Source organism: Xenophilus sp. Marseille-Q4582, assembly GCF_916700565.1.
Lineage (GTDB): Bacteria > Pseudomonadota > Gammaproteobacteria > Burkholderiales > Burkholderiaceae_C > Xenophilus.
In genome coordinates, this window is the sequence record NZ_CAKAKO010000003.1 from 170,621 (window position 1) to 226,148 (window position 55,528).

Here is a 55,528-nt window from a genome sequence, read left to right on the forward strand (position 1 = left end):
TCCTCAGCAGACCCCTTCACGGCATCGACTCGACAGCCGCCCGGCTGTGCAGGGTTTCAGGAATCCAAGAATATGGAAGCACAGCAGGAAAGAGTTGCAGGTAATCGCTCCGGAATCGATAGGTGACGTCCAGCGCGTTGGGTGCCGACGGGCCAAACGTAAAGGCCCGGTCCACCCAGTTCCGTCGGCTCTGAGCGCTGGCATTGTGTGGTGCAGGTGCGATCATCGAGCGTGCCAGGGATTCGCGAACCACCAGTTTCGCTTCCACATCGCTCGCACCCAGTGCAAGGGCACGAGCACCGTCTTCCACCGCGCGGGAGAGAGCCTGCTGGGCATACAGAGCCAATCCAAAAGTGGTCAGCCCATACAGCAACGGCATCAGAGCGAGCAGGATCAAGGCAAACTCTATGGCGGCAATGCCGCGCTGACACCGGCCTCGTCGTCCCCGACGCGCCCATAGCTTGGCACTTTTGGCGAGTGCCGCTGTCACAGCAAGGTCCTCCCGTCCAGCAGCACACTCGCCTGACCAATCACAGTTTGCGGCATGCCAAACCCGGGGAAAGGCGGGATCACCTGCGCCAGGCCTGATGCCTCCACACGAACCAGAATACGGCACGCGCCGGGCCATCCCTCCTGAGGCAGGCACTCGGCAATGCTGGGTTCGGCTGACGAACAGTCATCGGGGTCGCCGAGGCGCTGCACGCACGTGCGAATCCCAGGAGTGACCGGAAGCCAGGTTCCCAGCCGGCGAAGGACCATCGACTCAGCGGCCCGCTTCCGGTAGCTCATCTGATCGCCGACTTCCGGTACACGCACCCGCAATGCGGCACGGGCGCCGTCTTCCGCAGCATGCTGGAGAGCTAGTCGATAAGTGAACAGCAGGGAATAGCAGATCAGCGCGTAGATCAGGCCAAAGAACACCAGGAACACCAAGGCGAACTCCATCGCATACACCCCCCGCTGACTGTGACGGCGGGCGCCCAGGTAAATGAGTCCGGCGGTCATGGCATCGCTCCCGTACAGCACACGCTTCAGCGCCCGCCCGCGCCCTGACCTGACTTGGCGCCAACCGAAGACTGGAAGCGCTCGGGAATCGGGTGCTCGAAGCTCTTGAGATAGCGCTCGCGGCTGCGCTGGGCGATTTCGCCGGGCAGCGGACGCGGCACAGGTGAGGCCAGCTGCCCGGTGCGCTGCAGAGCCAGCAAGTGCTGCGTGCTTTCGCCCACGCGTGGTGCGGCGGGCGCCATCGGTTCGGCGGCCGTCGGCTCCGCGGCCGTCGCAGCGCTGGCCCCGACCGGCGCGGCGCTCTGCGCGAGCGGCGCGGCGTCGACGACCACGGGTGCGACCGTCGGCGCCGCCAGGGCCTGCACCGGAGAGCCCGCCTGGGCCCCGGCGGCAAGCGGAAGTGCGGCCGCCAGCAGGCCGGCCAGCAGCGGCGCCGCGGACCGGGTCCGAAATTCGGGGTGCATCTTCAAACCCTCCTTCATGGTGTAGGCGCAGGTCCCGGCTGCGCCGGTTCGCTGCGCACTTCCTTCCAGGTCGAACTGCGCAGCGCCAGCGGGGCGCGGCGGATGCGCACCTGGGTGGCGGCAGCGCCCATTGGCATGCCCGCTTCGACGACCGCAGGAGCCGCCGCATCGCGGCCTTCCGGTGCGCCGGCCAGCGCCGCTGCGGCAGCGGCCCGCGCCTGCGCCGCCGTTTGCTGCACGGCGGCGCGCGAGGCCTCGCCCTGCTTGAGCGCCGCGAGCACCTGCTCGGCCTGCGCGCCCTGGTCGCTGGCCAGCAGCCAGGCGGCCAGGTTGAGCTGGGCGCGCAGGTCCTCGGGTTGCAGCTGCGCGGCCTGCATCAGCGGCACGCGGGCCTGCGCCAGTTGGCCGGCCAGCAGCCGTGCATAGCCCAGGTCGCCGATCACGCGCGCATCGGCCGGGCTGCGCTGGCGCGCCTGCTCCAGCCAGGTCGCGGCCTGGACGAAATCGCCCTCGCCGCCCGCCAGCAGCCCCAGGCCGTGCAGGCCGGCCGCGGCGTCGGCCGCATTCGGCGCCCGCGACAGTTGCGTGTACGCCGCGCGGCTGGCGGCTGTCTGGCCGGTCTGGCGCAGCGCGTCGGCGCGCAGGCGCAGCACGGTGGGCGTGCTGCCGCCCTGCTGTTCCAGCACGTCGATGTGCGCGAGCGAGGCATACCAAAGGCCCTCGCGCTGCATCTGCTCGACCAGGCGGCGGTGCGTGGCCACGGGGTCGGATTCGGGCGCGGCGGCTTCGGCGGTGCGCGCCTGAGCCTGTGCCTCGGCTGCGGCCGGGTAATGGGTCTTGGGCGCGCCGCAGCCGGCCAGCAGCGCCAGCCCGGCCAGGGCCAGCGCGCCGCGTGACGCCAGAAGGTGGCGTCGGTGTTTTTCCGCCGGGCCGCCCCAAGGAAAAACGCGCCCCCTCGGGGGGCAGCGGACCTCGCGAAGCGGGGAAGCGTGGGGGTCGTTTTTTTCCGCCGGGCCGCCCCAAGGAAAAACGCGCCCCCCTGGGGGGCAGCGGACCTCGCGAAGCGGGGAAGCGTGGGGGTTGTTGTTCATCGGCCCATGGCTCCCAGCGAACGGATGATGGCCAGGAAGCCCGGCCCGGCCGTGACGATGATCAGCGCCGGCAGCAAGGTGGTGACCATGACGGCAGTCATCTTCACCGTGGTCTTGCCGATGCGCTCCTTGAGTTCGGCGCGGCGCGCCTCGCGCAGGCGCTCGCCGTACTGGCGCAGCGGCTCCTGCACGGCGCCGCCGTGGCGGTCGATCTGCACGATCAGGTCCACCAGGCCGGCGAGCGCGTCGTTGTTGAACACGGTCGCCAGCCGGTTCAGCGAATGCTCGCGCGTGCGGCCCCGCGCGTACTGGTGGTTGGCCAGTTCCAGTTCGCGGCCCAGCGCGCGCAGCACATGGCCGAAGTCGTTGGCCATGATCTGCATGCACTGGTCCAGTCCCAGGCCCACGCCCTGCAGCAGCCGCAGCAGGTCGACGAAAAGCGGCAGCTCGCGCGCCACCTGCTCGCGCCGCCGCGCGGCCAGCATGCCCAGCGCCCACTTGGGCAGCATGAAGCCCAGCGCGAAGGCGACGGCCATGGGCAGCATGCGCTGGCCCTTCCAGTAGCCCGCCTGTCCCAGCAGCAGCACCAGGCCCGGCAAGGCCAGCACCAGCAGCACGCGCAGGGCCAGGAAGATCAGTTGCGCGCGCGTCGACGGCCAGCCGCACTGGTCGATCAGGCGCCGGTCCTCGTCGGCGACCAGCATGCGGCCCAGGCGCGTGTGCAGCCAATGGGTCGGCAGTTCGGCGCCGCGCGCCGCATGGGCGGCTGCCGCAGCCGCGTCCATCGGGGCCGCGTCGGGGCGCTCGCCGGCTTCGGCCGGCAGCCCGCGCGCGATGGCGCGGCCCACCACCGCGCGTTCGCGGTGGCGCTGCACTTCGCGCAGCAGCAGCGACACGCCCACCAGCAGCACGGCCGCCACCAGCAAGGCGGCGCTCAGGGTGTAGAGCAGTTCCTTGCTCATGCCAGCCTCGCCAGGCGGTAGAGCAGGAAGGCGCCCAGCAACTGCAGCGCGCCGGCGCCATAGAGCATGTGGCGGCCCGACTCGTCCTGCCACATCCGCATGAAGTAACCCGCATTGAGCATCACGATGGCCATGCCCACGCCCACGGGCAGCAAGCCCAGGATCCAGGCCGACAGCCGCGTTTCGGCCGACAGGGCCGTGAGTTCCTGCTCGGCCTGCTCGCGGTCGCGCATGAAGTTCGCCACGCGCTCAAGCAGCAGGTCGGCCCGGCCGCCGTAGCGCACGCCCAGGCCCAGGATGGCGGCCAGCAGGTACATCTCTTCGATGCGCACGGTGCGCGCCATCTGCAGCAGCGCCTGGTCCAGCTCGGCGCCGCCACGCACCAGGCTGGCCGCCTTTTCGAGGTAGCCGCGCAGCGGTTCGGCCGCGCTGGGGATGGACAGCTGGAAAGCCGCGTGCGTGGAGTTGCCGATGGTGATCAGCCGCACCATCGCGTCGATGAACGTGGGCAGCTGCCGCACCAGCTTGCGCCGGAAGCGCTGCACGGCCAGCCAGATGGCGAAGCCGCCGAAGACGCCGCTGAGCAGCACCACGGCCGCCGCGGCCGGCGGGCCGACGAACAGGCCGGCCGCCGCCGTGGCCACGAGCGCAGCCACGGCACCCAGCAGCAGCAGGCCGGGGCGCACCGCGCCGGCCATCCAGCCGGGCAGCGCGAAATGCAGGCCCCTGCGCGGCGGTGCGGCCGGCACAGCGGACGAGGCGGCCGGCGCATCGAACAGCGGCTCCGGTTCGCGCATCCACGGCGCGGGCTCGATGGCCTCGGCCGTGGCGGGGCGCAGCTGCCGGTCCAGGTGCGCGCCCACGGCCGCGCGTTCGCGCTCGCGCGCCGAGAGGTGCCACAGCCACAACCCCGCCGCGGCCAGCAACAGGGCCAGCGCGAGCACGATAAGCAGGCGCTCAGGCACGGCGCTCCCCCGCGGCGCGCAGGCTCTGGCGCAGGCGAGCGATCTTGGGCGAATGCGGCTGGATGCCCAGCGAGACCCAGCGGTCGCGGTCCTCGCCTTCGGGGCCGTGCACGGTCTCGTGGCGGTACAGCTCCTGCATCGCGACCACGTTGTCGTTCACGCCCGTCACTTCGGAGATCGACAGGATGCGCCGCTGCCCGCCCGGCAGGCGGCCGATCTGCACGATGAAATCGATCGCGTTGGCGATCTGGCGGCGCAGGCTCACCTCGCTGCCCTGGAAACCCGCGAAACCGGCCAGCATCTCCAGCCGGTACAGGCATTCGCGCGGCGAACTGGCGTGGATGGTGCCCATGGAGCCGTCGTGGCCCGTGGTCATGGCCTGCAGCATCTCGATGACCTCGGCGCCGCGCACCTCGCCCACGATGATGCGGTCGGGCCGCATGCGCAGGCTGTTGCGCAGCAGGTCGCGGATGGTGACCACGCCCGCGCCGTCGAAGCCGCCGGGCCGGCTTTCGAGCCGCACGACGTGCGAATGGCCGAGCGACAGCTCGGCCGTGTCCTCGATGGTGACCACGCGCTCGTAGTCGGGAATGAAGGTGGCCAGCGCGTTGAGCAGCGAGGTCTTGCCCGAGCTGGTGCCGCCGCTGACCAGCACGTTGCAGCGCGCGCGCACGGCCATCTCCAGCAACTGCGCGATGGTGGGGTCGAAGGTGCCCAGCTTGATGAGGTCGGCGGGCGTGAGCGGGTCCTTGCGGAACTTGCGGATCGAGACCGACACGCCGTCGATGGCCAGCGGCTCGATCACCACGTTGAGGCGGCCGCCGTCGGGCAGGCGCGCGTCCACCATCGGGTTCGCCTCGTCGAGCCGGCGCCCCAGCGGCGCGAGGATGCGGCGCACGATGCGGATCACGTGCTCGTCGTCGGCGAAGCGCAGTGACTCGCGCTGCAGCACGCCGCGCCGCGACACGTACACGTTGCGGTGGCCGTTGATGAGGATGTCTTCCACCGCCGGGTCGGCCAGCAGGTCTTCCAGCGGCCCCAGGCCCGCCAGTTCCTTGGTCAGCGCGTCCGCGATCAGCTGCGTCTCGCGCTCGTTGACCGGCACGCGCTGCAGGCGCACGAAGCTTTCCAGTTCCAGCTCCACGAACTGCTGGATGGCCGTGCGCGACCAGCGGCCGAACTCGGCCCCCAGCTCCTCGATGCGCGTGAGCAGGTGCTCATGCGTCCAGCTCTTGATGTCCTGGAACTGCTGCGAATGCACGAAGGCGTCGCTGTCGTCGGAGAACTCGATTTCCGTGCTCACACCATCCTCCCCCGGTCAGTCGCCCATGCCCCGGCCGCCGCCAAGCCGCGCCTTCAGCGCCTGCCAGGCCGAGCGGGCCACCGCGGGCATGCCCGCACCGCCAATGCGGGCGCTCGCGCCGCCCGCGGCCCCGCCTTCCTGGCGCAGGCTGCGCGCCAGCGCCTGCACGGCCTGCGAATACGCGTCGCTGCGCGCGCTCGTCACCAGCATCTCGCCGCGGCTCGCCGCCGCCAGCAGCGCGGCCCGGCGCGCAGGCACCACGTGCGCGAGGGCCAGGCCCAGGCGCTGCGCGATGTCGCCGGCCCCCAATCCGGCCTGAGGGTCGAACTGGTTGATGACCAGTTGCAGCCGCTCGGCCGGCAGGCCGCGCGCGGCCAAGTCGCGCAGCAGCGCGGCCGTGGAGACGACCCCACCCAGGCTCTGGTCGCACACCACCCAGACGCGGTCGGCCGCCCGGGCGACCTGCGCCACGAAATCCGCCGGCGCGAAACCGCCCAGGTCCACCACGCGATGCGTGAAGAAGTCGTCCAGCCGCTGGATCAGCGACACGGAATCGGCATGCGAGATCTCGCGCATCTGCGCCAGCTGGGCCGGCAGGGGCAGCACCGACATCCCGCTGCCATGGCGCGCGAAGGCGCTGTGCACCAGCGTGCGGTCCAGCCGCCGCAGGTTGCGCACGCCGTCGACGAAGCTGAATTCGCTTTCGCTGTCCAGGTACATCAGGCTGTCGCGCGCCGGCAGGCCCAGGTCGAGCAGGGCCACGCCCTGCGGCGCGTCCTCGTCCGCGGGCTCGGCGGGTGGGGCCTGGCTCGCCGCGATGGCGGCCGCGCCTTGCTGCAGCACCAGCGCCAGGCTGGCGGCCAGCGTGCTCACGCCCAGGCCGGCGCGCGCGCCGAGCAGCGCCACGGTCTGTCCGCGCGAATGCGGCCGCTGCGCGGGCCGGCGCGCCAGCACCGCCGCCAGCACGGCTTGCGCTTCGGCGGGCGTGGCATCCAGGTCCACGAAGTCATGCACGCCCGCGCGCAGCGCCGCCAGCATGGAGGCCGGCTCGCTCGCGCGGCCCACGCCCACCACCGGCAGGTGCGGCCACGAGTGGGTCAGCGCCTTGGGCAGCGACTGCAAGGGCGCGGCGGCCGCGCAGAAGTCGATGAGCAGCGCCTGCGGCCGATGGCGCGCGATCTGCGCGTCCAGCAGGCTGGCCGGCGCATCGCCGGGCACGGGCAGCACGCGGCCCTGTTCCCAGAAGCTGCGGGCCAGCCAGTCGGCATGCGCTTCGGCCTGCGAGACCAGCAGGTAGCGGTGCGGGCCCGCGGGCGCCGCCTCTTCCGGCGCGGGCGCGCCCTGCTGCGCGTCGTGCGGCCCGCGCGGGTCTTCCACCGGTCGCAGGAGGGGGCGGCTGCTCATCGGGAAAAGCCCGGCACGGGCGCGTCGCTCGCGCCGCCCAGAAGGATCTGCCGCCACACGGGCGCGTCGCGCTGCTCGTTCTGGCCCGGCAGGTAGGTGTTCAGGTCGGTGCCCCGCGCGATGGGCCGCACCAGATGCGGCGTGACCACGATCACCAGCTCCTTTTCGGACTGCTGGTAGCTGTTGCGGCGAAAGAAGCTGCCCAGCACGGGCAGGTCGCCGAGCATGGGCACCTTGTCCACGTTGGAGGCCGTGCTGCGGCTCACGAGCCCGCCGATGACGAAACTCTCGCCATCCCCCAGTTCCACGGTGGTGTCGGCCCGGCGCGTGGTGATGGCAGGCACGGCCGTGCCATTGATGCTCAGCGCGTTGGCGTAATCCAGGTCGCTGGCCTCGGGCGCCACCTTCAGGCCGATGCGCGCATCGGACAGCACCGTGGGCGTGACCGTGAGGCCGACGCCGAACTGCTTGTATTCGATGGAGGTGGTGCCCAGCCCCTGCGGCACCGGGATGGGCAGTTCGCCGCCGGCGAGAAAGCTCGCGCTTTGGCCCGACATGGCCACCAGCGTGGGCTCGGCCAGCACGCGGGCTAGGCCGTTGCCTTCGAGCAGGCCCAGGTTCACGCCGATACCGGCCTTGCCGAAGTTGAACAGCAGGTTCAGCGCCTGCGCCAGGGGCTGCGTGTATTCGCCCGTGATGCTGCCATCGCTGCCCATCGACGATTCGCGCAGCGATGCGGGCGAGAACACACCGAAGCTGAAGCCATGCGAATTGGGCCGCGTGCTGAAGATGTTCAGGCCCACCTGCTTGAGGGTGGAGCGGTTGAACTCCACCACCTTCACGTCCACCTGCACCGTGTGGCTGCGCACGTCGACCTCCGAGCGGTCGGCAAGCACGGCCTTGTCGCCGTGGCCGGCCGCCACGCGCTCGCGCGCCTGCGCATGGGCCTGCGCGTCGGCAAAGCGCCCTTCCACCACGGCCGTGCGGCGCTGCACCTGCAACTCGTAGCGGTGAGCGGCCGCGCGGCCCTTTTCCCACACCATCAAGGTCGTGACGCCCGGCGCCTTGCCCGTCAGGATCAGCCGCGCGGCGGGCGAATGGGCCTGCTGGCGCGTGACCGTCACGGCCGCGATGGCCTCGTCGGCAATGGCGATGCGCTCCACGCCCGCGCCGAACACCAGCTCCTGCTGGCTGCCGACCTGCAGCAGCTGCCGCTGCATCTCGCCCGGCGCCGGCTGCAGCGCGGCGCCGGCCGGTGCCACCGCTCCCGCGCTGCGCGCGGCCGCGGGCTTCATCACGGCAGCGGGCGCTGCCGGCTGCGCCAGCGTCGCGCCGGGCGCCAGGGCCAGCGCCGCGAGGCAGGCGCGGGCCCACGCGGTGCACCCACACGGGCCCGCGTGGGCGATCGAGTTGCGCCGCAACGGCGTCGGAGGCAGGGCCGGAACAGGGTTCATATCAATAGTGCAAGGTGTCCCGCTGGCTGCCGCGGATCACTTCGACGGCCTGCCCTGCCGGCGCGGCGGGTGCCCGCGGGGCGGCCGTTCGCACTGGTGGGGCGGCCGAGGCGGCCGCGGCGGATGTCCGCACGGCCGGGGCGGCGGCGCCGGCGGCCAGGTCGGCCGTGGCCAGGCCGGCGTGCGCCTTGTCCAGGCCTTCGAGCGGCGGGCGCGGCGGCTCGCCCGCGCGGCGTGGCCGCGGCTGCAGGGCTGTCGGCAGCTCGGCGAACAGGCTCGGGTCCGGCACCTGGGTGTCGTCGGGCCGGCGCAGCGCCAGCAGCAGCCGCGCCTGGGCATCGCCCAGCGCGAGCCGGTTCACCTCTTCCACCGGCACGGCCAGCACCGTGGTGCGCACCGGCTCCTGGCGCTGCGCTGCCGCATCGCCGCGGCTGCCGCTGCCCGCGACGCCAGCACCGGGCCGCGCCGGGCCGCCATCGACGGAGGCGCTGCCGAAGGCCAGCACCCGCAGGCGCGGCAGCAGCAGGCGGGCCTGGCCGCGCTCGACCTCCCGGCTGTCGCTCTTGAGCACGAAGAACACATCGACGTAGTCGCCCGGCCGGATGCGGTTGCCCACGCCCATCACCTCGTCGGCCTTGACGGCCACGGCGCGCTCCCCCGGCTCCAGCCGCAGAGCCAGGCCGGAGACCAGCTGGCTTTCGGTGATCGGCGTGTTCTCGCCCAGGTCGTACACAGGCACGCGGCCAACGGCGGCGGCTTCGTCCGCCACCGCATCGGCCAGCTGGATGGGCAGCTGCACCACGCGCAGCGCGTCCTTCTCGATGGGCTGCCCGGCCGGCAGCGGCTTGGCCGCCACCACCACGGCGAACTGCGCCTGCGGCCGGGGCGCCACCGCGCTCGCCGGCGCGGCCGGTGCCACGGGCGCCGGCTTGCGGCCGAGCATCCAGGCGTAGGCGGCCAGGGCCAAGGCCAGCAGCAGCAGGACGATGGCGGCGACGCGGGTGAAGCGGGTCATGGGCTCTTGCGTTCTGGGATTTGCAGCGCAGCTCAAAGCAGCTGAAGGGGGCTGAGCTGGACCACCGACTCGCTGCTGAGCGTGGCAGGCACGGGCAGCAGCGAGGGAATCAGCGGTGCAGCCCGGTAGTCATAGGCGATGCGAACGGTGATGCAGGTCAGCGCCGTGTTCTCCGTGCAAGCCACAGAACTGACCACCGGTTGAGGATCGCTGCTGCCCGTGGCTGCCTGCAGCCACGCCAGCGGACGTGCTGCCGCCGCGCGCGCGGCGTCCATGCGCTGCGCCAGTGCCTGGGCGCTGTCAGCGGCGTTCTGGTAGCGCAGCGCCGCCCGCCCGCCTTCGGCGGCCGCCAGGGCCATCGTGTGCTGCGCCCCGAAGATCAGGCCGTAGGTCACGATGGCGTAAAGAATCAGAAACAGGGCCGGAAAGAGCAGCACGAACTCGACGCTGGCCGAGCCCTGCTCCTTGCGCATGGCCGCTGCAGCGCACAGCGGGCGGCCCTCATTCAGGACATGTGGTGTTGCCATGCCAGCCACCCCATCGTCATCACGGCCATGTGGGCCGCATAAGGAATCTCTCGCTTGCGGGTGCGCGGCAGGCCCGTGCGGGAGCGCCAGACCAGCAGCGCCAGCGCATGCACACCCGCCAGCAGACTGGCGCCCACCCACACCCACAGCAGCGGCCAAGGGCCGATCCACAGGCCCAGGGCGGCGGCGAACTTGACGTCGGCCGCGCCCATGAGGCCTACCGCATAGAACCCCAGAAGAACGGCAAAAGCCGTTGCTGCAGTCATCACCGCAGTGCGCCAATCCACGCCCAAAGGCTGCCAGCCACCCACCAGCGCTACAACGGCCGTGCAGACACCAGCCAGGACAAGCAGGTTGGGGACTCGACGATGGCGCAGGTCGCAGGTAGCGATGCACACCAGCCAGATCGACAGGACGAACGCCACCGCTGTGATCAAACCCCGAACTACTGGCCAGTCATGGCATTCGCGATGTTCTGGAACGTGGTGGTCAATGCAGTCCCAAAAAAGCCATCCTCAGCGAACACTGCGACCAGAATGATCGCCATCAGGCCGGCAATGATCCCGTATTCCACGGCGGTCGCCCCTTCTTCGTCATTCCAGAATGCCAGCACCTTGTCCATGATTCGCTCCTTCCATGATTGATGGTCGTCAACAACACTTCACAACTGTGTCTTGACGATCTCATCGTAGGAAGGGGTGGACGATGGGGCAATTCAGTAAAAAGCACTCATCAGCAAAAAATGAGGCCCTTGGAACTACCAGAAAGCGGAAAAAATCCTCATTTTTCAGCGATTTCTTGACGCATTTTGAAACGCACGTTGTTTCACATGGACAACTGCGTTACCGGCGCAGCCGCAGAAACCGGTTCACCAAAGTTACCTGTGGCCGTGCATGCACGAGGCTCAGATCCACTCTTCATGGAAGATCTTCCAGTGCTGGCCAGAGAGCAGCCAGTACTGCCGGCGCGTGGCGCCGGTGCGCGCACCTTGTGCGACCTCGCCGAAGCTGACCACCATCAGGTCCTGCTTGTCCTTCCAGCGCAGCACGGAGACGTCCTTGAGTTCGATGGGCGGCTGGGTCCGCACCCGGGCCATCTCTTCCTGCAAGCCCGGGAACTGGCGGCCCAGCCGGCCGCCGCGCACCGCATCCGGCAGGTAGAAGGCCTGCCAGCGCGCCAGGTCGCCCTGCGCGCGCGCATCGCGCCAGGCCAGCACCTGGCGCCGCAGCGGCTCGGCCTGCGCCGCGGCCTGGGTCGCGGGCACCCAGTCCAGTTGCTGGGCGATCACCACCACCGTCGCGCCCACGTCCGTCATGCGGATCAACTGCCGCAGGTCGTTGTCGGCCAGCACCACGCAGCCGTCGGTGGCCAAAGGCGCGCGCGCATATTGCTCGGGCGGCACGCCGTGCAGCCAGATGCCGCTGCCCGTGCGTCCGGCACGCACATCGAAAGGGTTGGGGTAGTTGATGGGCAATGCGCCCGCGCCATAGAAGTCGCGCAGACCCTTGGGCGAGAGATGGCTGGTGATGTGGTACACGCCCAGCGGTGTGCGCGCATCGCCTTCGGCCTGCTTGCCGGCGCCGGCCTTGCCGATGGAGACATAGAAGTCCTGCACTTGCACCAGTCCCTGGTCGGTGTTGCGCAGCACATACAGGCGCGAGCGCGACACGTCGACCGCGAGTGCATAGCGGCTGGCACGCGGCACGGCCAGCAGTTGCGAGGGCACGGCCCCTGCGGGCGGGCGGTGCCGCAGCGCCTGCAGCCGGCGCTGCTGTTCGGTGCGCAGCTCGCCCAGGGCCGAGCGCGCCTCGGCGCCTTCGAGCTCCTGGCGGGCAAGGCGCCGGTCGGCCGGCGCCAGGCGCACCGACAGCAGGTCGGCGTACATCAGCTGCGCGGCCTGGAAGTTGGGATGGTCCCGCACCAGTTCGCGGGCCTTCGCCAGCGCCTGCGACGGCTGCCCCCGGCCCCACAGCGTGTAGACCTCGATCAGCCGCGCTTCGGCACGGTCGGCGCCGCGCATGGGCATCGACCCGGATGCCGCCGTGGCGGCCACGGCCGCTGCGGTGGCCGGCGCCGCGCGGCCCATGCGCTCGGACGGCCGGGCCACCACGCGCGCACCGCGGGCCGGACGCGGCGCGGACACAGCCCTGCCCGCTGCGCCGCGGGCCGCAGCAGCGGACGGTGCCGGCGTGGCTTTCTTGCCCCCTTCGTTGCGGGCCTCGCCGCCAGCGGCCGGACGGGACGCCGCAGGCTTCTGCGACTTCTTGGCGGGCGCCGCCGCTGGCGGCGCGGCGGCCCCGGCGGGCGCAGGCAACTGCGCCGCCAGGCCGATCAGGACGGCGCCGGCCAGGCGCGCCAGACGGTCTTTCCCGGGCCTTGCCCCTGCAAACGCCGGCCGGCGCACGGGCCCGCCGGCCTGGCCGCGCAGGCCGGCCCCGCTCGCCCCCTCAACGACCACCCACGGCTTCCCGCGTGATGCGCCAGGCGCCACCCTGCTGCTGAAGGTTCAAGGTCTTGCGGCTGCGCACGTTGAGCGCGTCGGCCTTGTAGATCTGGAGGAAGCGCGCCACGGCCTTGTCCCCGTCCACGCTCACCTGCAGCTGCTGCAACTGCACCTCGATGCCCGACTTGCCCACGATGCGCTGGCGGCGCTCTTCCTCCCAGGCCGCGCGGCTGGCGCCGCCGGGCACTTCGAAAGTGCTGGCGTAGGCGCCCAGGTAGGCCTTCATGTCCTGCGCGGCCCAGGCGGCCGCCCAGTCGCGCACCGCCTTCTCGACGGCCGCCTGGGCGGGTGCATCGGCCACGGACGGCGTGGCGGGGCCTTCCTTGGCGGACGGGGCGTCGGCCACAGCCGCGGGCTTGGGCGGCGCAACAGCCGTGGCGGGAGTGGCAGGAGCGGGCCGGGCCACCGGGGCTGCCGGCGCCGCCGCGACCAAGGGTGGCTTGGCAGGAGCAGGAGCAGGAGGCGCCACGGCAGCCGGTGCCGCCACCGGCGCCGAAGGCGTCGAGGGCGCGCGGGCGACCTGGGCGCTCGCAGCCGGCGCCGCCAGCTGGGTCGCGGCCTCCGGCGCCGTGGCCGCGCCGCCGGCGCCGGCGCCGGGGAACAGCGTGCGGATCACGGCCAGCTTGGGCGCCACCGCCGCCTGGTTCTGGCCGAGCTGCAGCGCCTGGCTGTAGGCGTCACCCGCGAGGCGCGCATAGACGTCGCCCAGGTTCTCCTGGGCAGTGGCGTAGCTGGGATTCGTGCGCAGCGCAGACTCCAGCGCCACTCGCGCACGGTCGTACTGCCCTTGCGACGCGTGCAGCACGGCCAGGTTGTTGTAGGGCTCGGGCAGTTCGGGCGCGTCCTGCGTCAACTGCGTGAAGGTGGCGATCGCATCGGCGCGGCGGTTGGACTCCAGCTGCGCCACCCCCTTGAGGAAGCGCATCTGCACGTCCCGCGGCTTGCCCGCCAGGTACTGGTCGGCACGCGACAAGGCCTCGTCGTACTTGCGCGACTGGATCAGGGCATCGACGGCGTCATGCTCGCTGGCCAGCGCCGCGCCTGCGCCAAACGCCATCAGCAGCGCCAGCGTCAACGCGGCGGGCTTGGCACGGCGGCGCGCCAGCAGCGCAGACAAGGGAAATTGACGGCTCATAAACACCCGATCCTTTTTGTGCATCGACACCCGATCTTTTGCCTCGGGACAGAAGTTCCATGTCCACCGGCGCACGGTTTTTCCATGGCGCAGCCCGGCGCCGGGAATTGCGCGCGGATTGTAGTTATTGACAGAGGATTGACATCTGTTTCCACGCGCAGGACCGCGCCCGGGGGCGCCCGGGCGCGCAGCGCGATGCGTCTTTCCAACGCCCGGGCTCCGGGCAGGCCCGCCCTGCTTCGCCGCGGCGCTCAAGAAAAAAGCGCATGGGCCTGAACCCATGCGCTTTTGAATTTGGTAGGACGTACAAGATTCGAACTTGTGACCAACGGATTAAAAGTCCGCTGCTCTACCAACTGAGCTAACGTCCCTCGGCTGGATGGCCGACCGGGGTGAAACCCCTTGTGGTTCTTGCCGCGCCTTGCGCTGCAAAGCCCGCGAGTATAGCGTCTTTATGGCGGCCTAAGCCAATTCCGGCCCCGTCCGCGCGAGCCGATCGAGCACCCAGCCCGCCGCGCACTGGCCGAAAGTGGCCGTGACGCTGACCACCGAGCCATAGCCGTGGCAGTTGAGGCTGCCGTCGGCGCCTTCGATCTGGCAGGACGCATCGGGCGGCGCCACGGGCTCGCGGCTGAAGACGCAGACGGTGCCGATCTTCTTGCCGCCGCGCGGCGCGCCGTGCTGCTTGCGCAGCCGCTGGCGCAGCTGGGCCAGCAGCGGATCGTGCGTGGCCGCGCCCAGATCATCGATCTCCACCTGGTGCGCCAGCCGCTTGCCGCCTGCCGCCCCCACGGTGATGAACGGCACGTGCCGCCGGGACCGTGCCCACACGGCCAACGCCAGCTTGGCGCGCATCTGGTCGCAGGCGTCGATGAGGGCGCTCACGGGCCCGGCGCCCTCTTCCGCCCGGGCCAGCAGCGCCTCCCAGTTGTCGGGCTCGACGAACTCATCGATGGCCTGCACCTGGCAATGGGGATGGATCTGGGCGATGCGCTCGCGCATGGCTTCCACCTTAGCCTGCCCGACGGTGCTGTCGAGCGCGTGGATCTGGCGATTGATGTTGGACTCGGCAATGTGGTCCAGATCGATCAGCGTCAGCGCGCGCACGCCGCTGCGCGCCAGCGCCTCGGCCGTCCAGGAGCCCACGCCGCCGATGCCCACCACCAGCACATGGGCCGCGCGGATGCGGGCCGCGCCGGGTACGCCGTACAAGCGATCCAGCCCGCCGAAGCGGCGGGCTGGATCGGGGCTCGGCCCGTCCTCGGCAGGCGCCGAGGACGCGTTCACGCCATGCTGCACGTGCGGATCAGCGCAGGCGCGCCAGGCGTTCACGCCCGGCCTGCGCGGCTTCGGACTGCGGATAGGCCTTGATCAGGTCTTCCAGTGTGCGGCGTGCCGCGCGCGTGTCCTTGAGCTCGATCTGGCAGTTCGCGATCGACAGCACGGCCTCCGGCGCCTTCGCATGGCTGGGCGCCACGGACAGCATGGAGCGGAAGTTGGCGATGGCCTCGGTGTAGTTGCGCGTGGCGTACTGCGCATTGCCCAGCCAGAACAGCGCCGACGGGCTGTAGCCGCTGCTCGGGTAGCGCTTCACGAATTCCGCGAACGCGGTCTGCGCCTGCGCGAACTGGCCCGAACGGAAGACGCCCAGCGCGGCTTCGAATTCGGTCTTCTCGCGCGGGTCGGCCGTGAATTCGCGGCCGTCCACGTTCACCTGCGTGGGCGCGTTCTCCTGCAGCTTGGTCGTGATGTCGGCCTGGCGCTGCTGGGTTTCCGCCAGCGCGCGCTGCAATTCCTCGTTCTTGCCGGTCTGGCGCGCGATCTCGCCGCGCAGCCCGTCGATCTGCTGTTGCAGCTCGACCAGGCTGCGGCGCAGCTGGCCGTTCTCGTCGGCCAGGCGCTGGTTGTTGGCCTCGGCCTGCGTGCGGATGGTTTCCACGCGCTGGCGCAGATCCAGGATGGCCTTGCGCGCCTCGCCGTCCTCGAAAAGCGCAGCCTGCGCGGAAGCTCCGCACAAGGCCAGGGCGGCCAGGGCCGCCGCGTGCCAACGGAATCGCCGAGTGCTCATCAGCGGTAGACGATCTCGGCGCGGCGGTTCTGCGCCCAGGCTTCCTCACCGCTGCCTTGCGAGGCCGGCTTTTCCTTGCCGAAGCTCACGGCTTCGATCTGCGCGTCGTTCACGCCCAGCAGCGTGAGCGCGCGGCGCACGGCCTCGGAGCGCTTCTGGCCCAGCGCCAGGTTGTATTCGCGGCCGCCGCGCTCGTCGGTGTGGCCTTCGATGGAGATGCTACGCGAAGGATTGGCCTTCAGGAAGCGCGCATGGCCATCGATCAGCTGCTGGTACTCGGGCTTGATGGTGTAGCTGTCGAAGTCGAAGTACACGATGCGCGCCACGCCCACCGGTCCCTGGCGGGTCTGCGCGTTCGGGTCGATGGTGACCGGCGCCACGCCGCTGGCCGAGCCCGAACCGCCCGCGCCCGCGCCGCCCATGCCGCTGCCCGCGGTCGAAACCGGGGCCTCGTTGAGCTTGGTGCCCGACGAGCAGCCGGCGATGAGTGCCACGATGGCCAGGGAACAAAGGGAACGCTTGAGCATGCTGGAAACTCCTCTCGAATCGAACTGATTGATCTTGGTTGACTGAACTGAACTCACACTTACTGTTTCTGGAACGGACCCCAGTCGGGCTCGCGGATGTCGCCGGCACGCCCGGCCAGGCGCGCCTTGATCTTTCCGTCGAGCGTCGTGGTCATCAGCGCCTCGCCGCTGGGCAGTCGGGTCGCGTAAAGGATCAGCTTGCTGTTGGGCGCGAAGCTCGGATTCTCGTCGGCCGAGGTGTCCGTCAGTGCAGTCACGGTTCCGCTGGCCAGCTCCATGACGTGCAATTTGAAAGCCCCGCCCACGCGGGAGATGTAGGCCAACCACCGTCCGTCCGGGCTGACGGCGGGCGAGATGTTGTAGGAGCCCGTGAAGGTCACGCGCGTGGGTGCGCCGCCGCCGGCAGGCATGCGGTAGATCTGCGGCGCGCCGCCCCGGTCGCTCACGAAGTAGATGCCGCTGCCGTCGGCCGCGAAGGTGGGCTCGGTGTCGATGCTCGCGCTTTGCGTCAGGCGGCGCGGCTCCCCGCCGCCGGCCGGGATGGAATAGAGCTGCGAGCCGCCGTCGCGGCTGAGCGTGACCGCCAGCGACGCGCCGTCGGGCGCCCAGGCGGGTGCACTGTTGGAGCCGCGGAAGTTGGCCAGCAGGCGGCGCTGGCCGCTGGCCACCGTGTGCACGTAGACGATGGGCTTGCGCGACTCGAAGGACACGTAGGCCAGTTGCCCGCCGTTGGGTGACCAGACCGGCGAGATGATCGGCTCGGGGCTGGCCAGCGCGGCCTGCGCGTTCTCGCCGTCGGCATCGGCCACCCACAGCGTGTGGCGCCCGCCGGCGCGCGTCACGTAGGCCACGCGCGTGGAGAAGATGCCCTTCTCGCCGGTGAGCTTCTCGTACACGTAGTCCGCGATGCGGTGCGCCGCCAGGCGCAGGTCGGCCTGCGGCACGGTGTAGCTCTGGCCGCCCAGGTCGGCGCCGCGCACCACGTCCCACAGGCGAAAGCGCACGTCGTAGCGGCCGTCGGCCAGGCGCGTGACGCTGCCGGCCACCAGGGAATCGGCCGTGCGCTGGCGCCACAGGCTCAGGTCGGGGCGGCTGGTCTCGTCCAGGGCCTGACCCGAGGCGTCGACGCCGCGGAACTGGCCGCTGCGTTCGAGGTCGGCCTGCACGATGGCCGAGATTTTGTGGGGCGAGGCCTCCTCGCCGCGGAAGGGCACCAGGGCGATGGGCAGCTGCGTCAGTCCCACGCCCGAGACCTCGACGCGGAACTGCGCGAGAACGGGCAATGCGGGGGAGGCCATCAGGGCCGCCAGAAGGGCTCGGCGGCTGGAAATCGCGGCAGACGCAGGAAACGCGGGCGGCAAGGGCTTCTTGTTCATGCAGTACGGAGGATTTCCCGGAAAGAAAGTTTCCAGCGGGCGGAAAGCACGTAATGGTACACACTGCTTGCACACCTTTCGTAACTGTGCAATACGGCGCGGCATTGGCTGACAAGCGGGGTGCGGCTTCGGGCACGGCGGCGCGCGCAGGCGTCGCCAAGGCGGCCCAAAGGCGCCCCGTAGAATCCGCCGCCATGCAGTCTTCCGCCCCCGATACGCCGGCGCAACTCCCCCTGAAGCGCCGGCTGGGCCGGCTGATGACCTGGTTCGGCGGCTCGCGCAAATGGTGGGGCCTGGGCGTGTTCATGGCGCTGCTGGCGGCCTTGACCGAGCCGCTGATGCCCGCCCTCATGCAGCCGCTGCTGGACCGCGGCTTCACCCAGGGCCGGCTCGCGCTGTGGACCGTGCCGGCCGCGATCATCGTGCTGTTCGCCGTGCGCGGCCTGGCGCAGTTCGTGTCGCAATACGCGCTGGCGCGCATCGCCAACGAAGGCATGCAGCGCCTGCGCCGCGTGCTCTTCGAGCGGCTGCTGTCGGCCGAGCTCGCCCTCTTCTCGCGCCAGTCGGCCAGCGCGCTGTCGAACACCGTCGTCTATGAGGTGCAGACCGGCGGCGTGCTGCTGGTGCAGGCGCTGCTGAGCCTGTCGCGCGACGGCTTCACCGTGGTCGCCCTGCTCTTTTACCTGCTGTACCTCAACTGGAAGCTCACGCTGGTCGTGGCGCTGCTGGTGCCCGGCGTTTCGTGGATCATGAAGGCGCTCTCGCGGCGCCTGTATCACCTGACCCGGCAGGGCCAGGCGGCCACGGACGAGCTGGCCTATGTCGTGGAAGAAAACGTGCTGGCCCACCGCATGGTGCGGCTGCACGGCGCGCAGGCCGGCCAGGCCGAGCGCTTCGAGACGCTGAGCCACCGCCTCAACCGGCTGGCCGTGAAGTCCACCATCGCGTCCGCCGCCATGACGCCGCTCACGCAGCTGTTCGCGGCCGTGGCGCTGTCGGTGGTGGTGATGATCGCGCTGTGGCAGTCGGGCGAACAGGGCCTCACGGTGGGCGGCTTCGTGGCCTACATCACGGCCATGCTGATGCTCATCGCACCCATCCGCCGGCTGGCCGACATGGCCAATCCGATCACGCGCGGCCTCGCGGCGCTGGAGCGCGGCGTGGCCCTGATCGACCACACGCCGACGGAAAGCGAAGGCGTTTTTGCACCCGCGCACCCCCACGCACGCGCCGAAGGGCGGATCGAGCTGCGCCAGGTGCGCGTGAACTACCGCGACGACAGCGAGGCCCGTGCGCTGGATGACGTGTCCTTGACCGTGCGGCCCGGCGAGGTGGTGGCTTTCGTCGGCCCCTCCGGCTCGGGCAAGAGCACCCTGGTCAACCTGCTGCCGCGCTTCGTGCTGCCCTCTTCCGGCCAGGTGCTGCTGGACGGCACCGACGTGGCCGAATGGCGGCTGGCCCGCCTGCGCGCGCAGTTCGCGCTCGTCAGCCAGGACGTGGTGATGCTCAACGACACGCTGGCGGCCAACGTGGCGCTGGGCCAGGCCATCGACCGCGAGCGCGTGCAGCAGTGCATCGCCGCCGCCAACCTGGCCGAACATGTGGCGCGCCTGCCCGAGGGCATGGACACGGTGCTGGGCCACAACGCCACCCAGCTGTCGGGCGGCCAGCGCCAGCGGCTGGCCATCGCCCGCGCGCTGTACCGCGACGCGCCGGTGCTGCTGCTCGACGAGGCCACCTCGGCCCTGGATGCCGAGTCCGAACGCCAGGTGCAGGAAGCCCTGCAGCGCCTGATGCAGGGCCGCACCACGCTGATCGTGGCGCACCGGCTGTCGACCATCCAGCATGCCGACCGCATCGTGGTGATGGAGCAAGGCCGCATTGCCGAGCAGGGCAACCATGCGCAGCTGATGGCGCTCGATGGGCTTTATGCGCGGCTGCAGCGGCACGCGGGCGGGGCGCGCGTGGACGCGGGCGGCGGCGAGGAAGCGGCGGCCAGCGCCTGAGCACCATCCCGCCCTGCGGCGGCCACGCCGCCGAAGCGGGCCCGGCTCAGAAATCGACCACCACCGAGGGCGCGCTTCTGCGGGCCTCGCCGTGGTACACGGCCTCGATGTTGTTGCCGTCCGGGTCCAGCACGAAGGCAGCGTAGTAGCCCGGGTGGTAGGGCCGCTCGCCGGGGGCGCCGTTGTCGCGCCCGCCATGCGCGAGGGCGGCCCGGTGGAAGGCATCGACGGTGGCCCGGTCCTTGGCCTGGAACGCCAGGTGATGCCGGCCCGTCAGCTGACCCAGCGCCGCCTCGCTGTCGGCCGAAGACACGAAGAGTTCGTCGGCCCAGAAATAACTGTCGCCGGTGCCGCCGATCGGAATCTCGAGCACGGCCAGCACCGCGGTGTAGAACGCCTGGCTGGCCTTCAGGTCGCGCACGACGAGTTGCAGATGGTCGATGAGCCGGCCGCGATGCAGTTGGTTGGTTTCCATGGAGGGGTCCACTGAGAGCGTGTTCAAAGTCTCTTGAGCAAGAGCACCAAGAATGCCAAGTGGACGAACTGCAGGCTGGTGTTGAGCCATCGCTCGCAGTTCTTCCACAGCCTCCTGTTCTTGTCCAGCCAGGCAAAGCTGCGTTCCACGACCCAGCGCTTGGGCATCACCTTGAAAGTGTGAAGCTCGCTTCTCTTGGCGATCTGCACCGTCACATGCCCTCCCAGAATCTGCTGCACGCCTTGCGCGAACGGCCGACCGATGTAGCCTGCATCGCACAGCAGGCTTTGTAGCCGGCTCAACCGGGGCTTGCAGCGCTGTAGCGCCTGCAGTGCGCCTTTGCGGTCCGTCACCTCGGCCGTGGTCACCGCTATCGCATGCGGCAATCCCTGGGTGTCCACCGCGATGTGGCGCTTGATGCCCGAGACCTTCTTGCCTGCGTCATAGCCCTTAAAGCCCGCCGTGTGCGTGTTCTTCACGCTCTGCGCGTCCACGATCAAGAGCGTGCTGCAGGCGTTGCGCCCCAGTTTCTCGCGGGCCGCGCCAACCTGATTTTTTTAATGCCTGCTCCAGCAGGCTGCCACCCTCGCGTGGCTCGCTCCAGATGGCAAAGTACGAGTGCACGGTGCGCCACTTGGGAAAGTCGCTGGGCAGTGCCCGCCACTGACAGCCCGTGCGCAGCAGGTAAAGCACGGCGCAAAACACCTCGTACAGCTCCACTTTGCGTGGGGCAGTCTTTCTGCGCGCACTCTCCAGCAATGGCCGGATCACCTCGAACTGCTCGCGCTTGATGTCGCTGGGGTAGCCTTTTCTCACCCACCGAGCTTCTCACATCAAGAGGGTGAGACTTTGAACACGTTCTGAGTGAAAGAAAGCGAGAGCGGAGCTTCGCCCGTTCTGTGCGCCCGCGCCGTCAGACGGCGCCTACACGAAGGCCGCGCCGCCCAACCCGCGCGTGCGGCCGCCGTCACAGCAGCACGATGTCGTACTGCCCCTGCCCCATCGCCGGCTCGGCCTGCAGCGAGATGGGCTTGCCGATGAAGTCGGACAGGCCCGCCAGGTGCTGGCTCTCCTCGTCCAGGAAGAGCTCGATCACCTGCGGCGGCGCGACGATGCGGAACTCCTTGGGCGTGAACTGGCGCGCCTCGCGCAGGATCTCGCGCAGCGCGTCATAGGCCACGGTGCGCGCGGTCTTCACGATGCCCTGACCGCTGCAGGCTTCGCACGGTTCGCACAGCATGTGGGCCAGCGATTCGCGCGTGCGCTTGCGCGTCATCTCCACCAGCCCGAGGGCCGAGAACCCGCCCGCGGTGGTTTTCACGCGGTCGCGGCCCAGCTGCTTGCGGAATTCGGCCAGCACCTGCTCGCGGTGGTCGTCGCGCACCATGTCGATGAAGTCCACGATGATGATGCCGCCCAGGTTGCGCAGGCGCAGCTGGCGCGCGATGGCCTGCGCGGCCTCCAGGTTGGTCTTGAACACCGTGTCGTCGAAGTTGCGCGCGCCCACGTACGCACCGGTGTTCACGTCCACCGTCGTCAGCGCCTCGGTCTGGTCGATGACCAGGTAGCCGCCGGACTTGAGGTCCACGCGCCGGCCCAGCGCGCGCGTGATGTCCTCGTCGATGTTGTAGAGGTCGAAGATGGGCCGCTCGCCCGTGTAGAGCTGCAGCCGGCCCACGGCCTGCGGCATGAACTCCTGCCCGAAACGGCGCAGCAGCTCGTGCTGTTCGCGCGAATCGATGCGGATGCTGGTGGTCTCGTCGGTGGTCAGGTCGCGCAGCACGCGCTGCAGCAGGCTCAGGTCCTGGTGCAGCAGCGAGCGCGCGGGCATGCGCGTGGACTGCTCGCGGATGCGCGTCCAGGTCTTGCGCAGGTAGGCGATGTCCTCGGCCAGCTCGGCGTCGCTCGCGTCCTCGCCGTTGGTGCGCAGGATGAAGCCGCCGTGGTGCCCCGCCGCGGCACCGGCGCCCGGGCCCTCCTGCGCGGCGGCCGCCTCGGCCAAGGCCAGCAGGCGGCGGCGCAGCGCGTCGCGCTGATCGGGCGGGATCTTCTGCGACACGCCGATGTGCTGGTCCTGCGGCAGGAAGACCAGCATGCGCCCGGCGATGCTGATCTGCGTCGACAGGCGCGCGCCCTTGGTGCCGATCGGGTCCTTGATCACCTGCACCAGCAGGGACTGGCCTTCGAAGACCTGCTTCTCGATCGGCACGGGGGGCGCATTGCGGCCTTCTCGTTCCCGATCGCGTTCGAGCGGCATCGCGCCCCGCGAGCCCGGCGTGAACGGCGCCACGATGTCGGCCACATGCAGGAAGGCCGTGCGCTCCAGCCCGATGTCGATGAAGGCCGACTGCATGCCCGGCAGCACGCGCGAGACCTTGCCCAGGTAGACGTTGCCGACCAGGCCACGCTCGAGCGTGCGCTCCACGTGCAGCTCCTGCACGGCGCCGTGTTCGACCACGGCCACGCGCGTTTCCTGCGGCGACCAGTTGATGAGGATGTCCTGCATGTGCGTTCGGGCGTTCGGGCTCGTCAAAGGCGGAAGCCGGCCTGGCGCAGCAGCTGCGCGGTCTCGAAGGCCGGCAGCCCCATGATGCCCGAATGGCTGCCCGCGATGTGCGCCACGAAGGCGCCGGCGCGACCCTGGATCGCATAGGCGCCGGCCTTGCCCATGGGCTCGCCGCCGGCCACGTAGTCGGCGATCTGCCGTCGCGTGAGTTCGGCAAAGCGCACCTGCGACACGCTCAGCGCCGCGAAGCGGCGGCGGCCCGCCTGCACCGCCACCGCCGTGAGCACGCGGTGCGCGCGTCCCGACAGCTGCGTGAGCATGGCGCGCGCCTCGGCCGCGTCGGCGGGCTTGCCCAGGATGCGGCCGTCCAGCGTCACCGTGGTGTCGGCGCACAGCACCGGCGCGGCCGACAGGGCGCGGCGCTTCCATCGCTGCACCGCAGCATCAAGCTTGAGCGCCGTCACGCGCTGCACGTAGGCCGTGGCCGATTCGCGAGGCAGCACGGCTTCGAGCGACTCCGCGTCCTCGCTCGCATCGGCCAGCAAGGGCCGATGCGCGATGCCGAGCTGCTCCAGCAATTGCGCGCGGCGCGGGCTTTGGGAGGCGAGGTAGACGAACGAGGGAGCAGGCATGGACGACGCAAGAGAGTTCAAGGGGCCGGAACGCATCGATTCCAGCACCAGCCGACAGGCCCCGGCACGGGCGCGAAGAGAAAGTGCAGCACGCGGCGCCGCACGGGAGCCTGCATGCGCGACGACGCATGCAGGAGCAGGGGCCTCATCAACAGCACGTCGCCGGCACGTGCGGTACACAGCTGCTCGCCTTCCCGCAGGCGCCACAGCCGGGCCTGCGCGTTGTCGAGCCAGCCGGCCCCGTGGCTGCGAGGCACCACGCGCAAGGCGCCCGCCAGAGGGCCGCAGTCGTCCAGGTGGATGCGCACCGCCAGCAACTGCCGCAGCACTTCCTCGGGCGCCTGCGTGAAAGGCTCACCCTCCTTGAGGCGGACGGCGCGGCCCGCCGCGCGCGCCGGCACGCTCAAGTCCTGGTGCCAGGCCACCAGCCAGTTGCGATCGGCACGTTTGTCGAACAGCGTGCATTGAACCGCGGCGCTGGCCGCGGGCAGCAGGCCCATCGCCGCCAGCCGCGCGCGCAGGCGCTCGGCCAGCGCGGCACATGCGGGCTGCGCCAGCCATTGGCGCGAGCCGGCGTCGTGGGACGTCCGCCTCGCGGTCACGCGGATCAGCGCGCGCACACTGCGCGGCGCCACGCAGGCGGGAAGCAACGCCCAGCCTTCGTGGTCCAGCTGTCGCGCCGCATCCGGCACCGCGTCCGGGCCCGTCTCACTCACGGTGGTACGGATGCCCCGCGTTGAGCGACCAGGCGCGGTAGAGCTGCTCGACCAGCAGCACACGCACCATGGCATGGGGCAGCGTCAGGTCCGACAGGCGGATGCGCTCGTGCGCGGCGGCCTTGAAGGCAGGGTCGAGGCCATCGGGACCGCCGATGACCAGCGCCACGTCGTCGCCCTCGCCTTGCCAGAACTGCAGGCGCGCAGCCAGGGCCTTGGTCGTCAGATTCGTGCCGCGCTCGTCGAGCACGACCACGCGCATGCCGCTGCGGTCGATGGCCGCCTCGATGCGCTCGCGCTCGGCGGCGTACAGCGTCTCCAGGCCCTTGGAGCCGCGCGGTTCGGTCTTGACCGCGCGCAGCTCCAGCTTCAGCTCCGGCGGAAAGCGCTTGGCGTAGTCGTCCCAGGCCGTCTGCGCCCAGTCGGGCACGCGCTGGCCGACCGCGACGACGCGCAGCCTCATGCCTTCCTGGCTGCGGACTTCCGGGCCGGCGCTCTCTTGGCCGCGGCCTTCTTGGCAGCCGGCGCGCGCTTGGCGGACGCCTTGGCCGCGGGCTTGCCCACCTTCAGCGTGGTCTTGACGGCCGCCGGCGTGGCCGGCTTCGCCCGCTTGGCGGGCGCTGCGGCGTCAGCCTTTTTGGCGGGTGCCGACTTGCCGGCCGGCTTGCGCGGCGTGGCCTGGGGCGCGCGCTCCTCGGCCACCGCGGCCTTGGCGGGCCGGGCAGCCTTCTTCGCCGCCGGCGCGGCCGCGCCCAGCTTGAGCTTGAGCGGCTTGTCGCCCCAGATCTCCTCCAGGTGGTAGTACTGGCGGATCGCGGGCTGCATGATGTGGGCCACGGCCGCGCCGCAGTCCACGATGATCCATTCGCCGTTGTCCTCACCCTCGATGCGGGGCTTGGCGAAACCGGCTTCCTTCACGGCTTCGCGCACGCTGGAGGCCAGCGCCTTGGTCTGCCGGTTGGAGGTGCCCGAGGCCACGATCACCCGCTCGAACAGTGGCGACAAGTGCTCGGTGTTGAAGACCTGGATGTCCTGCGCCTTCACATCCTCAAGGCCATCGACGATGGCCCGCTGGAGTTTCTGGATGTCTTTCTTGATGGCGGCTTCAGTGCTCATTCAGGGGGTGCGGTAAAGCTGGTGTTGGTCAATATAGCGTGCAACCGCGGGCGGAACCAGCGTGGAGATGTCCTCCCCACGGGCCGCACGGGCACGGATGTCGGTGGCGCTGGTGTCCACGGGGTCCACCCGCAGCGTCTCGAAGCGCGCGTTGCCCGGCAGGCCGGGCAGCGCTGCGGGGTCGAAGGGCGGCAGGCCGGCGCGGGTGGCCACCCACACGGTGGCCAGCGACAGCATCTGCGGCCAGCCATGCCAGCTGGGCAGCGCGGCCGCCTGGTCGGTGCCGATGAGCAGCGCCAGTTCGGCACCCGGATGCGCCTGCTGCAGCTCGCGCAGCGTGTCCAGCGTGTAGGTCGGGCCGTCGCGCAGGGTTTCGCGATTGTCGACGATCACGCCGGGCACCTCGGCGAAGGCCAGCCGGGCCATCGCTACACGGTGCGCGGCCGCAGTGGGCTGGCGCGCCTTGTGCCACGGATGGCCGGTGGGGAACACGTAGAGCCGGTCCAGCCCGGCCTGCGCCAGCGCCGCGCGGGCCAGGGCCACGTGCGTGCCGTGCGGCGGGTCGAAACTGCCGCCGAACATGCCGATGCGCGGCACGTGGGCGCGGTCCGAGGCCCGGGCGCCGGCGGGAACGATCGGGGACGGCGTCACAGGCTCAGAGCCAGTCCCGCCGCGGCAGGAAATCGGTGTAGAGCCGCGCCTCGGGCGTGCCGGGCTCGGGCTGGCGCTGGTAGGCCCAGCTCGCCTGCGGCGGCATCGACAGCAGGATCGATTCGGTGCGCCCGCCCGACTGCAGGCCGAAATGCGTGCCGCGGTCCCACACGAGGTTGAACTCCACGTAGCGGCCGCGCCGGTACAGCTGGAAGGCGCGCTCGCGCTCGCCCCAGGGCATCGCGCGCCGGCGATCGACGATCGGCAGGTAGGCGGGCAGGAAGGCCTCGCCCACCGATTGCAGCAGCGCGAAGCCGCGATCCAGCCCCAGTTCCGAGAAGTCATCGAAGAAGATGCCGCCCACGCCGCGCTGCTCGTTGCGGTGCTTGAGGAAGAAATACTCGTCGCACCAGGTCTTGAAGCGCGGGTACAGCGCATCGCCGAAGGGGGCGAGCGCATCACGGCAGGTGCGGTGGAAATGCACCGCGTCTTCCTCGAAGCCGTAGTACGGCGTCAGGTCCATGCCGCCGCCAAACCAGCAGACCGCCTCCCGGCCTTCGGGCAGGGCCGCGATCATGCGCACGTTCATGTGCACCGTGGGCACGTAGGGGTTGCGCGGATGGAAGACCAGCGACACGCCCATGGCCTCGAAGGGCGCGCCGGCCAGTTCGGGCCGGTGCTGCGTGGCCGAAGGCGGCAGCTTCGCGCCGCGCACCTGCGAAAAGCCGCAGCCCGCGCGCTCGAACAGCGCGCCGTCTTCCAGGATGCAGGTCAGGCCTTCGCCCTGCAGCGGCTCGCCCGGCGCCTTGGTCCAGGCGTCGCGCACGGCGCAGCCGCCGTCGGCCGCTTCCACGGCGCCGATGATGCGTTGCTGCAGGTCACGCAGCCAGGCGGCCACCGCGGGGGGCGACACCGCCATTCAGCCGCCCTGCCCCGCGCGCGCCGCGACGGCGCGGTGGCCGATGTCCTTGCGGTACTGCACGCCGTCGAAGCGCACCTGGGCCGCCACTTCATAGGCGCGCTGCTGCGCGAGCCGCACGTTGTCGGCCAGCGCCGTCACGCACAGCACGCGGCCGCCGCTGGTGCGCAGCTGGCCGTCCTGCAGCGTGGTGCCGGCATGGAAGACCATGGCGTCGGGCGCCTCGGCCGGAATGGCCATGATCGCGTCGCCCTTGCGCGGCGCGAGCGGGTAGCCATGGGCGGCCAGCACCACGCCCAGCGCCACGCGGCGGTCCCATTGCAGTTCCACCTGGTCCAGCGTGCCGTCCGTGGCATGCCACAGCACTTCGAACAGGTCGGACTTCAGGCGCATCATGATCGGCTGCGTCTCCGGGTCGCCCATGCGGCAGTTGAACTCCAGCGTCTTGGCGTGGCCGTCCTTGTCGATCATGAGGCCGGCGTACAGGAAGCCGGTGTAGGGGATGCCGTCCTTTTCCATGCCGCGGATGGTCGGCAGGATGATCTCGCGCATCACGCGGCCGTGGATCTCGGCCGTGACCACGGGCGCGGGCGAGTAGGCGCCCATGCCGCCCGTGTTCGGGCCTTCGTCGCCGTCCAGCAGGCGCTTGTGGTCCTGGCTGGTGGCCAGGGCCGTCACGTTCTTGCCGTCGCACAGCACGATGAAGGAAGCTTCCTCGCCGGCGAGGAATTCCTCGATCACGACGCGTGCGCCGCCCTCGTTGTGCGAGACGCCGAACTTGTTGTCCACCAGCATGAAGTCGATGGCTTCATGGGCTTCCTGCAAGGTCATGGCCACCACCACGCCCTTGCCGGCCGCCAGGCCGTCGGCCTTGACCACGATGGGCGCGCCCTGGGCATCCACATAGGCGTGCGCGGCCGCCGGGTCGGTGAAGGCCTCGTACTCGGCCGTCGGGATCTTGTGGCGCTTCATGAAGGCCTTGGAAAAGGCCTTGGAGCTCTCGAGCTGCGCGGCCGCCTGGGTGGGGCCGAAGATGCGCAGGCCGTGCGCGCGGAACTCGTCCACCACGCCGGCGGCCAGCGGCGCCTCGGGGCCGACCACGGTGAGCGCGATCTTCTCCTGCTGCGCCCAGGCCCGCAGCGCCGCGGGCTCGGTGAGGTCGACCTGGACGAAGCGCTTGTCCTGCGCCGTGCCGCCATTGCCGGGCGCGACGTACACGCGCGTCACGCGCTCCGATTGGGCCAGGCGCCAGGCCAGCGCATGTTCGCGGCCGCCGCCGCCGATGACGAGCACCTTCATGCGGACTCCGCCATTTCGGCGTTGTGGTACACGTCCTGCACGTCGTCCAGGTCCTCGAGCATGTCCAGCAGCTTCTGCATGCGGGCGGCGTCCTCGCCGCTCAGCTCGATCGTGTTCTCGGCGCGCATCGTCACTTCGGCCAGCTCGGGCTTCAGGCCGGCGGCTTCCAGCGCGTTCTTCACCGCCTCGAAATCGCCGGGGCCGGTCAGCACCTCGATGGCCCCGTCCTCGTGCGTCACCACATCTTCGGCGCCCGCTTCCAGGGCGACTTCCATCACCTTGTCCTCGCTGGTGCCGGGCGCCAGGATGATCTGGCCGCAGTGCTTGAACTGGAAGGCCACCGAGCCTTCGGTGCCCATGTTGCCGCCGTACTTGGCAAAGGCGTGGCGCACTTCGGCCACGGTGCGCACGCGATTGTCGGTCATGGTGTCGACGATGATGGCCGCGCCGCCGATGCCGTAGCCCTCGTAGCGGATTTCCTCGTAGGTGACGCCCTCGAGGTTGCCGGTGGCCTTGTCGATGTTGCGCTTGATGGTGTCGGCCGGCATGTTCGCGGCCTTGGCCTTGTCCACCGCCAGGCGCAGGCGCGGGTTGGCGCTCAGGTCGCCGCCGCCCTGGCGCGCCGCGACCATGATTTCGCGGATCACGCGCGTCCAGATCTTGCCGCGCTTCTCGTCCTGCCGGCCTTTCCTATGCTGAATGTTTGCCCATTTGCTGTGTCCGGCCATGGCGTGCTGCTCGCGTTTCTTTATCGGGGAAAGTGCAGATTTTAGGCGAGCCGGACCTGTGGCCCTGCTGCGGCGTCGGCCCCTTTTCCCACAAGGTGCGTCACCCCCCTTTGCCATAATCGCCCCGCACCGGGCCCCTCCCGCGCGCACGACCCGTTCGCTCCGGCGCACGCGCGTCGCGCCTTGTCCAGCATGTCCTCGATGATGAATCTGCCCGCCCGTCCACCCGCCCGATCGTCCGCCCGCTGCGCTTGGCCTTCGGCCACGCGAGAAGGAGCCGCCGCATCGTGAGGCCGGTGCAGCAACCGCGCATGCAGGCGCCGCTGCGCATCGTGCGGCACCGGCTGGGCGCGGCGGGGAACGCGGGCCCGGTGGCCGTGCACAGCCTGGGTGGCCTGGCGTATGGCCGCGGCACAGGCGCCCACGCCGACGGTTGGCATGCCCTGGGCGCCCGCGCTCTGTTGGCATCGGGCGACCGGCTGGACCACTGGGAAAGTGCGGCCCCGGTGCGCGAAGGCCGCACCGGCTGCGTGCGCTGGCGCGCCACCAGCGACTGGCTGTTCGGCGCCGCGGACCTCGGCGACGCCGAAGAGTCCCTGGGCGTGGAGGCGCTCGCGCACCGCGCCTATGGCGACCTGTTCGCCACCTTGCGCGCGCATGGCCAGCCGCAGTTGATGCGCATCTGGAACTACCTGCCCCGCATCACCGGCCTTGCAGCGGCCGAGGGCGGCAGCATGGAACGCTACCGCCTCTTCAACAGCGGCCGCCAGCGCGCTTTCATCGAAGCCGGCCAGCGCACCTTCGAGGGCGCACCCGCGGCCTGTGCGCTGGGCCTGCCCCAGGGCAGCGGGCTGACGCTGCGTTTCGTGGCCGGCCACACGGCGGTGCGCGCCATCGAGAACCCGCGCCAGGTGCCGGCCTGGCGCTACCCGCGGGACTACGGCCCGCGCGCGCCCACCTTCTCGCGCGCCGCGCTGGCCGACCTGGGCGCGGGCCAGCTCGCGCTGCTGGTGTCGGGCACGGCCAGCATCGTGGGCCACGCCTCGCAGCACCCGGGCGACACGCCCGCCCAGCTGGCCGAAACGCTGCGCAACCTGCAGGCGGTCTTCGAGGCCGCGCGCGCGCAGTGCGATGCGCCCTTCGCGCTCGAGGACAGCGAGCCCGTGGTCTACCTGCGCCATGCCGAACAGGCCGAGGCCGTGCGCGAGGGGCTGGCCCGGGCGCTGGGCGCCGACTCGCGCTTCCTGCGCTCGGCGGTGTACCTGCAGGCCGAGGTCTGCCGCCCCGAGCTCGACATCGAGATCGAGACCCACGCCTGCGCGCCCGGGCAGCTGCGGCCACTATGACCCGCGTGCGCACCTGGCTCAAGGCGGTGCTGCTGGCGCCGCCGCTGTATGTGCTGCTGCTGGGGCTGGGCCTGATGTCGCTGCTCTGGAACCTCATCGCGCTGCTGCTGCACCCGCTGCTGCCCGCCGCGCGCGGCCGCGCCGTGGGGCGGGCCGGCATCGCCTACGGCTACCGCCTGTTCTGGACCGTGGCCAGCGCCTGCGGCATGATGCGCATCGACGCCCGCTGCCTGGCGCCGCTCAAGGACGAGCGCGGCCTGGTGATCGTGGCCAACCATCCCACCATGCTGGATGCGCTGCTGCTCGTGGCGCACCTGCCGCGCAGCGCCTGCATCATGAAGGCCTCGCTCATGAAGAACATCTTCCTGGGCGCGGGCGCGCGGCTGGCGCGCTACATCCGCAACGACTCGGCCCATGCCATGGTCAAGCAGGCCGTGGCCGACCTGCGCGAAGGCGGCCAGCTCGTGATCTTCCCCGAAGCGACGCGCACCACGCAGTTCCCGCTCAACCCCTTCACGCCCGGCGTCACGCTGATCGCCAAGCTCGCCCAGGCGCCGATCCAGACGGTGTTCATCGACACCGACTCGCCCTACCTCGGCAAGGGCTGGCCCATCTGGCGCGTGCCGCCGCTGCCGATCGTCTTCACGCTGCGGCTGGGCGAGCGCTTCGCGCCCCAGGCCGACAGCCATGCCATGACCGCCACGCTGGAGCGGTACTTCCGACAACACATCCAAGCCCGCACCGAGGGCGACGATGCCGAGCCCGCGCCGCCATGCCTGCCCCACAATCCTCGCGCTCCCACCTCGTCCTGATCCCGAGCTACAACACCGGCGAGCGGCTTTTTTCCACCGTGGCCGCGGCGCGCGCGCAGTGGAGTCCGGTGTGGGTGGTGATCGACGGCAGCAGCGACGGCACGGGCGAGCGCCTGGCGGCCCAGGCCGAAAGCGATCCAGGCCTGCGCGTGTTCGTGCTGCCCGCCAACCAGGGCAAGGGCGCGGCCGTACTGCACGGCCTGCAGGCGGCCCAGGCCGAGGGCTTCACCCACGTGCTCGCCATGGACAGCGACGGCCAGCACCCGGCCGAGCTGATCCCGGCCTTCATGCGCCAGTCGCAGCAGCGCCCCGACGCCATGGTGCTGGGCCGCCCCGTGTTCGACGCCAGCGCGCCGCTGCTGCGCGTGCGCGGCCGGCGCATCTCCAACGGCTGGACGCAGCTGGAGACGCTGTTCGCGGGCATTGGCGATTCGCTCTACGGCTTCCGCGTCTACCCCGTGGCCGCACTGATCGCCGTGATGCGCGCGCAGCCCTGGATGCGCCGCTTCGACTTCGACACCGAGGCCGTGGTGCGCCTGGCCTGGCGCGGCGTGAAGCCGCTCAACATCGATGCGCCGGTCAAGTACCTCACGGCCGAGGAAGGCGGCGTCTCGCACTTCCGCTACGGCCGCGACAACGTGCTGCTGACCTGGATGCACACGCGGCTGATGATCGAGTTCGTGCTGCGGCTGCCGGCGCTGCTGTGGCGCAAGGCGCGCCGGCTGCCGCCCTTCCAGCCCTGAGGCGGTCCGCCTTCCGGGGCGCGCCTCGCGGCCGAACCGGCCATCCGCATTGTTCCGGTTTCGGAAACGGCATGGTTCGCAAACCAAGGGTTTCTACGGAGGCCGGAGGTCCACAATTCATCTCACGGGCCGGCACTGATGCAGACCCGAAACGACCCCGGCGGCAGGTGCCGCCAGCCCACCAAGGGCCGGTTCGTTCCCTCAAGTCGAATCGTGTCGTGTTCCCAGGAACCGCACCGCAAGGAGTTTGAAATGAAGACCTCGAAGATCATCGCCATCGCCGCCCTTTCGCTGACCGCCGCTTTCGGCGCCCAGGCCGAGGACTACCAGGGCGTGCTCGACTTCAACGGCCAGCTGACGCGCGCCGAAGTGCAGGCCCAGGCCGTGCAGGCCGCCCGCGCGGGCAGCAACCTCTACGGTGAAACCGTGGGCATGGGCGTGCAGCCGGTGCAGACCGGCGCCGTCTCGCGCGCCGTGGTCCAGGCCGAAGCCATTGCCGCCGCGCATGCGCCCGGCCAGAACCTGCGCGCCGAAGCCTTCGCCGACAGCCGCATTCCCGCCCAGTTCAACGTGGGCGGCAGCTACACGCAGCAAGCCGCTCGCTGAGGCGCCCGCCTTCGCGCCGCCGGAAGGCAGCGCGAAAGCCGTGGCCATCTGGCTGGAACGACAACGCCCGCGCATGCGGGCGTTCTTTCGTTTGGCAGACAACAGGGAAGACGCGCTCAGGCCATCCCGCCATTGACGCTGATGACCTGGCCCGTGATGTAGGCCGCCTCGGGCCCGGCCAGGAAGGCGGCCAGCGCGGCCACTTCCTCGGGGGTGCCGGCGCGCTGCACGGGCACCATCTGCTTGACCATCGCGGCGTCGAAGGCCGCATCGGCCATCGGCGAAGCGATGATGCCGGGCGCGATGGCGTTCACCGTGACGCCGCGCGAGGCCACTTCGAGCGACAGCGCCTTGGTCGCGCTGTTGAGCGCGCCCTTGGCCGCCGCGTAGTTGACCTGGCCGCGGTTGCCCATCAGCGCCGCCACCGACGAGATGTTGAGGATGCGCCCCCAGCGCGTGCGCAGCATGGGCAGCAGCAGCGGCTGCGTCACGCGGAAAAATCCGTGCAGCGACACGTCGATCACGCGGTGCCACTGCTCGGCGCGCATGCCGGGCAGCACGGCGTCGTCGTGCACGCCCGCGTTGTTCACCAGGATCTGCACCGCGCCACCTTCGAGGATGCGCGCGGTGGCGCCCGTGCAGGCCGCGTCGTCGCTCAGGTCGAACACATGGCATTCGGCCTGGCCGCCCGCGGCGCGGATGCGCGCGGCCAGCGCCTCGATGGCCTGCGGCCGGCTGCTGGCGTGCAGCAGCACCGTGGCGCCTTCGCGCGCCAGCCGTTCGGCGATGGCCGAGCCGAGGGCGCCGCTGGCGCCGGTGATCAGGGCACGTTTGCCTTGCAGAGATGGCATGGGATGCGTGGAGCAAAAGAGTTTCAGGACGCCGCGGGCAGCGGCGTGTTGAGCACCACCACGGCACGGCCCTCGGCGACGGCCGCGCCCTCGCCGTCGAGCACGCGGAAGGCATACATCACCTGCTGCGCATCGCCCGACAGGCGCTCGGCATGCAGGTGCAGCGGCGCGGGCGCGTCGTGCAGGTGCAGGCGGTGCAGCCGCACGTTGCGCGTGCTGGCGATGTAGCCGGCCGAGGGCGCCTGGCCCGGCGCGGCGGTGAGGCCGCCGTGCAGGGCCATCGCCTGGGCCGCATATTCGATGGCGCAGGGCGCCAGCAGCCCGGCGGCCGTGCGCAGGGGATTGGCGGCGTCGCGGTGCGTGGCGGTGCTGCAGTGGATGGTCTGCGCATCCCAGTCTTCGAGGCGCTCGAGCAGGCACATGGCGCCCTGGTGCGGAATGCGCGCGGCGATGCCCGCGCGGTCGAGCGTGGCGGGGGGGAATGCCGTCATGCCGCCTCCACGTCCGCCACCAGCAGCACGTTGGCAAAAGGCGTGCCTTCGCTCATCGGGATCGGCTGCACCGCGAAGCCCAGGCGCTGCAGCACAGCCACCCACTCGCCGAGCGTGCGGCCCCAGGTGGGCGAGACCTTGTGGCCGCGGATGCGCGTGACGGTGCGGTCCACCCACTGGCTGATGGCGAAGCCGCGCCGGCTGGCCGCGTCGCCCACGCGCAGCAGCAGGCGGCCCGGCACGCCGGCGGGCCGTTCGGCCGCGCCACGCAGCAGCGCCTCGCGCACCCGGGCCAGCACGCCTTCCTGCGCCGCATGGTCCACGTAATGCAGCACGTCCAGGATCACGACCACGTCGCAGGCCGGCAGGTCGGCCGTGCACATGTTGTCGCAGATGAGCGTCGGCGCAGGCACGATGTGCCCCACGGCTGCCTGGGCGCGCGCCACATCGCGCGGCATGAGCTCGATGCCCGTGTACTGCGCCGGCGCGGGCAGCGGCGGCCATTCGGCGGGCCAGCGGCCGTCGCGCTGCAACTGCGCGGCCGCATGCAGCACGTTGGCGAACAGGCTCTGGCCCGAGCCGATGTCCAGCATGCGCGGCCGCCCGGCGCCCACCAGGCCGCGCGAGACGATGCCGCGGAAGGCCGGGTCGTGCCCCAGCTTGCCGCGCGCGAAATGCCAGCCGAAGTTGCCCGAGGCCTTGTAGGGCGCCGTGGCCTTCTCGTGCAGTTCGCGCCAGGCCAGGTCGGGGCTGCGCGTGGGCAGGGGTGCGTTCATGGGGACGTCAGGCGCTCAGCGATGCGCGGGTGGCGTGGGAAGGCCGGCCGGGGCCGGTCGGTCGTCGCGCAGCGCCTGCGGCAGCGTCACACTGCGCAGGCCCTGGGCGTTCAGGCGCGCGAGCAGCCCCGGCAGCACGGCCAGTACCACGGGCTCGCCCTGCGCGGTGCGCGCGGCATTGCCGTCGTGCAGCAGCAGGATGTCGCCGGCTGCCAGCCCGCGCGTCAGGCGGGCCAGCACGACCTCGGGGTCGCGCTCGCGGGTGTCGAAGCCGCGCCGCGTCCAGCTCACCAGTTGCAGGCCCAGCCGGTGCAGCACCGGCGCCAGGAAGGGGTTGCGCAGACCGGCCGGCGCGCGAAAGCAGGTAGGCCGCTGGCCCGTGATGGCCGACAGCATCTGTTGCGCGCGCGCGATCTCGGCCGCATAGCCGCGCGGGCCGAGCACGGAAAAGTTGTGGCGGTGCACCGCCGTGTGGTTCTGAATGCTGTGGCCGCGCGCCACGATCTCGCGCGCCAGCGCCGGGTGCGCCTGCGCGCGCTCGGCGATGCAGAAGAAGGTGGCGCGCTGGCCGGCGGCGTCCAGCAGGTCCAGCACCTGCGGCGTCACGCCGGGCTCGGGGCCGTCGTCGATGGTCAGCGCCACCTCGCCGCGCGCGGCGGCCGCGGCCGGCAGGCGCGTGACGTTGGTGCCCAGCCAGTCGCTGCGCGGCGTGAGGCCGACGGCCGTGATGGCCACATGGTTCAGCGCCACGGCGCCCAGCGCCCAGGGCCAGGCGCCCGGCACGGCCAGGGCGGCCAGGGCTGCACCCGCATGCAGGGCCGCGCTGGCCTGCATGAAAGGCGGCAGCGGCCAGCGTCCGGGGCGGGAGGCGAAGGGCGGATTCATGGGGCTGCGCATTGTCACACCGGCCTGCGGTCCGGCCGCACCATCGCCCTCAGGGCGCGCGGGCGGCCTCTCCCTGCGTCGACGCACGGGCCATGCGCCGCCGCGCACCGCGGCCGGCAAAGGCAGCTGACAGCAGCAGCGCCAGCAGCGCGCCCGGTGCCACCACCTGGCCGATGGCCGAGAGCGCCGGGATCTTGGAGATCGCGATCAGCGTGAAGGACACCACGGTGGTCAGGTTCGCCAGCAGCAGCGAAGCCAGCGTGTCCTCGTCGGCATGGCCGGTGCGCTGCAGCTCGTCGAAGAAGAGCGCGTAGTTGGAGCCCACGGCCACCACCAGCAGCAGCCCCACCAGGTGCAGGATGGACAGCGCCATGCCCAGCAGCGCCATGCCGCCCAGCGTGAGCACCACCGCCACCGCCAGCGGCAGGCAGACGGCGAACAGGCGCCGCGCCGAACGCAGCCAGGCGCCCAGCAGCAGCACCACGGCCAGCGCGCCCAGGCCCACCTGCACGAAAGCCTCGTGCAGGTAGCGCTGGTACACGTCGGCCAGCGCCTCGCCCACCTCGACCACCACCACCTCGGGCAGGCCCGCGAGCGCATCGGCGACGGTGGCATGGCGGAAGTCCGGCGGCGTGTGCAGCGACAGCATGGCGGCCCAGCCGCCGCCCGGGCGCTCGAACAGCAGCGCGCCCGCAACGGGGCCCAGCGTGCCGGCGCGCACCGCTTCGTGCGTGATGGGCGGCAGGCTGCGCGCGGCCTGGACGGCCTCCACGAAGGGCGCGAGCCGTTCGGCCGACAGCGGCAGGCCGGCCGTGGCCTCGGGCAGGCGGGCGCGCAGGTCTTCGGCCGTGGGCAGCGCGGCCAGGCGCTGCGCCTGCGTGCGCTGGCTGGGCAAGAAGCGCGTCACGCTGTCGTAGCCCAGCAGCTTGCCGTCGTTGACCAGCGCATCCAGCCGCTGGCCGGCGGCCTCGGCATGCTGCAGGGCCTGCTCGATGTCCTGGCCGAAGGCCACGACCAGCGTAGCGGCCTCGCTGGCGCCAATGTCGGCACGCAGCTGGGCATCCAGCTCCTGCGCGGCCTGCGGCACCGGGCTCATCGACGCCAGACCGGCGCGCCACAGATGCCCGCCCTGCCACAGCACCAGCGCCAGCGCCGCCGCGCCCAGCGCCGCGAAAGGCCAGGCCAGGCGAGGCAGCGTGCGCACGACGAGGCCCGCGGCGCGCGCCAGATGGCGGCGCAGCCCCTGCCCCGCCGCACCGTCGGGCGCCAGCCGGGGCAGCACGAAGCGCGTGGCCAGCGCCGCCACCACCAGCCCGGCGATGGAGAACACGCCCAGCTGCGCCAGGCCCGGAAAGCCGGAGAACACCAGCGCCGCGAAGCCCACCACCGAGGTCAGCAGCCCCAGGCGCACCGTCGGCCAGTGCACGCGCAGCCAGTGGCGCCAGCCCGAGCCCGGCGCGCCCTGCGCGCCCATCTGGCGTGCCTGGATCAGGTAGTAGATGGCGTAGTCCACCGTTTCGCCGATCAGCGTGCTGCCGAAGGCCAGCGTGAGCCCGTGCACGTTGCCGAACCACAGGCTCACGGCCGCCGTGCCGCCCACCACGCCCGTGGCCACCGGCAGCAGCGCCAGCACCAGCGCGCGGCCCGAGGCAAAGGCCGCGAGCAGGATCAGGCTCATGACGATGGCACCGACCGCGGCCAGGTGAATCGCCTCGGCCTCGATGCTCGCGCGGCTGTGCACCGAGAACACGGCCGTGCCGCTGAGCAGCAGCCGCGTGGCACCGGCCTGGTCGCCGGCCTGGCGCTGGGCCTGAGCGAAGGCCTCGTGCACGGCGGCGATGGCGCGCTCCTGCGCATCCAGGTCGCCGCCCTCGGCGCGCGTGCTGGCCAGCAGCACGGCGCGTTCGCGCTCGCGCGCCACCCACACGCCGTGCTCGGTGCGCGGGGCGGTGGCGGGGATCAGCCCTTCGGCGATGCGGGCGGCTTCGCCCGTCGGGTCGCGCTCGAGCAGCGGGCGCAGCGCATGGCCAGCCGGAGTGCCCAGCAGCGACAGCGTGTCCAGGATGCCGTTGCGCAGCCCTTCAGGCGTGAAGTGCTCGGGCGTGACCGCGGGCGAGAGCTGATAGCGGTGCGTGAACACCCATTCGCCGGCGTCCTTCCACTCGCTGTGGTCGCCGTTCTGCACCTGGTCGAACAGGCCGCTGGCGCGCATGCGCCGGCCCATGTCGCGCGAGATCGCGCCGCGCGTGGCGCCGTCCGCGCCTTCGATGCCGATGAACAGCGTGCGCGAGGCCACGCCGCTTTGCAGTTGCTCGATCAGCACCTGCTGGCGCGCGTCGGGGCTGGCCGGCAGGAAGGCCGACAGGTCGGTGCTGAAATGCGAGCGCGCGATGACGGCGATGCCGGCCAGCAGGGCCAGCAGCCAGAGCGCCAGCACCAGCGCGCGGCGGGGCGGACGCGGAGATGACGTCACGGCTTCCTCCAGAAAGAAAGCGGGCATCCAGCCGACGAGCGAAGCGAAGTCCTCAGGGCACCCGAGGAACTGGCTCCGCCTGGCCTCTGGGTGCGTCCCCCTCCCGAAGGAGAGGGGGGAGCCGCGAAGCGGCCTGGGGAGTGCTTCATTTCACCGGCTCGATCTTCATCACCGACCGGTCGCCGCCCACGAATTCCATGTCCACGCCGCGCACCTCGCCCTGCACGCCCGTGATGCGCAGGCGCACCAGCTGTTCGGCCAGGGACTTGTCCAGCGGCTCCAGCTGCAGCGCCCAGTTGGCCGCGTCGCCGCTGATCTGCGTGCGGAAGTAACGCTGCAGCTGCGGCGCATTGCCGCTCAGCGTGCCGCGCAGCGCCTCGACCATGCCCAGCAGCTCGGGCATGCTGTCGAGCGTGACGGTGCGCGTGCGGCCGCCGCGCGAGAGCACCATCACGTTGCCGTCCACGCGCATGGATTCGGCGCGCGGCGTGAGCGTGCGGCGCTCCAGCTTGTCCGGCGGCGTGAAATGGAGCACGCCGGTGGCATCGAGCGGCCCGTCCAGCCCCTTGACGAAGCGCTGCTCGGTGAAGCGCGCCTCGCCATGCCGGGCGCGGCCCAGCAGGCCCATCAGGTCGTCCACGCCGAAGGCCCAGGCCGGCAGCGTCGCCGACAGGCCCACCAGGGCGGCCACGAACAGGGTGCGCATCCCGCGCTCAATGCGTGCCATCGGGATCGTCCAGCCAGAAGTCATGGAAATTGAACCAGTTGTGAGGATGCGCGCGGCAAAGAGTTTCCAGCCGCTGCACGTAGGCCTGCAGCGCCGCCTGGATCGCCTGCTCGCGCGCCGCGGCGCCGGCCGGCGGCTGCGAGAAATCCGCCAGGGTCTCGAAGCGCACCTCGTAGCGCGCCCCGCCATGGTAGATGCCGGCCATGAAGATGACCGGCCGCCGCAGCATGGCCGCCAGGCGGAACGGGCCGTCGCTGAAGGGTGCCGGCTGGCCCAGGAACGGCAGCCAGGTGAGATCGCGCCCCGCCGCCGGCCCGGCTTCGGCGGGCGCCAGCGTGCGGTCGGCCAGCAGCCCGGCCATGCCGCCGGCGTCCATCCAGTCGCGCAGCTCCAGCATCGCGGCCGGCCGGCCCAGCGCGATCACCTGCGGCTTGTGGCCGGGCAGCGCGATCGCATCGAGCACCGCGTTGATGCGGCGCGCGTTGTCGGGGTACATCAGCATGGCCAGGCGCAGGTCGGGCGTGGCGCCGCCCTCGCCCGCCGCCGGGCCTGGCGCCGGCCGGTGCAACTGGCGGCAGGCGCTCAGGGCCTCGAAGCTGCCCACATGCGCGCCGACCAGGAAGGCGCCGCGCCCCTTCTGCAGCTGCGAGACGATGCACGACTCGCCGTCCATGCGCACGTCGAACAGGTCGATGCGCCCGCGCAGGAAGAACACGCGGTCCAGCACCGTGGACGAGAAGGCATGCAGCAGCCGGTAGCCGTCGCGCCAGCCGGCCTGCGGGCCGATGGCCCGCGCCAGGTAGCGCTTGATGTGCCGCCGCGGCGTGGGCGCGAACAGCAGGAAATAGAGCGTGATCGGGTGCAGGATCAGCCGCGTGAGCGGCCGCCCCAGTGCCAGCGCCATGCCCACGATGAAGCGCAGCGCCAGCAGGTTGCTGCGCTCGGGCGCCGCGGTCCAGTCGGCCTGCGCGGCCGCCGGGCCGCGCCGTGCGGGGTCGTGCATCGGGCGGCTCACGGCGCGGCCCTGGCGCCGCAGCGCGGCGGCGGCGCGGCCACCGTCACCCCCAAGCGCTCGCTGAGGCTCATGCGTCCCCGGCCAGCCAGCGCCCGCTGACGGCCTGCACCTCGGCCGTCCCCTGCGCATCGTCCGGCGCGGCGCACCACAGGTCGAAGCGCAGCGCGCGCGTGTAGCCGGCTTCGGGCTGCAGCACCAGGCGAAGGCGCGCGCCGGGGCGCACGGGCGCCAGGAACTTGGCCGCCGCCAGCGTGGGCGACGGGCCCAGCCGGGCCGCCAGCGCCGGCACGCCGAGCGCGGCTTCCAGCACCTGGGCCAGCAGCAAGGCGCCGGGCAGCAGCGGCTGGCCCGGGAAATGGCCGGCGAAGGAGGGATGGTCCAGCGGCACCGTCCACCGGATCTCGTGCGCGTCCGGAGCGCTGGCGGCCGGCGCGGGGGCCGCGGCTTCGGGCGGCAGCGGAAGTGCCGCGGCCGCCGGCGGGCTCGCCTGCGCCATCCGCGCCGTTCGCGCCGCTTGCGCCATCTGCGCCAGCGCGAACTCGCGCAGCGCCCGCACCGTGAGCTTGCCCGTGCCTTCGCGCGGCAGCGCCGTCACGTGCACCACGCGGCGCGGCACGAACACCGCCTCCACGCGCTCGCGCAGCCGGGCGATCACGTCGGCCGCCGACAGCTCGGGCGCGACGACGAAAGCCACCGGCCGCACCACGCCGTCGGCCACCTCGTCCGGAATCCAGATCGCGCCATCCTGCACGCCCGGGATGCTGTTGAGGTGGTAGTTCAGGTGCCCCAGCGAGCTGCGCCGGCCGGCCACATGGATCAGGTCGTTGGCGCGGCCGAAGAGGCGGAAGCGCTGCGCGTCCAGCAGTTCCAGCACGTCGGCCATAGGGGTGGGCGCAGGCAGGAAGTCGCCTTCGAACACATAGCGCTCGGGCACCAGGCGCTCGGCCTCGTCTTCCACACGCTCGGCCCGCACCGTGATGGCGCCGAAGTTCTCCCAGATCTCGCTGGCCGTGGGCCGGCGCGAGGCCACCTGCCCGGTCTCGGTGCTGCCGTAGATCTCGATCAGCATGCCGCCCGTGGCCGCCTCGGCCTGCGCCGCGAGCTGCGGCGACAGCGGCGCCGTGGCCGACAGCAGCAGCTCCACCGGCGGGATCGCCACGCCGGATTGCAGCAGCGTCTTGAGGTGGAAGGGCGTGGTCACCAGCGCGCGCGGGCGCGGCACCGATTCGAGCGCCGCCACGATGTCGGCCGGGTAGAAGGGCCGGCCGGCGTCGAAGGCCGCACCGCCCAGCATCGCCAGCAGCGCCGTCGATTCGAGCCCGTAGCTGTGCTGCACCGGCACGGTGGACACCAGCGTGAGGCCGGCCAGCGAGGGGCGGCCCAGCAGGCTGCACAGGCGCGGCACGGCCGCCTGCACGTCGCCGGTCAGGACGCGCCAGCTCTTCGCATGGGGTTGGGGCACGCCCGTGGAGCCGGAGGTGAGCAGGCTCAGCGCATGGCCGTCGGCGGGCAGCAGCGGCACTTCGGTGCCGGCCGCGGCCGGCGCCTGGGCCGTGGGCGGCACCTGCACGGCGGCGCCTTCCCCGTCGCCCAGCACATAGGCCTGCAGCCGGCCCGCACCCACGCGCTCGAGCGTGTCGGGCCGCGCATCGGGCGGCAGCAGGCTGGGCTGGCCGCGCAGCATCGCGGCCGCCAGGCCCACGATGAAGGCATAGCGGTCGCTGCACACGTTGATGGCCGGGCCGCCTGCGGGCAAGCGCGGCGCCAGCGCCTGCGTGTCGGCCAGGAACTGGCGCGCGCTGATCGGCCGCCCCTGGCGCCAGGCCAGCGGCGCGTCCATGTCGCGGGGGCCCAGCAGGGGCAGGTGCTGCGACAGATCGCTCATTGCTGCGAAGGCGCCGCGGCGCGGCCACTGTCGGGACCCGGGTGCGCATAGAAGGCGCGCACGGCGTCGATGAGGCGCGTGCGCTCGAACTCGGGATGGATGCGGTAGCGCAGCAGAAACTCGCCGATGAAGAGCGTCGCGCAGCCGATCGGCGAGATCACGTTGGAAAACAGGCTCCATTGCGCGAAAGGCCTGAACGCGTAGATCAGCGCGGACAGCAGCACCACGGCGGCGAAGTAGCCGGTCCAGATGCGCGTGACGTTGGCAGCGTACGCCGCGTGGTCGGGCGTGAGCGGATGCACGCGCTGCGCGAACTGGCCGATCAGCGACAGCTGGCCCGGCCGCAGCGTGCTGCCGAACCAGGCGCCCAGCAGCGCGTTGATGCCCACGTGCTGCAGCATGTAGAGCCACTGGGGGTCGCCCGCTTCGCCGCGCCAGACCAGGATGAAGAAGGCCAGGCCCGCAGCGGCCATCGCGCCCGCGCCCCAGCGGCCGAAGCGCGAGGCGGCCAGCCCGATACCCGTGAGCCACAGCGGCACCAGCAGCACCGGCACCGCCCACGGCGCCGAGGGATGGAACAGCATCATCCAGTACGAGGCGGCGGAATACGCCACCCCGCCCAGCAGCAGCAGGGCCAGACGCCAGCGCGACATCTCAGTGGCGCCCGGCCGCCAGCAGGCACTGACGCACCCCCTCGGGGGGCAGCGGACCGCGCGAAGCGGGGGAGCGTGGGGGTCGTTTCATCTCAGCGGCCTGCGCAGCGGTGGCTGACCGGCGATGCAAGGGGACCGCTCATGCGGCGCGGTTGGCCTCGACGTGCACGGCCAGGCTGCGCAGCGATTCGAAGATCTGCTTGTTGCGCTCGTCGTCCGAACGCAGCTGGAAGCCGTAGCGGCGCGAGATCTCGAGGGCCAGTTCGAGGATGTCGATGGAATCCAGGCCCAGGCCGTCGCCGAACAGCGAGGCGGTGGGGTCGATCTCGGCCGGCGCGACGTCGAGATTCAGCGCCTCGACCAGCACCTGCGCCAGTTCGCTCTCGAGCGGCGACTGGGCGGCGGAAGATGCAGACGCGGGGGGCACGTTGGAGGTCACGCGGGAGCTTCCTGAGAAGGTTGAACAAGGTCACGAAAAGGCCGCGAATTATAGAAGCGACCCTTCGGGTGCCCGGCCCGGCGCAGCGCGGGGCACGGGGGGCGGCCATGCCCTTGGATAGACTGGCTCACCTGCATTTTCCGGAGCCCCCATGGCCGCCCCCCTGCTGCTTGCCCGTCACGGCGCGATCGAGTGTTTCCTGCTTCCTGGCCTGGCCAACCGGCACGGCCTGATCACCGGCGCCACGGGCACCGGCAAGACGGTGACGCTGCAGACCCTGGCCGAGAAGCTGTCGGGCATCGGCGTGCCGGTGTTCATGGCCGACGTGAAGGGCGACCTCACGGGCATCAGCCAGGCCGGCAGCATCGGCGGCAAGATGGCCAACACGCTCCAGGAGCGCGGCATCGAACTGCCCGCGCCGCTGGCCTGCCCCGTCACGCTGTGGGACGTGTTCGGCCAACAGGGCCACCCGGTGCGTGCCACCGTCTCGGACATGGGCCCGCTGCTGCTGGCGCGCATGCTGGACCTCAACGAGACCCAGGCCGGCGTGCTGAACCTCGTGTTCAAGATCGCCGACGACGCCGGCCTGCTGCTGCTGGACCTGAAGGACCTGCGCGCCATGCTGCAGCACGTGGGCGACAACGCCAAGCAGTTCACCACCGCCTACGGCAACATCAGCGCCGCCAGCGTGGGTGCCATCCAGCGCGGGCTGCTGGCCATCGAATCGCAGGGCGGCGACAAGTTCTTCGGCGAGCCCATGCTCGACATCAACGACTTCATGCAGACCCAGGACGGGCGCGGGGTGGTCAACATCCTGGCGGCCGACAAGCTCATGAACTCGCCGCGGCTGTACGCCACCTTCCTGTTGTGGATGCTGTCGGAGCTGTTCGAGCAGCTGCCCGAGATCGGCGACCCCGACAAGCCCAAGCTGGCTTTTTTCTTCGACGAGGCCCACCTGCTGTTCAACGAGGCGCCCAAGGCGCTGGTCGAGCGCATCGAACTGGTGGTGCGGCTGGTGCGCTCCAAGGGCGTGGGCGTCTATTTCGTGACGCAGAACCCGCTGGACATTCCCGATTCGGTGCTGGCCCAGCTGGGCAACCGCGTGCAGCATGCGCTGCGCGCTTTCACGCCGCGCGACCAGAAGGCCGTCAAGGCCACGGCCCAGACCATGCGCCAGAAGCCGGGCCTGGACCTCGAGACCGCCATCACCGAGCTGGCCGTGGGCGAGGCGCTGGTCAGCCTGCTCGACGAAAAGGGCCGCCCCGGCATCACCGAACGCGTGTACGTGCTGCCGCCGGGCAGCCAGATCGGCCCGATCACGCCGGCCCAGCGGCAGCAGCTGATCGCCGGATCGCTGGTGGCGGGCGTGTACGAAAAGGCGGTGGACCGCGAATCGGCCTACGAAGTGCTCAAGGGCCGGGCCGAATCGGCACCCGACGCGCCGGCCGCGGCGGGCACGCCCGCGGCAGGCAAGGCCGGCGGCGAGGACGGCGGCGGCAGCAGCTTCCTCAACGAACTGCTGTTCGGCAGCACCGGCCCGCGCGGCGGGCGCAAGGACGGCCTGGTCCAGACCATGGCCAAGTCGGCCGTGCGCACCGTGGGCACCAATGTGGGGCGGGAAATCCTGCGCGGCGTGCTGGGCGGCATCTTCGGCGCCAAGAAGCGGCGCTGAAGGCGGCCGGGCCCGGCGAACGCCACGGCCCGGACCGCCATCCCGCATGCCCAGCCGGAAACCAAAGGACTAACCCCAAGGCGCACATCCAGGGGGGGTGTCGCGCAGGCATCAGTGTTGCTACGATGTTTTGACTGTTACCAAACGTCAAGCATCACCATGCCTCTTCAAAGACGACGGTGGATCCAGTGGGCCGGTGCCGGGGCCTTCATCGCCAGCCTGGGCCGGGCGGCGCGCGCGCAGGCCGGGGCCGACAAGCCGGCCGTGCTCCTTGGCCAGTCCGCCCCGCTCACCGGGCCGGCCAGCGAGATCGGCCTGGCCTACGCAGCCGGCGCCAAGCTCTATGTGGATGCGTTCAACCAGCGGCCCGACGTGCCAGTGCGCGTGGAATTGCGCCAGCTGGACGACGGCTACGCGGCGGAGCGCGCCGCCGCCAACGCCCGGCGCCTGCTGCAGGACGGGGCGGCCGCCCTCTTCGGCTTCGTGGGCACCGCCAGCACCGCGGCCGCGGCCGCCGTGGCGCAGCAGCAGGGCGCGGTCTTCTTCGGCCCCTTCGCCGCGCCCGACACGCTGCGCGGCCCGGCCCATCCGCAGGTCTACCTGGTACGGCCCGGCATGGCCGACGAGGCCTTCAAGATGGTGCAGCACTGCGCCACCATCGGCCTCACGCGCATCGCCGTGGTGGGCGATGACGATGCCATGGGCCGCGCCGGCCTGGAGGCCGTGCAGCATGCAGTGGGCGAGCTGAAGCTGCCGCCTCCCGTGGCCACCGCGCTGCTGTCCGCCCAGGCGCAGAGCGTGGACGCGGCCGTGGCCGCCGTGCAGAAGGCGCAGCCGCAGGCCATCATCCAGGCCTCGCTGTTCCAGAACACCGCGGCCTTCATCCAGAAGATGCGCCAGACCGGCTATGCCGGCAATTTCCTCAGCTTCTCGGCCGTGGGCGTGGGCCCGCTCTTCTTCGCACTGGACAAGCAGATCCGCGGCGTGGTGGTCTCGCAGGTCGTGCCCTCGCCGGGCAACCGCGCCATCCCGGTCGTGCGCGAATACCTGGCCGCCATCGAGCAGTCCGACCAGGGCGCGGGCTATGAAAGCCTGGAAGGCTTCATCGCCGCCAAGACGCTGTGCGAAGCCGTGCGCCGCACCGGCCGCGGCGCCACCAGCGCCGCGCTGGCGCGCACCCTGGCCGGCATGACGCACTACGCCGTGGGCGGCTTCCGCCTGAACCTGCGCGCCGGCGTGCGCGAGGCCACCACCGCCATCGAACTGGTCTCCATCAGCGCCGACGGACGCATCATCCGCTGAAGGCGCAGAAAAGCCCCGCCATCAGCGCCCAAGGGCGGCCAGCGCGTCGAAGTCCAGGATGTCCACGCGCCGGTAGCCCAGGCGAATCACGCCCTCGGCCGCCAGCGCGTTGAGCTGCGCCGACAGCGTCTGGCGCGTCACGCCCAGCATCATGGCCAGCGCCTCCTGCGGCAGCACGACGCGCGGGCGGGCATTGGCGGCCTGCGTCGCGTCGCCGCGCGCCAGCGACAGCAGGCGCCGCGCCACGCGCGCCCGCAGGTCGCGCAGCGTGTTGTCTTCGGCCAGCCCGTAGAGCAGCCGCACGCGACCCGCGAGCAGGCGGGCCATGGCGTTGGCGAAGGACGCATCGCGCATCAGCCGCGCGAAGGCCTCGGGCGGCACCGCCAGCACCGTGATGGCCGACAGCGCCGTGGCGTCGTGCGTGCGCGGCGCGCCGTCGATCAGCGTGATCTCTCCGAACCAGTTGCCCGGCTCCAGCACGGCCAGGATCGCCTCGCGCCCGTCGCCGCGCAGGGTCGACGACTTGATCGTGCCCGCGGCCAGCCCGTAGAAGCCGCTGCCGGCGGCGCCGGCCGGGTCGCCCTGGCGGAACAGCATCTCGCCGCGGCGCAGGTGCAGCAGCTCGGCCGCGCCGACCAGCGCCTCGCGCTGGCTGCGTGACAGCGAAGCGAACCAGGGATTGCCGAGAAAAGCGCTGCGCTGGGCAGCCGTGAGGCGGGGAGCCTGGGCCATGTCGCAAAGGAGTCTGAAGCGCGGTCGGGGCGGGTAAACGCGGGCCCCGGATTGTCCGATTTCGGACAGTTGCACGCCAGCGGCCGGCCTAAAGTGGCCGCCAGTCACAAGGGCCTGTGAACGCTATGGAAGGGGTCGCGAAGCTCATCCCAGCCCGCCCATCAAGGCGCGCGACGCCGTGCGTGTGTGTACACGCACAAGGAGCGCAACGCCGAGGGGCGGGTTGGGATGAACTTCCCTTCCGGTTGCTTCGCCAAGGGGCCGTCTGCGGCGTTGCCCGCGCTGGCAAGGCGTCAGCCTTGCTGCGCGCGGGCGCCTTGCATCCAGCCCCTTGGCGAAGCAACGCGATCCCCTTCCATAGCGTTCACAGGCCCTCGCCCCCACGACCCGACACCGGAGACACAGCGATGAATGCAAGAGCCCAGTTCGTACGCATGGAAGACAGCACGCGCGAGGACTGGCAGGCCATCGGCGGCGAATTCATGCAGTTCGCCCAGGGCCTGCCCGAGCGCGTGATGGCGCACCTCAAGATCCTCGAAGGCGACTACGGCGGCTTCCCGGTCGACCGCTACACCCATTCGCTGCAGACCGCCACGCGCGCGCTGCGCGACGGCCGCGACGAGGAGTACGTGGTGTGCGCGCTGCTGCACGACATCGGCGACACGCTGGGCAGCTTCAACCACCCCGACATCGCGGCCGCCATCCTGCAGCCCTTCGTGAGCGAGGCCAACCACTGGATGGTCAAGCACCACGGCATCTTCCAGGGCCACTACTTCTTCCACCACATCGGCCTGGACCGCGACCTGCGCGACCAGTTCCGCGCCCATCCGCACTACGAGCGCACGGCCGAGTTCTGCGCCCTGTACGACAACCCGGCCTTCGACCCCCGGGCCGAAACCCTGCCCATCAGCGAGTTCGCGCCGATGCTGCGCCGCGTGATGGCCCAGCCGCGCCAGAGCCTCTACAAGGACGCGCTCAAGCAGCCCGCCGAGGCGGCGGCCTGACCCGCCCCTGCCCGAGGCCGCACGCGTCCGGCACGAACGCCTTTCTGCCCTTCTTTCCGCCCCCTTTCACCGACCTGCACGCCGCCGCCCCCCGGCAAGGAGACATCCCATGAACGCCCTCACATCCGCCGAAGCCCAGCAGATCCGCCAGGTCCGCGACCAGGTGTCCGACGAGGAATGGCAGCTGCGCGTCGACCTTGCCGCCTGCTACCGCCTGGTGGCGCTGTACGGCTGGAGCGACCTGGTCTTCACGCACATCAGCGCCCGCATCCCGGGGCCGGAGCATCACTTCCTCATCAACCCCTACGGGCTGATGTTCGACGAAATCACCGCGTCCAGCCTGGTGAAGGTGGACATGGCGTGCAACAAGCTCATCGACTCGCCCTACCCGGTCAACCCGGCCGGCTTCGTGATCCACAGCTGCATCCATGCCGCGCGAGAAGACGTGCAGTGCGTCCTGCACACGCACAGTCGCGCAGGCGTGGCCGTGAGCGCGCAGAAATGCGGCGTGCTTCCGATCAGCCAGCAGAGCACCTTCGTGCTGGCCTCGCTGGCCTACCACGACTACGAGGGCGTGGCCGTGCGCGACGACGAGCAGCCGCGACTGCAGCAGGACCTGGGCGGCAACAACTATCTGATGCTGCGCAACCATGGCTTGCTCACCGTGGGCAAGACCGTGGCCGATGCCTTCTTGCACATGTACACCTTCGAGAACGCCTGCCGCATCCAGATCGACGCCCAGGCCGGCGGCGAACTGGTGCAGGTGAATCCGCAGATCCTGCAGGGCCTCACGCAGGTCATGAAGAAGGTCACCACGGGCCTGGGCGCCAACATCGCCTGGCCGGCCTTGCTGCGCAAGCTGGACCGCGAAAGCCCGGGCTACGCGCAGTAGGACCGAGGCCGGGCAGGCTCCTGCCTCAGGAATCGGCAAACGACCGGAGCACGTCCAGCACGGCCAGCACCGCGGGCCCCGGCGCCGGCGCGCGGCGATGGGCCAGCGCCATCGGCCGCATCAACGGCGGCGACAGGTGGCGAATCTGCACGCCCAGCGCCAGGCGTTCGTCTTTCACCTCTTCCAGCGGCAGGATGGCGGCACTCTGGCTCGCGGCAGCGAGACTCTTCAAGGCGCCCGGATAGCTCAGCGTGAGAAAGGGCCGCGGGTTGTAGCCCGCCCTGCCGAACCATGCCGCGATCAGCCCATGCATCTGTGTGGCCGGCGCGAACGACGCCCAGCGGCGCGCCGCCAGCCAATCGGGAGTGACCTGGGACGGCGCCTCCCACGAAGCGGGCAGCAACACGACCATGGCATCGTTGCGCCAGGGCTCCATGCGGACGGCCGCCACGTCGGCCTGAGGACTGGCGACGATTCCGATATCCAGCGTGCCGGCCTGCAGCCGCCGCATGGCATCGGCCGAGCCTGTCGCGTCCAGCCGCACTTCCACGCCTGGGCTGCGGGCCGCCAGCGCCTCGAGGATCAGCGGCAGCAGGCGCGTGCTGACACCGGCCGAGACGCCGATGCGCACCAGCCCCTCTTTGCCTGCGGCGCGGCGGCGGACGCGCTCGACCAGGTCATCGCTCGCCTCCAGCAGCTTGCGGCCTTCCTGTACCAGCGCCTCGCCAGCCGGCGTCAGTTCGGCCTGACGGCGTCCGCGCACGAGCAGCACGGCGTCCAGCCGGGACTCCAGTTCCTTGATGTGCAGGCTGACCGTGGGGGGCGCCAGGTGCAGCGCCTGCGCCGCCGCCGCGAAGGTACCCAGGTCGGCGATGGCGATCAGGGTTTGCAACTGGTCCAGGTTGAGATTACGCATCAGGCTTTCTGATGCTCAGTGTCATTGAATTCAACTTTACGGATCTTAGCCGGCGCACGAGCATGAGGTCCCATGAACAGCTCACCGCCCTGCAGGGACTCGGGACACGGACCCCGGGAAGACGAAAAGGCCGCATCGGTGCCCCACGTCCCAGCGGGCGGCTGGGCCAAGGCCCGGCGTGCGCTGCGCGTCGGCCTGCAGACCTGCTGCACCGCACTGGAACGGGCCGAGGAGCGGATCATCGAGAGCTTCCGCCCGGCTTCCGCCCGCCACCGGGCGGTGGCTGAACGGCGGCCCGCGCGCTCAGCCCTGGGCCTTGATCGAGCCGCCCGCCTGCACCATCGGCTGCGCGCCGCGGTCGCTGCACAGCACCACCAGCAGGTTGCTCACCATCTGCGCCTTGTGCTCCTCGTTGAGCTGCACCACGCCGCTTTTCTGCAGGTCGGCCAGCGCCATTTCCACCATGCCGACGGCGCCCGCGACGATGCGGGTGCGCGCGGCGATCACGGCATTGGCCTGCTGGCGCTGCAGCATGGCCTGGGCGATCTCGGGCGCGTAGGCCAGGTGGCTGATGCGTGCCTCGCGCACGCGCACGCCCGCGTCGGCCAGGCGCTCGGCCAGCTCGGCCTGCAGGTGTTCGCTGATCTCGGCCGCATGGCCGCGCAGCGAAAGCTGGCCCTCGTCGGTGCTGTCGTACGGGTAGCTGGTGGCCATCGAGCGCAGGGCCGATTCGGACTGCACGTGCACGAAGTCCTCGTAGTCGTCCACGTTGTAGACGGCCTCCGACGCATCCACCACTTCCCACACGATCACGGCGGCGATCTCGATCGGACTGCCTTCCAGGTCGTTGACCTTGAGCACGCCGCTTTCGAAGTTGCGCACGCGCAGGCTGATCTTGCGCTGGCCGAAGAAGATGTTGTTCCAGCGCAGCCCGGTCTGCTTGACGGTGCCCACGTACTTGCCGAACAGCTCCAGCACCACCGCCTGGTTGGGCTCGACGGTGTAGAGCCCCTTGACGACGACCAGGAGCAGCACGCCAGCAGTGATCAGCGGCACCAGCCCGCCCATCTGGCGCATCTGGCCTGGCGCCAGGAACAGGTAGAGGGCGCCCAGGAGGACGGCCGCGGCCAGCACCAGGAGGGGAATGCCCGGGAGGGAGTTCTTGCTGCGTTCCTGCATGGTTGGGAGGTGTGATCTGAAGGGGCGCGGGGCCGTGCGGAAGATCGCCGCATGCTAAGCGAGGCCCCGGCGCCGCCATGTGGGTGCGCATGCCGCGCGGGTGAACGCGCGGCGCCCGCCGCCGCGGGCGCCCGGGCCCGAAGTTAGGATAACGGCCGTTCCGTGGCCCCAGCGCCTTGCATCCTCCCCGCTGCCGCTCATCGACCATGTCCCTGCCCCTGCCCTCGCCGGCCCTGCGCCAGGCTTTCGCGCCCACGGGCGTGTTGCGCGCCTCCATCAACCTCGGCAATCCCATCCTCGCGGGCCGCCATGCGGACAGCGGCGAGCTGTTCGGCGTGTCGGTGGACCTGGCCCGCGCATTGGCGGCCGCGCTGGACGCGCCGCTGGAACTGCTGCCTTTCGAGAAGGCCATGAAATCGGTCGAGGCCGTGAAGGGCGAAGCCGCCGACGTGGGCTTCTTCGCCGTCGACCCGGCGCGCAGCGAAGGGCTGCGTTTCTCGGCGCCCTATGTGCTGATCGAAGGCAGCTACCTGGTGCGCGCCGACTCGCCGCTGCAAGGCAACGCCGAGGTCGACCGCGCGGGCACGGGCATCGCTGTCGGCGTGGGCAGCGCCTACGACCTGTTCCTCACGCGCGAGATCGGCCAGGCGCACATCGAACGCGTTCCCAGCGCCGATGCGGTGCGCGAGGCGCTCATCGGCGGCCAGGTGGAAGTGGCCGCGGGCATCCGCCAGCTGCTCGAAGGCTGGGCGGCGGCCGACGCCTCGCTGCGCATGCTGCCGGGCCGCTTCATGCAGATCCAGCAGGCGATGGGCCTGCCGGCCTCGCGCGGCGCCGAGGCCGCCGCCGCGCTGGCGGGGTTCGTGGAACGGATGAAGGCCAGCGGCTTCGTGGCCGACGCGCTGGCGCGCCACGGCATCGTGGGCGCGAGCGTGGCGCCGGCCGCGGCCGGCGCCTGAGATGAAGTCGCCCACCCGCCGCGCCCCCTTCCCCACCATCACCGCCCCCCACCTGAGCCGCGCGTCGCCGGGCGCGGGGGCGGTATCGCGCCGGCCCTGGCTGCTGGCCGGCGCGGCGCTGGCCGCGGCCAGCCTGTGGCTGCGCATGGGCTTTCCGGCCCAGGCGGTGGCCGGCGCGGGCTTCGACGATGCGCTGTTCGTGCGCCTGGCCTATGCGCTGGGCAGCGGCCAGTGGCTGGGCGCCTTCGACCGGCTGACGCTGGCCAAGGGCATGGGCTACCCGCTCTTCATTGCGCTCAGCGCGGCGCTGGCGATCCCGCTGAAGCTGGCCGAGCACCTGCTGTACCTGGGCGTGAGCGCGGCGCTGGCCACCGCGCTGGCCCGGCGCCTGCGCCGGCCGGGCGCGGGGCTGCTGCTGTTCGCGGCCCTGGCCTTCAACCCCGTGCTGTGGCATCCGGAGCTGGCGCGCATCATCCGCGAAGGACTCTACCTGTCCGAATCGCTGGCCCTGCTGGGGCTGGGCGCCGCGCTGCTGCTGCCGCCGCGCCGCCCTCGCCGCGGGCGGCGCACCTGGGCGCTGGCCGGGCTCGCCGGCCTGGTGCTGGCCGCGTACTGGTGCACGCGAGAGGAAGGCGTGTGGCTGCTGCCCGCGCTGGCCACGATGGCCGGTGCCGTGCTGGCGGACCGGCTGCGCCGGCAACGGCGCGCAGCGGCGCGCCATGCCGCGCTGGCGCCGCGGCCGGTCCACCTGCTGCGCGCGCTGGCGCCGATGGCCCTGGCCGCGCTGGTCGGCGTCGCGGGCGTGGGGCTGGTCAAGTCCGCCAACCACCTGCGCTATGGCGTCTTCCTCGCCACCGAATTCCAGGACGAGCGCTTCCAGCGGGCCTATGGCGCGCTGGCCCGTATCCGTCACGACCAGCGCCAGCCGTACGTCGTGTTCCCGGCCGACGCGCGCCGGCGCGCCTATGCGGCGAGCGCGGCCGCACGCGAGCTGCGGCCCGCGCTCGAAGGCGAAAACGGCGACCTCTGGCGGCGGCTGGGCTGCGCACAGACGCGTGCCGAGGTCTGTCCCGAAGTGCTCTCGGGCTGGTTCATGTGGGCCTTGCGCGATGCCGTCTGGCTGGCGGGCCACTACGAGAGCGCGCCGCGCGCGATGGCCTTCTACGAACGCCTGGCCCGCGAGATCGATGCCGCCTGCGATTCCGGGGCGATCGCATGCGACGCGCCCCGCGCGGGCCTGGCGCCGGCCTTCCAGCCCGATCGCCTGCCCGCGGCCGCGGCTGCGGCGGCCTGGCTGGGCCGCGCCCTGCTGCAGCTGGGCGATGGCGCCATCGGCGTGCAGCCCAGCACGGGCCGGGTCGACGACCTGGCGTACCTGCAGCAGATGGTGGGCCGCATCGCGCCCCCGGCCATCCAGGACCTGAGCCTCGCCTTGCGCTGGGACGCCGTCGAGGGCGCGCCGCTGCCGGCCCTGGCGGTCGAGGCCCCGCTGCCCTATGCACCGGCGCAATGGCGGTGGGAACAGCAGACGGAAGCGGACGCGCAAGGGCCGCAACGCCTGCGCCTCCTCACTGACTGCAGCCAGCCCGGCTGCCGCTTGCGGGTGGGCGGTGCAGACGCACGCGCGTCCGCCTTGCCCCTGCAAAGCGGCGGCGAGTGGCGCAGCGCAGCCGGTACGCTGCGCATCGAGGACCTGCGCCTGCAGCAGCGCACCGTGGAAGGCCAGCGCATGCGCCTGCAGCAGGCCGCCGCGCGGGCGATCGCGAAGCTCTATGCGGCCGTCTGGCCGCTGCTCACGCTGGCGGCCTTCGTGGGCTGGGCCGGGGCGCTGTGGCAGTGGCTGCGCAGGCCACGGCAGTACGAAAGCCTGCGCTGGATGATGGTGCTGAGCGGCGGCGCGCTGGTCGCCGTGCTCACGCGCATCGCCCTGCTGGCCTGGCTGGACGCCATCGCCATTCCCTCGACCAACCTGCTCTACGCCTCGCCGGCGGCGCCGATGGTGCTGCTGTTCACGGTGCTGGGGCTGCTGCTGGGCGCGGGCGCCTGGCGCACCCGCGGGCCGGTGAGCCCGGCCTGAGAGCCTGTTCCTGGACCCCGGCGCTCAGTCGGCCTGGATGCCGAACTCCTTGATCACCTTGCCGAAGCGCGCATGGTCGTTGGCCACCGTGCGGCCCAGCGCGGCGCCATCGGCGATCTCGGGCGTCACGGCCATGGTGTTGAGCTTGGCCACCACGTCGGGCATCTTGATCACTTCCTGCATGGTGGCCTCGATCTTCTTCACCACCTCGGCGGGCACGCCCTTGGGGCCGAACAGACCCCACCAGGCCGTCACGTCCACGTCCTTGTAGCCCAGCTCGACCAGCGAGGGCACCTCGGGCAGGATGGGCGAGCGGCCCTGGCCCGTGACGGCCAATGGCACGACCTTCTTGTCGGCCAGGTAGCCCGCGGCAGCGCCGGGCGTGGCGTACACCGTAGGCAGGTGGCCGCCCAGCAGGTCGGCCAGGCCGGGGGCGATGCCCTTGTACGGCACGTGCGTCATCTTGATGCCCGCGGCCTTGTTGAACATCTCGCCCACGATGTGCATGGGCGAGCCCGAGCCGGAGCTGCCGTAGGCGATGTCCTTGCCGCCCTTGACCTGGGCCACCAGCGACTTGACGTCCTTCAGGCCCGATTGCGTGCTGGCCAGCAGCAGCAGCGGGGAGGCGCCCACCTGCGTGATGGGCGTGAAGTCCTTGTTCACGTCCATGGGCACGCCGCCCTTGAGCACCAGCGGCGCAATGGCGAAGGTGCTGGGCGCGAACAGCAGCGTGTAGCCGTCGGCCGGCGCCTTGGCCACGTAGCCCGCGCCCAGGGTGCCCGTCGCGCCGGGCCGGTTGTCCACGACCACCGCCTGGCCCAGGCGCTGGCCCAGCTTCTCGGCATAGGTGCGCGCCATGGCGTCGGTGTCGCCGCCGGCCGGGTAGGCCACGACGAGCGTGATGGTCTTGGCCGGCCAGGCGGCCTGGGCCTGCGCGGTGCCCGCGGCCAGCAGGCCGGTGCCCAGCATCAGGGCGGCGGCCGCGGCGGTGGCGCTGCGTCGGGTCAGTTGGTTCATGGCAATTCCTCGTTCTTCGGGCATGCGCCCATCGTGGGGTGGGTGGGGTGAGACAGGAAAGCGGGGAAACAGCAAGCAAGCGAGCAAGAACCGAACCGTGTCAGGCCGGATGGGGCGCAGGAGGCGCGTCGTCGGCCACCGCGCCGCGCTCGCGCAGCCACAGCAGCAGGCCGCAGGCCATCACGACGATCTGCGTGCCCACCAGCATGCCGAAGCCGGCCAGGAAGCCGCCGCCGGCCGACTGCGAGGTCCAGCCGATCACGGCGCCCATGATGGCGGGCATGAAGCCGGCGACCAGGCTGCCCGCGCCGTTGACCACGCCATAGGCGCTGGCCACGTGCTCGGGCCGCGCGCAGTGCTGCACGGTGCTCGGGAACGCCGGGCTCATCAGGCCCCAGCAGAAGTTGGCGGCGATCAGGCAGTAGGCGGCGGCGTAGCGGTCGGGCATGTGGATGGCCATCCACACCGCGATGGCCACGCCCAGGCTGCCGAAGACGAAGATCAGCGGCACCTGCCGGCGCGGGATGCGGTCGATGATCACGCCGCCCACGAACACGGCGACCACGCTCGCGTATTGCGGCAGCGAGGCCAGCCAGCCCATCTCGCGCATCGAGAAGCCGCGCGATTCCTTCAGGTAGGCCGGCAGCCAGTTGCTGCTGCCCCAGAGGTAGGAGAGAAAGGCCGCCGTCATCACCGTGACCAGCACCAGGTGCCGCGTGTGCAGCGCCCCGCGCACGATCTGGCCCACTTGCCCCAGCGCCTGGCCCATGGAGCGCGGCTTGGGCAGGCCCGTGTCCACCTTGGGCATGCGGATGAAGGCCAGCACCAGCGGAATGCCCAGCGCGATGTTGATCAGGCCCAGCACGTGGAAAGAGGTTTCCCAGTCATGGCCCGCCACCAGGTAGCCGATGAAGGGGTAGCCCACGGCCAGGCCCAGGCCGGTGCCCATGTTGACCAGCGAGTTGGGCTTGCCGTTCTCGCGGCTTTCGAAGTGCGCCTTGATGTAGCTGCCGGCCAGCGAGAACAGCGGCCCCTCTGACACGCCCAGCAGGATGCGCGAGGCCAGCAGCAGCCCGTAGCTGCTCATCAGCGGCGACAGGAAGGTGACCACGCCCCACAGGAGCAGCCCCGCGATGAGGCTGCGCCGCACGCCGAACAGCGCCGCCGCGAAGGGCGTGAGCACGAAGGAGGACACGCCGTAGCCCACCATGAAGGCCGTGGCCAGCAGG

Annotated in this window: 56 protein-coding genes and 1 tRNA gene (1 of these 57 only partly in view); 11 read left to right on the forward strand and 46 right to left on the reverse strand. The window is 71.3% G+C overall.

Annotated elements, in window-relative coordinates; translation table 11 throughout:
* Positions 1-16 precede the first annotated feature (16 nt).
* The 20 genes from LG388_RS11230 to tolB form a co-directional block, all read right to left on the reverse strand.
* Complete coding sequence (locus LG388_RS11230; protein ID WP_225782910.1) at positions 17-490, reverse strand: TadE/TadG family type IV pilus assembly protein; 474 nt, start codon at positions 488-490, stop codon at positions 17-19.
* A complete protein-coding gene (locus LG388_RS11235; protein ID WP_225782911.1) occupies positions 487-1,005 on the reverse strand; it encodes a TadE/TadG family type IV pilus assembly protein in 519 nt (172 codons plus the stop codon). Before LG388_RS11235 ends, LG388_RS11230 begins: the two co-directional genes overlap by 4 nt.
* Before the next feature lie 26 nt (positions 1,006-1,031).
* On the reverse strand, positions 1,032-1,469 hold the full coding sequence (locus LG388_RS11240; RefSeq protein WP_225783578.1) for a DUF3613 domain-containing protein: 438 nt from the start codon (positions 1,467-1,469) through the stop codon (positions 1,032-1,034).
* A 14-nt stretch (positions 1,470-1,483) separates the two neighbouring features.
* Complete coding sequence (locus LG388_RS11245) at positions 1,484-2,230, reverse strand: hypothetical protein (RefSeq protein ID WP_225782912.1); 747 nt, start codon at positions 2,228-2,230, stop codon at positions 1,484-1,486.
* 326 nt (positions 2,231-2,556) lie between these two features.
* Entirely contained in the window at positions 2,557-3,522 is a 966-nt protein-coding gene (locus tag LG388_RS11250) for a type II secretion system F family protein (RefSeq protein ID WP_225782913.1), read from the reverse strand.
* A complete protein-coding gene (locus tag LG388_RS11255; protein ID WP_225782914.1) occupies positions 3,519-4,487 on the reverse strand; it encodes a type II secretion system F family protein in 969 nt (322 codons plus the stop codon). The genes LG388_RS11250 and LG388_RS11255 overlap by 4 nt, the downstream gene beginning before the upstream one ends.
* Entirely contained in the window at positions 4,480-5,790 is a 1,311-nt protein-coding gene (locus LG388_RS11260) for a CpaF family protein (RefSeq protein WP_225782915.1), read from the reverse strand. Before LG388_RS11260 ends, LG388_RS11255 begins: the two co-directional genes overlap by 8 nt.
* Before the next feature lie 15 nt (positions 5,791-5,805).
* Complete coding sequence (locus LG388_RS11265; RefSeq protein ID WP_225782916.1) at positions 5,806-7,194, reverse strand: histidine kinase; 1,389 nt, start codon at positions 7,192-7,194, stop codon at positions 5,806-5,808.
* On the reverse strand, positions 7,191-8,648 hold the full coding sequence (locus LG388_RS11270; RefSeq protein WP_225782917.1) for a pilus assembly protein N-terminal domain-containing protein: 1,458 nt from the start codon (positions 8,646-8,648) through the stop codon (positions 7,191-7,193). The genes LG388_RS11265 and LG388_RS11270 overlap by 4 nt, the downstream gene beginning before the upstream one ends.
* 1 nt (position 8,649) lies before the next feature.
* A complete protein-coding gene (gene cpaB / locus LG388_RS11275) occupies positions 8,650-9,663 on the reverse strand; it encodes a Flp pilus assembly protein CpaB (RefSeq protein WP_225782918.1) in 1,014 nt (337 codons plus the stop codon).
* 32 nt (positions 9,664-9,695) lie between these two features.
* Positions 9,696-10,136, reverse strand: a complete 441-nt coding sequence (locus LG388_RS11280; protein ID WP_225782919.1) for a TadE/TadG family type IV pilus assembly protein — start codon at positions 10,134-10,136, stop codon at positions 9,696-9,698.
* A 32-nt stretch (positions 10,137-10,168) separates the two neighbouring features.
* Entirely contained in the window at positions 10,169-10,615 is a 447-nt protein-coding gene (locus LG388_RS11285; protein WP_225782920.1) for a prepilin peptidase, read from the reverse strand.
* 20 nt (positions 10,616-10,635) lie between these two features.
* The gene (locus tag LG388_RS11290; RefSeq protein ID WP_225782921.1) at positions 10,636-10,812 is read right to left on the reverse strand and encodes a Flp family type IVb pilin; all 177 of its coding nucleotides are present in this window, start codon (positions 10,810-10,812) and stop codon (positions 10,636-10,638) included.
* A gap of 282 nt (positions 10,813-11,094) precedes the next feature.
* Positions 11,095-12,333 (reverse strand): murein L,D-transpeptidase family protein, encoded by a 1,239-nt coding sequence (locus tag LG388_RS11295; RefSeq protein ID WP_225782922.1) that lies wholly within the window; start codon positions 12,331-12,333, stop codon positions 11,095-11,097.
* Between the two features lie 304 nt (positions 12,334-12,637).
* Positions 12,638-13,828 carry a tetratricopeptide repeat protein gene (locus LG388_RS11300; RefSeq protein ID WP_370630145.1) on the reverse strand — a complete coding sequence of 397 codons (1,191 nt, stop codon included), beginning with the start codon at positions 13,826-13,828 and terminating at the stop codon, positions 12,638-12,640.
* Between the two features lie 295 nt (positions 13,829-14,123).
* Positions 14,124-14,199, reverse strand: a tRNA-Lys gene (locus LG388_RS11305).
* Between the two features lie 91 nt (positions 14,200-14,290).
* Complete coding sequence (locus LG388_RS11310; protein WP_370630172.1) at positions 14,291-15,127, reverse strand: ThiF family adenylyltransferase; 837 nt, start codon at positions 15,125-15,127, stop codon at positions 14,291-14,293.
* Positions 15,128-15,134: 7 nt separating this feature from the next.
* Positions 15,135-15,896 (reverse strand): tol-pal system protein YbgF, encoded by a 762-nt coding sequence (gene ybgF / locus LG388_RS11315; RefSeq protein WP_225782923.1) that lies wholly within the window; start codon positions 15,894-15,896, stop codon positions 15,135-15,137.
* Positions 15,896-16,423: a peptidoglycan-associated lipoprotein Pal gene (pal, locus tag LG388_RS11320; protein ID WP_225782924.1), complete on the reverse strand. Its 528-nt coding sequence runs from the start codon at positions 16,421-16,423 to the stop codon at positions 15,896-15,898. The genes ybgF and pal overlap by 1 nt, the downstream gene beginning before the upstream one ends.
* Positions 16,424-16,482: 59 nt before the next feature.
* A complete protein-coding gene (gene tolB / locus LG388_RS11325) occupies positions 16,483-17,721 on the reverse strand; it encodes a Tol-Pal system beta propeller repeat protein TolB (protein ID WP_225782925.1) in 1,239 nt (412 codons plus the stop codon).
* A 272-nt stretch (positions 17,722-17,993) separates the two neighbouring features.
* Here tolB and msbA point away from each other — a divergent pair, with 272 nt between their 5' ends.
* Positions 17,994-19,805 carry a lipid A export permease/ATP-binding protein MsbA gene (gene msbA / locus LG388_RS11330; protein ID WP_225782926.1) on the forward strand — a complete coding sequence of 604 codons (1,812 nt, stop codon included), beginning with the start codon at positions 17,994-17,996 and terminating at the stop codon, positions 19,803-19,805.
* Positions 19,806-19,851: 46 nt separating this feature from the next.
* Here the strand turns inward: msbA and LG388_RS11335 are convergent, their stop codons facing one another.
* The 11 genes from LG388_RS11335 to LG388_RS11385 all read right to left on the reverse strand — a co-directional run bounded on the left by LG388_RS11335 (position 19,852) and on the right by LG388_RS11385 (position 28,847).
* Positions 19,852-20,280: a VOC family protein gene (locus LG388_RS11335; RefSeq protein ID WP_225782927.1), complete on the reverse strand. Its 429-nt coding sequence runs from the start codon at positions 20,278-20,280 to the stop codon at positions 19,852-19,854.
* Positions 20,281-20,303: 23 nt separating this feature from the next.
* A protein-coding gene (locus LG388_RS11340) for an IS5-like element ISStma16 family transposase (protein ID WP_225782928.1) occupies positions 20,304-21,096 on the reverse strand; the annotation gives its coding sequence in 2 pieces (ribosomal slippage) (positions 20,304-20,838 and positions 20,837-21,096; 795 coding nt in all).
* 151 nt (positions 21,097-21,247) lie between these two features.
* On the reverse strand, positions 21,248-22,786 hold the full coding sequence (rng, locus tag LG388_RS11345) for a ribonuclease G (RefSeq protein ID WP_225782929.1): 1,539 nt from the start codon (positions 22,784-22,786) through the stop codon (positions 21,248-21,250).
* Between the two features lie 23 nt (positions 22,787-22,809).
* Entirely contained in the window at positions 22,810-23,418 is a 609-nt protein-coding gene (locus tag LG388_RS11350; protein ID WP_225782930.1) for a nucleoside triphosphate pyrophosphatase, read from the reverse strand.
* A gap of 17 nt (positions 23,419-23,435) precedes the next feature.
* Positions 23,436-24,134 carry a phytanoyl-CoA dioxygenase family protein gene (locus LG388_RS11355; RefSeq protein WP_225782931.1) on the reverse strand — a complete coding sequence of 233 codons (699 nt, stop codon included), beginning with the start codon at positions 24,132-24,134 and terminating at the stop codon, positions 23,436-23,438.
* Complete coding sequence (rlmH, locus tag LG388_RS11360) at positions 24,127-24,597, reverse strand: 23S rRNA (pseudouridine(1915)-N(3))-methyltransferase RlmH (RefSeq protein WP_225782932.1); 471 nt, start codon at positions 24,595-24,597, stop codon at positions 24,127-24,129. The genes LG388_RS11355 and rlmH overlap by 8 nt, the downstream gene beginning before the upstream one ends.
* A complete protein-coding gene (gene rsfS / locus LG388_RS11365; protein WP_225782933.1) occupies positions 24,594-25,250 on the reverse strand; it encodes a ribosome silencing factor in 657 nt (218 codons plus the stop codon). Before rsfS ends, rlmH begins: the two co-directional genes overlap by 4 nt.
* Positions 25,251-25,832, reverse strand: coding sequence for a nicotinate (nicotinamide) nucleotide adenylyltransferase (gene nadD, locus LG388_RS11370; protein ID WP_225783581.1), 582 nt, complete (start codon positions 25,830-25,832; stop codon positions 25,251-25,253).
* 73 nt (positions 25,833-25,905) lie between these two features.
* On the reverse strand, positions 25,906-26,820 hold the full coding sequence (gene hemF, locus LG388_RS11375) for an oxygen-dependent coproporphyrinogen oxidase (RefSeq protein WP_225782934.1): 915 nt from the start codon (positions 26,818-26,820) through the stop codon (positions 25,906-25,908).
* Positions 26,821-28,119, reverse strand: a complete 1,299-nt coding sequence (gene purD, locus LG388_RS11380) for a phosphoribosylamine--glycine ligase (protein ID WP_225782935.1) — start codon at positions 28,117-28,119, stop codon at positions 26,821-26,823. It lies immediately after the preceding gene.
* Positions 28,116-28,847 carry a YebC/PmpR family DNA-binding transcriptional regulator gene (locus LG388_RS11385; RefSeq protein WP_225782936.1) on the reverse strand — a complete coding sequence of 244 codons (732 nt, stop codon included), beginning with the start codon at positions 28,845-28,847 and terminating at the stop codon, positions 28,116-28,118. The genes purD and LG388_RS11385 overlap by 4 nt, the downstream gene beginning before the upstream one ends.
* Before the next feature lie 311 nt (positions 28,848-29,158).
* Here LG388_RS11385 and LG388_RS11390 point away from each other — a divergent pair, with 311 nt between their 5' ends.
* The 4 genes from LG388_RS11390 (at position 29,159) to LG388_RS11405 (ending at position 32,354) form a co-directional block, all read left to right on the forward strand.
* On the forward strand, positions 29,159-30,193 hold the full coding sequence (locus LG388_RS11390) for a hypothetical protein (RefSeq protein ID WP_225782937.1): 1,035 nt from the start codon (positions 29,159-29,161) through the stop codon (positions 30,191-30,193).
* On the forward strand, positions 30,190-31,005 hold the full coding sequence (locus LG388_RS11395; RefSeq protein ID WP_225782938.1) for a lysophospholipid acyltransferase family protein: 816 nt from the start codon (positions 30,190-30,192) through the stop codon (positions 31,003-31,005). The genes LG388_RS11390 and LG388_RS11395 overlap by 4 nt, the downstream gene beginning before the upstream one ends.
* Complete coding sequence (locus tag LG388_RS11400; RefSeq protein WP_225782939.1) at positions 30,966-31,748, forward strand: glycosyltransferase family 2 protein; 783 nt, start codon at positions 30,966-30,968, stop codon at positions 31,746-31,748. The genes LG388_RS11395 and LG388_RS11400 overlap by 40 nt, the downstream gene beginning before the upstream one ends.
* A gap of 252 nt (positions 31,749-32,000) precedes the next feature.
* Positions 32,001-32,354: a DUF4148 domain-containing protein gene (locus LG388_RS11405; RefSeq protein WP_225782940.1), complete on the forward strand. Its 354-nt coding sequence runs from the start codon at positions 32,001-32,003 to the stop codon at positions 32,352-32,354.
* Between the two features lie 116 nt (positions 32,355-32,470).
* On the opposite strand, the gene fabG is transcribed toward LG388_RS11405, so the two are convergent.
* The 10 genes from fabG to LG388_RS11455 all read right to left on the reverse strand — a co-directional run bounded on the left by fabG (position 32,471) and on the right by LG388_RS11455 (position 42,549).
* Positions 32,471-33,205: a 3-oxoacyl-ACP reductase FabG gene (gene fabG / locus LG388_RS11410; RefSeq protein WP_225782941.1), complete on the reverse strand. Its 735-nt coding sequence runs from the start codon at positions 33,203-33,205 to the stop codon at positions 32,471-32,473.
* 23 nt (positions 33,206-33,228) lie between these two features.
* On the reverse strand, positions 33,229-33,696 hold the full coding sequence (locus LG388_RS11415) for a hydroxymyristoyl-ACP dehydratase (protein ID WP_225782942.1): 468 nt from the start codon (positions 33,694-33,696) through the stop codon (positions 33,229-33,231).
* Entirely contained in the window at positions 33,693-34,472 is a 780-nt protein-coding gene (locus LG388_RS11420; protein WP_225782943.1) for a class I SAM-dependent methyltransferase, read from the reverse strand. Before LG388_RS11420 ends, LG388_RS11415 begins: the two co-directional genes overlap by 4 nt.
* A gap of 15 nt (positions 34,473-34,487) precedes the next feature.
* Complete coding sequence (locus LG388_RS11425; protein ID WP_225782944.1) at positions 34,488-35,357, reverse strand: polysaccharide deacetylase family protein; 870 nt, start codon at positions 35,355-35,357, stop codon at positions 34,488-34,490.
* Positions 35,358-35,406: 49 nt separating this feature from the next.
* Complete coding sequence (locus tag LG388_RS11430) at positions 35,407-37,830, reverse strand: MMPL family transporter (protein WP_225782945.1); 2,424 nt, start codon at positions 37,828-37,830, stop codon at positions 35,407-35,409.
* A 145-nt stretch (positions 37,831-37,975) separates the two neighbouring features.
* On the reverse strand, positions 37,976-38,557 hold the full coding sequence (locus LG388_RS11435; RefSeq protein ID WP_225782946.1) for an outer membrane lipoprotein carrier protein LolA: 582 nt from the start codon (positions 38,555-38,557) through the stop codon (positions 37,976-37,978).
* Entirely contained in the window at positions 38,544-39,560 is a 1,017-nt protein-coding gene (locus LG388_RS11440) for an acyl-CoA synthetase (RefSeq protein WP_225782947.1), read from the reverse strand. The genes LG388_RS11435 and LG388_RS11440 overlap by 14 nt, the downstream gene beginning before the upstream one ends.
* Positions 39,561-39,639: 79 nt before the next feature.
* Entirely contained in the window at positions 39,640-41,457 is a 1,818-nt protein-coding gene (locus LG388_RS11445) for an AMP-binding protein (RefSeq protein ID WP_225782948.1), read from the reverse strand.
* Positions 41,454-42,110 carry a hypothetical protein gene (locus tag LG388_RS11450; protein ID WP_225782949.1) on the reverse strand — a complete coding sequence of 219 codons (657 nt, stop codon included), beginning with the start codon at positions 42,108-42,110 and terminating at the stop codon, positions 41,454-41,456. The genes LG388_RS11445 and LG388_RS11450 overlap by 4 nt, the downstream gene beginning before the upstream one ends.
* A gap of 139 nt (positions 42,111-42,249) precedes the next feature.
* Positions 42,250-42,549 (reverse strand): phosphopantetheine-binding protein, encoded by a 300-nt coding sequence (locus tag LG388_RS11455; protein WP_225782950.1) that lies wholly within the window; start codon positions 42,547-42,549, stop codon positions 42,250-42,252.
* 151 nt (positions 42,550-42,700) lie between these two features.
* Between LG388_RS11455 and LG388_RS11460 the strand changes: the two genes are divergently transcribed.
* A complete protein-coding gene (locus LG388_RS11460) occupies positions 42,701-44,221 on the forward strand; it encodes a helicase HerA-like domain-containing protein (RefSeq protein ID WP_225782951.1) in 1,521 nt (506 codons plus the stop codon).
* A gap of 159 nt (positions 44,222-44,380) precedes the next feature.
* On the forward strand, positions 44,381-45,523 hold the full coding sequence (locus tag LG388_RS11465; RefSeq protein ID WP_225782952.1) for an ABC transporter substrate-binding protein: 1,143 nt from the start codon (positions 44,381-44,383) through the stop codon (positions 45,521-45,523).
* A 21-nt stretch (positions 45,524-45,544) separates the two neighbouring features.
* Here LG388_RS11465 and LG388_RS11470 read toward each other — a convergent pair whose 3' ends face one another.
* Positions 45,545-46,255, reverse strand: a complete 711-nt coding sequence (locus tag LG388_RS11470; RefSeq protein ID WP_225782953.1) for a Crp/Fnr family transcriptional regulator — start codon at positions 46,253-46,255, stop codon at positions 45,545-45,547.
* Between the two features lie 407 nt (positions 46,256-46,662).
* On the opposite strand from LG388_RS11470, the gene LG388_RS11475 reads away from it, so the two are divergent.
* Positions 46,663-47,259, forward strand: a complete 597-nt coding sequence (locus LG388_RS11475; RefSeq protein WP_225782954.1) for an HD domain-containing protein — start codon at positions 46,663-46,665, stop codon at positions 47,257-47,259.
* 109 nt (positions 47,260-47,368) lie between these two features.
* Positions 47,369-48,151, forward strand: a complete 783-nt coding sequence (locus tag LG388_RS11480) for a class II aldolase/adducin family protein (protein ID WP_225782955.1) — start codon at positions 47,369-47,371, stop codon at positions 48,149-48,151.
* A 25-nt stretch (positions 48,152-48,176) separates the two neighbouring features.
* Here LG388_RS11480 and LG388_RS11485 read toward each other — a convergent pair whose 3' ends face one another.
* Together LG388_RS11485 and LG388_RS11490 are read right to left on the reverse strand one after the other, a co-directional pair.
* Positions 48,177-49,067, reverse strand: coding sequence for a LysR family transcriptional regulator (locus tag LG388_RS11485; protein WP_225782956.1), 891 nt, complete (start codon positions 49,065-49,067; stop codon positions 48,177-48,179).
* A gap of 303 nt (positions 49,068-49,370) precedes the next feature.
* Entirely contained in the window at positions 49,371-50,246 is an 876-nt protein-coding gene (locus LG388_RS11490; RefSeq protein WP_225782957.1) for an SPFH domain-containing protein, read from the reverse strand.
* Between the two features lie 206 nt (positions 50,247-50,452).
* Here LG388_RS11490 and LG388_RS11495 point away from each other — a divergent pair, with 206 nt between their 5' ends.
* Together LG388_RS11495 and LG388_RS11500 are read left to right on the forward strand one after the other, a co-directional pair.
* Positions 50,453-51,205, forward strand: coding sequence for a transporter substrate-binding domain-containing protein (locus tag LG388_RS11495; RefSeq protein ID WP_225782958.1), 753 nt, complete (start codon positions 50,453-50,455; stop codon positions 51,203-51,205).
* 1 nt (position 51,206) lies between these two features.
* Positions 51,207-53,282, forward strand: coding sequence for a hypothetical protein (locus tag LG388_RS11500; RefSeq protein ID WP_225782959.1), 2,076 nt, complete (start codon positions 51,207-51,209; stop codon positions 53,280-53,282).
* A 24-nt stretch (positions 53,283-53,306) separates the two neighbouring features.
* Here the strand turns inward: LG388_RS11500 and LG388_RS11505 are convergent, their stop codons facing one another.
* Entirely contained in the window at positions 53,307-54,299 is a 993-nt protein-coding gene (locus LG388_RS11505) for a tripartite tricarboxylate transporter substrate binding protein (protein WP_225782960.1), read from the reverse strand.
* 100 nt (positions 54,300-54,399) lie between these two features.
* Positions 54,400-55,528, reverse strand: the 3' portion of a protein-coding gene (locus tag LG388_RS11510) for an MFS transporter (RefSeq protein WP_225782961.1). It continues 158 nt past the right edge of the window; the window shows 1,129 of its 1,287 coding nt (coding positions 159-1,287); the start codon falls outside the window, past its right edge; it ends in the stop codon at positions 54,400-54,402.

Coding starts and splice junctions, on each gene's coding strand:
- LG388_RS11390 (WP_225782937.1), top strand. CDS start 29,159: ATGCAGGCGCCGCTGCGCATCGTGCGGCACCGGCTGGGCGCGGCGGGG.
- LG388_RS11445 (WP_225782948.1), bottom strand. CDS start 41,457: ATGAGCGATCTGTCGCAGCACCTGCCCCTGCTGGGCCCCCGCGACATG.
- LG388_RS11500 (WP_225782959.1), top strand. CDS start 51,207: ATGAAGTCGCCCACCCGCCGCGCCCCCTTCCCCACCATCACCGCCCCC.
- LG388_RS11240 (WP_225783578.1), bottom strand. CDS start 1,469: ATGCACCCCGAATTTCGGACCCGGTCCGCGGCGCCGCTGCTGGCCGGC.
- LG388_RS11495 (WP_225782958.1), top strand. CDS start 50,453: ATGTCCCTGCCCCTGCCCTCGCCGGCCCTGCGCCAGGCTTTCGCGCCC.
- purD (WP_225782935.1), bottom strand. CDS start 28,119: ATGAAGGTGCTCGTCATCGGCGGCGGCGGCCGCGAACATGCGCTGGCC.
- hemF (WP_225782934.1), bottom strand. CDS start 26,820: ATGGCGGTGTCGCCCCCCGCGGTGGCCGCCTGGCTGCGTGACCTGCAG.
- tolB (WP_225782925.1), bottom strand. CDS start 17,721: ATGGCCTCCCCCGCATTGCCCGTTCTCGCGCAGTTCCGCGTCGAGGTC.
- LG388_RS11470 (WP_225782953.1), bottom strand. CDS start 46,255: ATGGCCCAGGCTCCCCGCCTCACGGCTGCCCAGCGCAGCGCTTTTCTC.
- LG388_RS11490 (WP_225782957.1), bottom strand. CDS start 50,246: ATGCAGGAACGCAGCAAGAACTCCCTCCCGGGCATTCCCCTCCTGGTG.
- LG388_RS11475 (WP_225782954.1), top strand. CDS start 46,663: ATGAATGCAAGAGCCCAGTTCGTACGCATGGAAGACAGCACGCGCGAG.
- cpaB (WP_225782918.1), bottom strand. CDS start 9,663: ATGACCCGCTTCACCCGCGTCGCCGCCATCGTCCTGCTGCTGCTGGCC.
- LG388_RS11420 (WP_225782943.1), bottom strand. CDS start 34,472: ATGAACGCACCCCTGCCCACGCGCAGCCCCGACCTGGCCTGGCGCGAA.
- msbA (WP_225782926.1), top strand. CDS start 17,994: ATGCAGTCTTCCGCCCCCGATACGCCGGCGCAACTCCCCCTGAAGCGC.
- rlmH (WP_225782932.1), bottom strand. CDS start 24,597: ATGAGGCTGCGCGTCGTCGCGGTCGGCCAGCGCGTGCCCGACTGGGCG.
- LG388_RS11450 (WP_225782949.1), bottom strand. CDS start 42,110: ATGTCGCGCTGGCGTCTGGCCCTGCTGCTGCTGGGCGGGGTGGCGTAT.
- LG388_RS11465 (WP_225782952.1), top strand. CDS start 44,381: ATGCCTCTTCAAAGACGACGGTGGATCCAGTGGGCCGGTGCCGGGGCC.
- pal (WP_225782924.1), bottom strand. CDS start 16,423: ATGCTCAAGCGTTCCCTTTGTTCCCTGGCCATCGTGGCACTCATCGCC.
- LG388_RS11265 (WP_225782916.1), bottom strand. CDS start 7,194: ATGAGCAGCCGCCCCCTCCTGCGACCGGTGGAAGACCCGCGCGGGCCG.
- LG388_RS11235 (WP_225782911.1), bottom strand. CDS start 1,005: ATGACCGCCGGACTCATTTACCTGGGCGCCCGCCGTCACAGTCAGCGG.
- LG388_RS11435 (WP_225782946.1), bottom strand. CDS start 38,557: ATGGCACGCATTGAGCGCGGGATGCGCACCCTGTTCGTGGCCGCCCTG.
- LG388_RS11460 (WP_225782951.1), top strand. CDS start 42,701: ATGGCCGCCCCCCTGCTGCTTGCCCGTCACGGCGCGATCGAGTGTTTC.
- LG388_RS11505 (WP_225782960.1), bottom strand. CDS start 54,299: ATGAACCAACTGACCCGACGCAGCGCCACCGCCGCGGCCGCCGCCCTG.
- LG388_RS11425 (WP_225782944.1), bottom strand. CDS start 35,357: ATGAATCCGCCCTTCGCCTCCCGCCCCGGACGCTGGCCGCTGCCGCCT.
- LG388_RS11290 (WP_225782921.1), bottom strand. CDS start 10,812: ATGGACAAGGTGCTGGCATTCTGGAATGACGAAGAAGGGGCGACCGCC.
- rsfS (WP_225782933.1), bottom strand. CDS start 25,250: ATGAGCACTGAAGCCGCCATCAAGAAAGACATCCAGAAACTCCAGCGG.
- LG388_RS11395 (WP_225782938.1), top strand. CDS start 30,190: ATGACCCGCGTGCGCACCTGGCTCAAGGCGGTGCTGCTGGCGCCGCCG.
- LG388_RS11400 (WP_225782939.1), top strand. CDS start 30,966: ATGCCTGCCCCACAATCCTCGCGCTCCCACCTCGTCCTGATCCCGAGC.
- LG388_RS11300 (WP_370630145.1), bottom strand. CDS start 13,828: ATGAGCCGTCAATTTCCCTTGTCTGCGCTGCTGGCGCGCCGCCGTGCC.
- LG388_RS11485 (WP_225782956.1), bottom strand. CDS start 49,067: ATGCGTAATCTCAACCTGGACCAGTTGCAAACCCTGATCGCCATCGCC.
- rng (WP_225782929.1), bottom strand. CDS start 22,786: ATGCAGGACATCCTCATCAACTGGTCGCCGCAGGAAACGCGCGTGGCC.
- LG388_RS11440 (WP_225782947.1), bottom strand. CDS start 39,560: ATGCACGACCCCGCACGGCGCGGCCCGGCGGCCGCGCAGGCCGACTGG.
- LG388_RS11335 (WP_225782927.1), bottom strand. CDS start 20,280: ATGGAAACCAACCAACTGCATCGCGGCCGGCTCATCGACCATCTGCAA.
- LG388_RS11280 (WP_225782919.1), bottom strand. CDS start 10,136: ATGCGCAAGGAGCAGGGCTCGGCCAGCGTCGAGTTCGTGCTGCTCTTT.
- LG388_RS11480 (WP_225782955.1), top strand. CDS start 47,369: ATGAACGCCCTCACATCCGCCGAAGCCCAGCAGATCCGCCAGGTCCGC.
- nadD (WP_225783581.1), bottom strand. CDS start 25,832: ATGTTCGGCGGCAGTTTCGACCCGCCGCACGGCACGCACGTGGCCCTG.
- LG388_RS11270 (WP_225782917.1), bottom strand. CDS start 8,648: ATGAACCCTGTTCCGGCCCTGCCTCCGACGCCGTTGCGGCGCAACTCG.
- LG388_RS11405 (WP_225782940.1), top strand. CDS start 32,001: ATGAAGACCTCGAAGATCATCGCCATCGCCGCCCTTTCGCTGACCGCC.
- LG388_RS11350 (WP_225782930.1), bottom strand. CDS start 23,418: ATGCCTGCTCCCTCGTTCGTCTACCTCGCCTCCCAAAGCCCGCGCCGC.
- LG388_RS11250 (WP_225782913.1), bottom strand. CDS start 3,522: ATGAGCAAGGAACTGCTCTACACCCTGAGCGCCGCCTTGCTGGTGGCG.
- LG388_RS11385 (WP_225782936.1), bottom strand. CDS start 28,847: ATGGCCGGACACAGCAAATGGGCAAACATTCAGCATAGGAAAGGCCGG.
- LG388_RS11415 (WP_225782942.1), bottom strand. CDS start 33,696: ATGACGGCATTCCCCCCCGCCACGCTCGACCGCGCGGGCATCGCCGCG.
- fabG (WP_225782941.1), bottom strand. CDS start 33,205: ATGCCATCTCTGCAAGGCAAACGTGCCCTGATCACCGGCGCCAGCGGC.
- ybgF (WP_225782923.1), bottom strand. CDS start 15,896: ATGAGCACTCGGCGATTCCGTTGGCACGCGGCGGCCCTGGCCGCCCTG.